This is a genomic window from Actinomadura sp. NTSP31 (genome assembly GCF_041951385.1).
In the GTDB taxonomy this organism is placed as follows: domain Bacteria; phylum Actinomycetota; class Actinomycetes; order Streptosporangiales; family Streptosporangiaceae; genus Spirillospora; species Spirillospora napierensis.
In genome coordinates, this window is record NZ_JBGNUT010000008.1 from 279461 (window position 1) to 325790 (window position 46330).

The 46330-nt window shown below is 71.7% G+C and carries 49 protein-coding genes, 1 tRNA gene and 1 riboswitch; of the genes, 35 read left to right on the plus strand and 15 right to left on the minus strand.

Annotated features, from left to right (window positions below; genetic code table 11):
* A partial coding sequence (locus tag ACA514_RS16650) for a tetratricopeptide repeat protein (RefSeq protein WP_375042031.1) occupies positions 1-287 on the plus strand: 287 nt, incomplete at its 5' end.
* A 179-nt stretch (positions 288-466) separates the two neighbouring features.
* Here ACA514_RS16650 and ACA514_RS16655 read toward each other — a convergent pair.
* Complete coding sequence (locus ACA514_RS16655; protein ID WP_375042032.1) at positions 467-1399, minus strand: AAA family ATPase; 933 nt, start codon at positions 1397-1399, stop codon at positions 467-469.
* A gap of 146 nt (positions 1400-1545) precedes the next feature.
* Between ACA514_RS16655 and ACA514_RS16660 the strand changes: the two genes are divergently transcribed.
* Complete coding sequence (locus ACA514_RS16660) at positions 1546-1785, plus strand: hypothetical protein (protein ID WP_375042033.1); 240 nt, start codon at positions 1546-1548, stop codon at positions 1783-1785.
* Positions 1786-2206: 421 nt separating this feature from the next.
* Positions 2207-2395, plus strand: coding sequence for a hypothetical protein (locus ACA514_RS16665; RefSeq protein ID WP_375042034.1), 189 nt, complete (start codon positions 2207-2209; stop codon positions 2393-2395).
* A gap of 63 nt (positions 2396-2458) precedes the next feature.
* Here the strand turns inward: ACA514_RS16665 and ACA514_RS16670 are convergent, their stop codons facing one another.
* From ACA514_RS16670 to ACA514_RS16680, 3 genes are all read right to left on the minus strand, one after another.
* Positions 2459-3049: a guanylate kinase gene (locus ACA514_RS16670; RefSeq protein WP_375042035.1), complete on the minus strand. Its 591-nt coding sequence runs from the start codon at positions 3047-3049 to the stop codon at positions 2459-2461.
* Positions 3046-4080 carry an AAA family ATPase gene (locus ACA514_RS16675; protein WP_375042036.1) on the minus strand — a complete coding sequence of 345 codons (1035 nt, stop codon included), beginning with the start codon at positions 4078-4080 and terminating at the stop codon, positions 3046-3048. The genes ACA514_RS16670 and ACA514_RS16675 overlap by 4 nt, the downstream gene beginning before the upstream one ends.
* Before the next feature lie 268 nt (positions 4081-4348).
* Positions 4349-4744, minus strand: coding sequence for a winged helix-turn-helix domain-containing protein (locus ACA514_RS16680; RefSeq protein ID WP_375042037.1), 396 nt, complete (start codon positions 4742-4744; stop codon positions 4349-4351).
* Positions 4745-4881: 137 nt separating this feature from the next.
* Here ACA514_RS16680 and ACA514_RS16685 point away from each other — a divergent pair, with 137 nt between their 5' ends.
* The 8 genes from ACA514_RS16685 (at position 4882) to ACA514_RS16720 (ending at position 11473) form a co-directional block, all read left to right on the plus strand.
* Positions 4882-5268 carry a hypothetical protein gene (locus tag ACA514_RS16685; RefSeq protein ID WP_375042038.1) on the plus strand — a complete coding sequence of 129 codons (387 nt, stop codon included), beginning with the start codon at positions 4882-4884 and terminating at the stop codon, positions 5266-5268.
* 14 nt (positions 5269-5282) lie between these two features.
* Positions 5283-6623: an FtsK/SpoIIIE domain-containing protein gene (locus ACA514_RS16690; protein WP_375042039.1), complete on the plus strand. Its 1341-nt coding sequence runs from the start codon at positions 5283-5285 to the stop codon at positions 6621-6623.
* A gap of 99 nt (positions 6624-6722) precedes the next feature.
* Positions 6723-7013 (plus strand): hypothetical protein, encoded by a 291-nt coding sequence (locus ACA514_RS16695; protein ID WP_375042040.1) that lies wholly within the window; start codon positions 6723-6725, stop codon positions 7011-7013.
* A gap of 20 nt (positions 7014-7033) precedes the next feature.
* Positions 7034-7849, plus strand: coding sequence for a DUF2637 domain-containing protein (locus ACA514_RS16700; RefSeq protein ID WP_375042041.1), 816 nt, complete (start codon positions 7034-7036; stop codon positions 7847-7849).
* A gap of 29 nt (positions 7850-7878) precedes the next feature.
* Positions 7879-8277, plus strand: coding sequence for a hypothetical protein (locus ACA514_RS16705; protein ID WP_375042042.1), 399 nt, complete (start codon positions 7879-7881; stop codon positions 8275-8277).
* A 429-nt stretch (positions 8278-8706) separates the two neighbouring features.
* Entirely contained in the window at positions 8707-10083 is a 1377-nt protein-coding gene (locus ACA514_RS16710) for a replication initiator (protein ID WP_375042088.1), read from the plus strand.
* Positions 10065-10244, plus strand: a complete 180-nt coding sequence (locus ACA514_RS16715) for a helix-turn-helix domain-containing protein (RefSeq protein WP_375042043.1) — start codon at positions 10065-10067, stop codon at positions 10242-10244. Before ACA514_RS16710 ends, ACA514_RS16715 begins: the two co-directional genes overlap by 19 nt.
* Positions 10244-11473 (plus strand): tyrosine-type recombinase/integrase, encoded by a 1230-nt coding sequence (locus ACA514_RS16720; RefSeq protein ID WP_375042044.1) that lies wholly within the window; start codon positions 10244-10246, stop codon positions 11471-11473. The genes ACA514_RS16715 and ACA514_RS16720 overlap by 1 nt, the downstream gene beginning before the upstream one ends.
* Positions 11474-11541: 68 nt before the next feature.
* Here the strand turns inward: ACA514_RS16720 and ACA514_RS16725 are convergent.
* Positions 11542-11614 (minus strand) — tRNA-Thr (locus tag ACA514_RS16725).
* 171 nt (positions 11615-11785) lie between these two features.
* Here ACA514_RS16725 and ACA514_RS16730 point away from each other — a divergent pair.
* The 3 genes from ACA514_RS16730 to ACA514_RS16740 all read left to right on the plus strand — a co-directional run bounded on the left by ACA514_RS16730 (position 11786) and on the right by ACA514_RS16740 (position 14574).
* Entirely contained in the window at positions 11786-12061 is a 276-nt protein-coding gene (locus ACA514_RS16730; protein WP_375042045.1) for a GlsB/YeaQ/YmgE family stress response membrane protein, read from the plus strand.
* A 155-nt stretch (positions 12062-12216) separates the two neighbouring features.
* Complete coding sequence (locus tag ACA514_RS16735; protein WP_375042046.1) at positions 12217-13530, plus strand: cytochrome P450; 1314 nt, start codon at positions 12217-12219, stop codon at positions 13528-13530.
* A 105-nt stretch (positions 13531-13635) separates the two neighbouring features.
* Positions 13636-14574, plus strand: coding sequence for an esterase/lipase family protein (locus ACA514_RS16740; protein ID WP_375042047.1), 939 nt, complete (start codon positions 13636-13638; stop codon positions 14572-14574).
* A 4-nt stretch (positions 14575-14578) separates the two neighbouring features.
* Here the strand turns inward: ACA514_RS16740 and ACA514_RS16745 are convergent, their stop codons facing one another.
* The 3 genes from ACA514_RS16745 to ACA514_RS16755 are packed head-to-tail and all read right to left on the minus strand — an operon-like array spanning position 14579 to position 16866.
* Positions 14579-15265, minus strand: a complete 687-nt coding sequence (locus tag ACA514_RS16745; protein ID WP_375042048.1) for a winged helix-turn-helix transcriptional regulator — start codon at positions 15263-15265, stop codon at positions 14579-14581.
* A 9-nt stretch (positions 15266-15274) separates the two neighbouring features.
* Positions 15275-15928, minus strand: coding sequence for an alpha/beta fold hydrolase (locus tag ACA514_RS16750; protein WP_375042049.1), 654 nt, complete (start codon positions 15926-15928; stop codon positions 15275-15277).
* Positions 15925-16866 (minus strand): LLM class flavin-dependent oxidoreductase, encoded by a 942-nt coding sequence (locus ACA514_RS16755; protein ID WP_375042050.1) that lies wholly within the window; start codon positions 16864-16866, stop codon positions 15925-15927. Before ACA514_RS16755 ends, ACA514_RS16750 begins: the two co-directional genes overlap by 4 nt.
* Positions 16867-16965: 99 nt before the next feature.
* Between ACA514_RS16755 and ACA514_RS16760 the strand changes: the two genes are divergently transcribed.
* The gene (locus tag ACA514_RS16760) at positions 16966-17394 is read left to right on the plus strand and encodes an organic hydroperoxide resistance protein (protein WP_375042051.1); all 429 of its coding nucleotides are present in this window, start codon (positions 16966-16968) and stop codon (positions 17392-17394) included.
* Here the strand turns inward: ACA514_RS16760 and ACA514_RS16765 are convergent.
* Positions 17375-17989, minus strand: coding sequence for a TetR/AcrR family transcriptional regulator (locus ACA514_RS16765; protein ID WP_375042052.1), 615 nt, complete (start codon positions 17987-17989; stop codon positions 17375-17377). The genes ACA514_RS16760 and ACA514_RS16765 overlap by 20 nt on opposite strands.
* A gap of 94 nt (positions 17990-18083) precedes the next feature.
* On the opposite strand from ACA514_RS16765, the gene ACA514_RS16770 reads away from it, so the two are divergent.
* The 5 genes from ACA514_RS16770 to ACA514_RS16790 all read left to right on the plus strand — a co-directional run bounded on the left by ACA514_RS16770 (position 18084) and on the right by ACA514_RS16790 (position 24710).
* Positions 18084-19514 carry an MDR family MFS transporter gene (locus ACA514_RS16770; RefSeq protein ID WP_375042053.1) on the plus strand — a complete coding sequence of 477 codons (1431 nt, stop codon included), beginning with the start codon at positions 18084-18086 and terminating at the stop codon, positions 19512-19514.
* A 101-nt stretch (positions 19515-19615) separates the two neighbouring features.
* Positions 19616-19999 (plus strand): DUF485 domain-containing protein, encoded by a 384-nt coding sequence (locus ACA514_RS16775; protein WP_375042054.1) that lies wholly within the window; start codon positions 19616-19618, stop codon positions 19997-19999.
* Positions 19999-21672: a cation acetate symporter gene (locus ACA514_RS16780; RefSeq protein WP_375042055.1), complete on the plus strand. Its 1674-nt coding sequence runs from the start codon at positions 19999-20001 to the stop codon at positions 21670-21672. Before ACA514_RS16775 ends, ACA514_RS16780 begins: the two co-directional genes overlap by 1 nt.
* 257 nt (positions 21673-21929) lie before the next feature.
* A complete protein-coding gene (locus tag ACA514_RS16785; RefSeq protein WP_375042056.1) occupies positions 21930-24266 on the plus strand; it encodes a S8 family serine peptidase in 2337 nt (778 codons plus the stop codon).
* Between the two features lie 147 nt (positions 24267-24413).
* Positions 24414-24710: a hypothetical protein gene (locus ACA514_RS16790; protein WP_375042057.1), complete on the plus strand. Its 297-nt coding sequence runs from the start codon at positions 24414-24416 to the stop codon at positions 24708-24710.
* A gap of 10 nt (positions 24711-24720) precedes the next feature.
* On the opposite strand, the gene ACA514_RS16795 is transcribed toward ACA514_RS16790, so the two are convergent.
* Positions 24721-25317, minus strand: coding sequence for a MarR family winged helix-turn-helix transcriptional regulator (locus ACA514_RS16795; protein ID WP_375042058.1), 597 nt, complete (start codon positions 25315-25317; stop codon positions 24721-24723).
* Positions 25318-25767: 450 nt separating this feature from the next.
* On the opposite strand from ACA514_RS16795, the gene ACA514_RS16800 reads away from it, so the two are divergent.
* The 3 genes from ACA514_RS16800 (at position 25768) to ACA514_RS16810 (ending at position 28601) form a co-directional block, all read left to right on the plus strand.
* Positions 25768-26118: a DUF3263 domain-containing protein gene (locus ACA514_RS16800; RefSeq protein WP_375042089.1), complete on the plus strand. Its 351-nt coding sequence runs from the start codon at positions 25768-25770 to the stop codon at positions 26116-26118.
* Positions 26119-26138: 20 nt separating this feature from the next.
* On the plus strand, positions 26139-26966 hold the full coding sequence (gene otsB / locus ACA514_RS16805; protein ID WP_375042059.1) for a trehalose-phosphatase: 828 nt from the start codon (positions 26139-26141) through the stop codon (positions 26964-26966).
* A gap of 894 nt (positions 26967-27860) precedes the next feature.
* Complete coding sequence (locus ACA514_RS16810; protein ID WP_375042060.1) at positions 27861-28601, plus strand: hypothetical protein; 741 nt, start codon at positions 27861-27863, stop codon at positions 28599-28601.
* 164 nt (positions 28602-28765) lie between these two features.
* Here the strand turns inward: ACA514_RS16810 and ACA514_RS16815 are convergent, their stop codons facing one another.
* Both ACA514_RS16815 and ACA514_RS16820 read right to left on the minus strand, forming a co-directional pair.
* Positions 28766-29377 carry a PadR family transcriptional regulator gene (locus tag ACA514_RS16815; RefSeq protein WP_375042061.1) on the minus strand — a complete coding sequence of 204 codons (612 nt, stop codon included), beginning with the start codon at positions 29375-29377 and terminating at the stop codon, positions 28766-28768.
* A 107-nt stretch (positions 29378-29484) separates the two neighbouring features.
* On the minus strand, positions 29485-30450 hold the full coding sequence (locus tag ACA514_RS16820) for an LLM class flavin-dependent oxidoreductase (RefSeq protein ID WP_375042062.1): 966 nt from the start codon (positions 30448-30450) through the stop codon (positions 29485-29487).
* A gap of 97 nt (positions 30451-30547) precedes the next feature.
* Between ACA514_RS16820 and ACA514_RS16825 the strand changes: the two genes are divergently transcribed.
* Entirely contained in the window at positions 30548-31321 is a 774-nt protein-coding gene (locus tag ACA514_RS16825; RefSeq protein ID WP_375042063.1) for a helix-turn-helix domain-containing protein, read from the plus strand.
* Between the two features lie 26 nt (positions 31322-31347).
* Here the strand turns inward: ACA514_RS16825 and ACA514_RS16830 are convergent, their stop codons facing one another.
* Entirely contained in the window at positions 31348-33447 is a 2100-nt protein-coding gene (locus tag ACA514_RS16830; RefSeq protein WP_375042064.1) for a serine/threonine-protein kinase, read from the minus strand.
* Between the two features lie 125 nt (positions 33448-33572).
* Between ACA514_RS16830 and ACA514_RS16835 the strand changes: the two genes are divergently transcribed.
* Complete coding sequence (locus ACA514_RS16835) at positions 33573-34124, plus strand: RNA polymerase sigma factor (RefSeq protein ID WP_375042065.1); 552 nt, start codon at positions 33573-33575, stop codon at positions 34122-34124.
* 123 nt (positions 34125-34247) lie between these two features.
* On the plus strand, positions 34248-35291 hold the full coding sequence (locus ACA514_RS16840) for a sulfotransferase (RefSeq protein ID WP_375042066.1): 1044 nt from the start codon (positions 34248-34250) through the stop codon (positions 35289-35291).
* A 47-nt stretch (positions 35292-35338) separates the two neighbouring features.
* On the opposite strand, the gene ACA514_RS16845 is transcribed toward ACA514_RS16840, so the two are convergent.
* Positions 35339-36772 carry a trehalose-6-phosphate synthase gene (locus ACA514_RS16845; RefSeq protein ID WP_375042067.1) on the minus strand — a complete coding sequence of 478 codons (1434 nt, stop codon included), beginning with the start codon at positions 36770-36772 and terminating at the stop codon, positions 35339-35341.
* A gap of 132 nt (positions 36773-36904) precedes the next feature.
* Between ACA514_RS16845 and ACA514_RS16850 the strand changes: the two genes are divergently transcribed.
* From ACA514_RS16850 to ACA514_RS16890, 9 genes are all read left to right on the plus strand, one after another.
* A complete protein-coding gene (locus ACA514_RS16850) occupies positions 36905-37864 on the plus strand; it encodes a cation diffusion facilitator family transporter (RefSeq protein WP_375042068.1) in 960 nt (319 codons plus the stop codon).
* Positions 37865-37975: 111 nt separating this feature from the next.
* A riboswitch (SAM riboswitch) is annotated at positions 37976-38117 on the plus strand.
* Positions 38118-38133: 16 nt separating this feature from the next.
* Positions 38134-39378: a threonine synthase gene (gene thrC / locus ACA514_RS16855; protein ID WP_375042069.1), complete on the plus strand. Its 1245-nt coding sequence runs from the start codon at positions 38134-38136 to the stop codon at positions 39376-39378.
* A 20-nt stretch (positions 39379-39398) separates the two neighbouring features.
* Positions 39399-39677: a MoaD/ThiS family protein gene (locus ACA514_RS16860; protein ID WP_375042070.1), complete on the plus strand. Its 279-nt coding sequence runs from the start codon at positions 39399-39401 to the stop codon at positions 39675-39677.
* Between the two features lie 176 nt (positions 39678-39853).
* Complete coding sequence (locus ACA514_RS16865) at positions 39854-40054, plus strand: cold-shock protein (protein WP_375042071.1); 201 nt, start codon at positions 39854-39856, stop codon at positions 40052-40054.
* Between the two features lie 86 nt (positions 40055-40140).
* Positions 40141-40686 carry a dihydrofolate reductase family protein gene (locus ACA514_RS16870; RefSeq protein WP_375042072.1) on the plus strand — a complete coding sequence of 182 codons (546 nt, stop codon included), beginning with the start codon at positions 40141-40143 and terminating at the stop codon, positions 40684-40686.
* Between the two features lie 196 nt (positions 40687-40882).
* On the plus strand, positions 40883-41272 hold the full coding sequence (locus tag ACA514_RS16875) for a DUF5958 family protein (RefSeq protein WP_375042073.1): 390 nt from the start codon (positions 40883-40885) through the stop codon (positions 41270-41272).
* A gap of 906 nt (positions 41273-42178) precedes the next feature.
* Entirely contained in the window at positions 42179-43810 is a 1632-nt protein-coding gene (gene groL, locus ACA514_RS16880) for a chaperonin GroEL (protein WP_344276098.1), read from the plus strand.
* 257 nt (positions 43811-44067) lie between these two features.
* Positions 44068-44679, plus strand: coding sequence for a dihydrofolate reductase family protein (locus ACA514_RS16885; RefSeq protein WP_375042074.1), 612 nt, complete (start codon positions 44068-44070; stop codon positions 44677-44679).
* Between the two features lie 271 nt (positions 44680-44950).
* On the plus strand, positions 44951-45541 hold the full coding sequence (locus ACA514_RS16890) for a phospholipid scramblase-related protein (RefSeq protein ID WP_375042075.1): 591 nt from the start codon (positions 44951-44953) through the stop codon (positions 45539-45541).
* A gap of 294 nt (positions 45542-45835) precedes the next feature.
* Here the strand turns inward: ACA514_RS16890 and ACA514_RS16895 are convergent.
* A partial coding sequence (locus tag ACA514_RS16895; protein WP_375042076.1) for a hypothetical protein occupies positions 45836-46330 on the minus strand: 495 nt, incomplete at its 5' end.

The window sequence follows — 46330 nt, forward strand, 5'->3', positions numbered from 1 at the left end:
GGCAGCTCGCTCAGAACAACCCCGAGCGCTACCTCCCCGACCTCGCCACCTCACTCACCAACCTCGGCGTCACGCTCTCGGAACTAGGTCGCCTAGACGAGGCCCTTCCCGTGACCGAGGAAGCTGTGCGTATCCGTCGGCAGCTCGCTCAGAACAACCCCGAGCGCTACCTCCCCGACCTCGCCACCTCACTCACCAACCTCGGCGTCACGCTCTCGGAACACGGTCGGGAGGAGGAAGCCCAACAAGCTTGGGAAGAGATACGACGCTTGGGTCCGTCGTCATGAAGTTTGCTAGCCGTGCGAGGGGTTAGTCCGTCAGTTCGTGGCCCGGGCGGCCGGGGCGGGTCGGCCCGGAGAGGCCGCATGCCCGGCCCGGATCGACCGGCGGCGGCCGCGGAGCGGGCGCCCTTGAAGACGTAGAGAAAGTTCTCATCGAGTACGGGTGAGGCCCTGCTGACCTGGGCTTATGGGATGAGTTTGGTGATGGTTCGGCGGGTTTGGTCGGCGAGGCTTACGGCGGCGCCTAGGCGGTTGTCGATGGTGAGGTGTGCGGCCTGGGGTGGGTCTTGGGTGTTGAGGCCGGCGGTGTACTCGTCCCAGTGGGCGAGTTTCCAGCCGTCGCGGGCGGCGTCGCGCAGCTCGATGTACTCGTGCATGGTGTCGACGTCGCTGTGCACCCAGATCGCGGTCACGTCGACGCCCTTGGCCTGGCATCGGTGGGTGAGGCGCGGCAGCCATGTCGGGTTGTTGAGTTCGTCGATGAACGGTGCCGCGAGGATGATCGACACTCCGCAGTCGATGTTGGCGTAGGCGGCGTTCATCATGCACCGGTACTCGTGCGGGCGGACCTCGGCGCGGTAGAGGTCGGTGTGGCGGTCGTGCGGGTCGCCGTTGAGCGAGATGAGCAGGCGCTCGGCCAGGCGGCGGGTGAGGGCGTCCTTGTCCAGGAAGGCCCAGCCGGACAGGTCGGACAGGAAGCGGGCGAACTCGGTCTTGCCGGATCCGGCGTAGCCGCCGACCAGGACGAGGGTGGGGTTGCCTCCGGCGTTTGCGACGGCTCGGCCGTGCCAGGCGTTCGCCAGACGGGTGGTGAGCGGGACGGTGTCGGGGAAGAACGGCGAGAGATCGAACGGCGCGCCGTCTGCGCCCGCGGTCCTGCCGCGGGTCTCGGCCGCCATGCGCTCCAGGACAGTCAGGGTGACGTTGTGGGCGCGCGCGAGGTGGGGCAACCAGTCGTCGGGGATGCGCTCGCCGCGCTCCCAGCGGGAGATCTCGTGTCGGGTGAGGGTGTCAGAGCCGATGAGAGCGCACAGCTCGGCCGCGAGTGCGCTTTGGCTTCTGCTGCCGCGTAGGCGCCTGAGGTAGGCGCCGAACTCTCGTCGCTTCTCGGTGGTCATGCCGTGGCCACCTCCCGTCATTGAGTGTGGCCCACACCTGGCCCCCTGTCAGGCTCCTTTGTCAATCGTGATGCGGCGGAAGGCTGGTGGTCATGTCGTTCGGGCCTGCTCGGCGGGCTCGCCGTTCGATCGCAAGGACACCCACGATGCAGACACGTGCGCCAAGGGAAGACGCGGTTCTCCGCCAGCTCCAGGAGGAGTTCACGGGGCATCGCATCTGGAGGTCTCGACGCTGGGACGGGCAGGCCGGCGACTGGGTCGCGACGTTGCTCGACCGGGCGGCGGGTGTCGACCCGACGGTGATCCGGTCGGACGCTGAGGCGTTGCGGGCGGCGCTCGTGGAGGAGCGCGAGCGCGCGGCCGGTACGGCCAAGAGGGCCTGGTGATGGCGTCCGCTCCCGTGCCATCACCGGACGGGGCCGCTGGTGAGTCAGGGGCGGCCCTGGGGGAGGTTGAGGCGGCGCGGTCGGTGCTTGTACCCCCGGATGCACTGGCCGCGTCGCCTCGGCCGTGGCGGGCTCGTCTGTACCTCGGGCGGCTGCGTCGTGCGCTGCGCCGGGACGGGTGGGCGGTTGAGCGCAGGTATGCGGAGTCGCCCGCGATGCTGCGGGTGCACTCGGCGGACGCGCCGTGTCTAGGGGACAGCATCACGGTCGTCCGCGGGGATGGCGGCTGGTGGTTCCGGTCGAGTACCGGTGACCTGCTCGCCCCCTGCTGTTGCGTCGACCTGGCCGCTTCGGCGGTGGTGGCCTCGCTGCTGCCGCCGTGGCTGGGCCTGGCGAAGCGGGTTCGGAGTCCAGGCGGCAAGTGATGGATGCCGGGGCGGCGCTGGTCGAGCTCGAAACGCGTTTCGGGGTGCCGTGCTGGTGGGGGACGTACACGTGGGCGTACTGGGCGATGGTGCCCGCGCGCGGGCGGTGGCGCCTGGTGGAGGCGCTGACGCTGCGAGAGCTGGCCGTGGCCATCCAAGCGTCGGACGGGTGGCCTTGGCCGTGAGGACGACCGCGCGGCAGGGTAGACGGCTGGGGTGTCGTCGGACGGCCCCTGCCGCGCGGTCCTCTACATGAGGTCGGCCGGGACGGTGATGGGCTCGCCGGGGCCGGCGGCTACGGCGGCGATGATGCGGCGGGCGGTGTCGGTCGCGTCGGTCTGGTCGGTATGGATGATCGCGTTGAAGACCGGCGTCTCGGCCGTGGCTCGGAGGTCGGCAAGGGTCTCGTCCCATGCTCGGAGGCGCTTGGGGGTGTCGCTGTCGCCTCGGTGCTCGGAGCGCTTGGCACAGACCTCGCGTGGCACCCAAAGCAGGACGGACGTCCAGGCGAGCGGGACGGCGGCGCGTAGGCGTTGCAGGTCGGCGACGTTGCCCATGTGGACCACTGGGACGCGGTCGGCGTCGACCAGGTCGGCGATGTCCTGGCGGTCGATGGCGTAGACGTTGCCGTAGCGGTGGGTCTCGACGACCAGGCGGCCCGAGCTGCGGAGCTTCTCTCGTTCCTCTTCTGAGACGAGTCGGTAGCCGGTGCTGCGGCCGCTACCAGTCTTGAGCTTTGGCAGTAGGGCGTACCGGTCGTCCAGGCGAGACAGTTCGGCCGTGGTGGTGTCCTTGCCGCTGGTCGGCGGGCCGTACAGGATCACGCCGGGGCTGGTCATGACAAGACCCTACGCAGGGCTTCGCGCGTCTGGTCCGCGATGCTGATCGCTGCGCCTAGGCGGTTGTCGACGGTGAGGTGAACGCCGGGCGGGCTGGTGTCGGTGTTGAGTCCGGCGGCGTACTCGTCCCAGTTCGCCAGCTTCCACGCGTCGCGCGGGGCGTCGCGGAACTCGATGTACTCGCGCATGGAGTCGACATCGCACCGGACCCAGATCACCGCGACGTCCACGCCCTTAGCCTTGCACCGGTTGGTGAGGCGCCCAAGCCATGCCTCGTCGTTGAGTTCGGAGATGAACGGGGCGGCGAGGATCGTGGATATGCCGCAATCGATGTTGTCGTTTGCGGTGTCCATGAGGCATTTGTATTCCAGGGGCCTGACTTCTTTAAGGTAGAGGTCGGTGTGGCGGTCGTGGGGGTCGCCGTCCATCGAGATCAGGAGTCGTTCGGTGAGGCGGCGGGTGATCGAGTCCTTGTCCAGGAATGCCCATCCGGACACGTCGCCGAGGAAGCGCGCGAATTCCGTCTTGCCCGACCCGGCGTAGCCTCCGACCAGGACGAGTGTGGTGGTGCCGATGCTGCCGCTCATGGCTCGGCCTCGCCAGGCGCTGACCACCCGGGCCTTGAGGGCGTCGCCGGCGGTGGGGTCCCGGTCCTGGGTCTGGTCGGAGACGCGGTCGAGCCCCTGTGTGATGGCGTTGGCGGCGTCCTCGGTGGCCGCGGGGCTGAGTGGGGCGGGGAGCGGGAGCGTCAGGTCTCCGGTCTCCTCGCCGGGGAGCGGAAGGCGAAAGCCAAGCTCGGGCTCGGTGGCCTCGTACATGAGGCAGTAGGCGCGGCGGTAGTGCGGCCCCGGGTACATGCTGCCGCTCTCGTGGCCCCATAGCGTCTGAAAGTTCGCCGCGACTCTGAGCCCGCCCCGCTCGGCCGCTACGCGCAACTTGTCCCCGGCGGCCTCAAGACTCAGGCCGTGGGTCTCTCGACGCTCCCGCAGTTTCGTGGGCTGCCAACCAGGACGCTGCTTGGTCGTGGTCATTCGTGGCCTTCCGTTTCGCCGCAGATGTCGGCACATATGCGCATGTCCCGAGCGTCTGCCATGGGGGTGTGAAAGCGGACGTATAAACGGACGTGAAAGAACCCGATGAGCGAATAGTGATGGGCTGGAAGCCTCCCCTGACACGAATATTGCTGTGTCGGATGAGAGTCGGATCACAGCAGGAGGCGATCGCCAGTGGCGGGCGGCGACGAGCAGGGGCGGATACCGCAAGAGCTGTTGGAGATGGTTCTTGCCGAGCTGGACGAGCTCATTTGCCGGGCTGACCAGCTCGCGGAGGCTCTGGGAAAACGGCCCGCTCGATCCGAGCGACCCGCTCTCCGAGATCGCGGATGGCGGTGAGGACCTCCGTGAGCTGCTTCGTCGTCACGTCGTCCTCGCCGGTCGCCGGCGCGGTCTGGACGGACGGCGGGGCGTCGGCCTGGTCGCGGACGAACACGCCCTTGCCCTGCTGGCCGATCACGGCCCCTTCGGTCCGCAACACGCTGATGGCGGCCTTCACGACCCCGGCGGACACGTCGTACTCCTCGCGGAGCCGGGCCGTCGACGGTAGGGCCTGCCCGGCGGCGAGTCGCCCGTCCCGGATCTGTTGCCGCAGGTCATCGGCTATCTGCAGGTACCCGGGCCGTCCGGTCCTCTCGACCACTCATCTGCCTTCCGTCGGGGGCTCCGACTCAAGTTCAGCACACCCGACCCGCCAAGAAAACCATGCCGTCCTTGACAGCTTGGACGACTAGGTCGACTATGTTGTCTAAGTGGTCTTCGGAACTCTGGAGGTTCCTCGTGCGCAACATCCCGGTGGATCTGTCGGCGCTGACGTTCGTGTGCGTGTCGGCGCCGCGTCCCAAGCTGGTGAATCAGGAGACGGGGGAGGTGAAGGTGGATCGGGACGGTAAGACGGTGTTCACGGTCGGGTTGTCGGCGGCTGATGCCATGGGGCGGGTCGAGTTGGTGAACGTGTCGGTTCCGGGCGATCAGGACGTGAGTATCGGTCAGATCGTGACGCCGGTGGGGCTGGTGGCGTTCCCGTGGGAGCAGGTCATCGGCGGTCAGAAGCGGTGGGGTGTGGCCTACCGGGCGTCGCGGATCGCGGTGGCCGGTCCGGTGGCGGTGCCGGACGCTCCTGCGCCCTCGTCCGCCTCGTCCGCTGCTGCGGCGGACGTGGCCTGAACGGCGGCCCGGTCATGACTGACTTCTACCTGGTGCTCGGGGTCCTGGCCGCTGCGGCGGCCGGGCTCTGGGCCTGGCGCCGGTGGCATCCGGTGTCGTTCTGGTACGGCGTCGGCTTCCCGGTCCGCGCGGTGCTGGTGTACCTGACGTGGCATCACGTCGCCTCGGGCTGCAAGCTGACCCGCAACCGGCGCCGGTTCCGGCTCACCCTCGACGCCGTCCCGGTCGTGGGGCCTGCGGCTCGCAACGCCGCGACGGTGGTCGAGCAGAAGCGGCGGGTGCGGCGGGTCGACGTCGAACGCGCCCCCCGCCTGGGCATCCTGCGTCCGACCCGGCTCGGCTGGCGTATGCGGCTCCGGCTGCACGACGGGCAGGTACCGGCGGACTACGAGAAGGCGGCCGAAGGCATCGCGCACGCCTGGCGCGTGCACTCGGTGCGAGTGGTCGACGTCCGGCCCGGCTACGTCACCCTGTGGGCCACCATGCGTGACCCGCTCACCGAAGTGACGCTGACGCCAGTGCCTGCGGAACTGCTCAAGGTGCGTCCCGGCAAGCTGGAGAACGGGGCCGACTGGGTGATGGACTTCCGCACCGTCCCGCACTGGCTCAACGCCGGGGCGACCCAGTCCGGCAAGTCCAACCTGGCCAACGCCATCATCCGTGACCTGGCCCCGCAACCGGTCGCGTTGGTGGGCTTCGACCTCAAGGGCGGGGTCGAGTTCACCCCGTACGCGCCGCGCCTGTCGGCGCTGGCCACCAACCGCAAAGAGTCCGTCGACCTGCTGTCCGATCTCGTCGGCGAGCTGGAGAACCGGATGGCGACGTGCCGTGCGCATGGTGCCCGCAACGTGTGGACGCTGCCGGAGGGGCTGCGGCCGGTGCCGGTGGTGGTCCTGGTGGATGAGGTCGCCGAGCTGTTCCTGATGGCCGACAAGTCCGAGAAGGAGGAGGTGTCGCGGACGGCTACCGCGCTGTTGCGGGTGGCGCAGCTCGGGCGGGCGTTCGCGGTCTACCTGATCGTGTGCGGTCAGCGCATCGGCTCTGACCTCGGCCCCGGCGTCACCGCGCTGCGCGCCCAGCTCTCCGGCCGGGTCTGCCACCGCGTCAACGACCCGGAAACGGCGAACATGACGCTCGGCGACCTGGACCCGGCCGCCCTGGACGCGGCCCGCGCCATCCCGGCTGAGACTCCGGGCGTGTGCGTGGTCGCCGGCCAGGACGGCGCCTGGCACCGTGCCCGCTCGGTCTACGTCCCCGAACACGCGGCCGAACAAGCCGCGCGTGAGTACGCGCACCTGACCCCGGACTGGACCGCCTTGGTCGGCTCCGTCCCGGTCATCCGCCCCGCCGCCTAACCGGCCCCGGCTTCCTCTCTTCCCTGTGGCTCGGCGTGAGCCCTGATCGCGCCACGTCCCTACCCGCCCATGCCCGAAACCGCCTCTGGAGGCTTCCCGATGACTGCTCGCATCCGCGTCCTTCGTCCCCGTCCTCGCGCCCGGTTCGCCGTCGTCTCGGCCCCGTCCTCCGGCTCGTCCTCGCCGTCCTCGGTGTCGTCCTGGGACGTGTGGCCGGTCGGCGTCGAGTGGGACGAGTTCCTGTCCCTGCACGTCGCCCGCTGCCAGCGCTGCGCCGACTCGTTCGCCTCGTCCCGCTCCGGGGAGGCCGACGCCTGGGCCGACACCCACCACTGCGACCCGGAAATGGCCGCGCTGCTTGCCCTGGTCGACATCCGGCGGGCGGCATGACCCGCCGCATCCTCGCTGCGGTGGCCGACTCGGCGCCGGTGGTGATCCTGGCAGGGATCGCGGCGGCGGGGTCGTTCACCCATATCCGCGACACCGCCACCGACCACGGTCAGCGCGGGTGGATGGCCTGGGCCATCGCGGTGTGCATCGATCTGACCTGCGTCATGGCGGCGGGGGAGCGACAGCGCGACAAGCGCACCGGGCGGGACACGGGGCGGCTGTCGTGGCCGACGCTGGTCCTGGTCGGCGGCATCCTGCTGTCGCTCGCCGCGAACCTGGCGCAGGCGGACCGGTCGGTGTGGGGCTGGATCACCGCCGGCACCCCCGCCCTGGCCTTCCTCGTCGCCGTCTCCATGCTGGAGCGCCGCAAGACCGTCCCGGCCCCGGCGAACGAACAAGCTCCGGCGGCGGCCCCCGTCCCCGTTTCGTCCGTCCCGTCCCCGGACACGTCCGCCGTCCCGTCCTCGGCCCCGTCGCCGTCCTCGCCATGGGTGGTGTGGGAGGACGACCGTCCTCAGACCATCGACACCGTCCCGGCCGCCCGGCCCGTCCAGGGCGCCCGAACCGGCGGGGCCGACGTCGACCAGGACGAGCAGGACGGGCAAACCGCAATCCCCGTCCCGGTCCCCGTCGCCGACGAATCCGCGGCGCCCGAATCCGAATCCGCTCCGGCGGCTCCGCTGGTCGATTTCGCGCGCCGTGTCGCCTCCGAGCACCGAGACCGGCACGGCAAGCCGATCACCCGTGACGAGCTGCGCGCCCGGCTCGGGGTGTCCAACCAGCTCGCGTCCGACCTGCTCCGCCAGATCCGCACCGAACCCGCACCCGTCGCCTGACCGCCTGACTCGCCTGGAGGCATCGCACCATGACCGCGCACTCGATCCCGATCCCCGCCGTTCCCGGCGACCTGTTCGCCCGCCACCAGGCCATCACCGGCCTGCGCGCTCTAGCCGACTTCCTGGAAGCCAACCCGGCCGTCCCGGTCCCCGAATACGGCGAGACCTTCGACGTCTTCCCCCGCCCCTGCCACGACACCTGCTCGGCCGCCCTCGTCGACGACGTCGCCGCACTCCTGGGCGTCGAGCCCGACGACGACCGGCCGCTCGGCGGGCACTACACCGCCTCCCGCTCCTTCGGCCGCATCACCTACCGCATCGTCCACGTCCCCGACCGCAACCGCCGCCAGCACGAAGCACACATGACCTACCGCGACAACATCCGCCTCGACCAGGACGACCAGGGCGACGCCGGGCGGGTGGCCTGATGCGCGCCGTGCGCGGCTGGGCCGTCTGGGGCTGGGCCTGCGCCACCTGCGGCGGCGGTGGGATCGCCTCCGACGGGTCGACCTGCCCCGACTGCGACGGCCACGGCCACACGCTCTGAGGGGGATGCCTCGATGTTTCTGCGCCGGTGCGGCTTCGTCGCCTTCTGGCTCGTGCTGGGCCTGTTCGTCCTCAACCACCCCGAGAACGCCGCGCACGCCGTCGGGCCATCTTCGGCGGCCTGGCGCTGCTGGCCGACGCGCTGTCGCGGTTCGTGACCGCGTTCTGAGCCGCCCCCGGCGCGGCCCACAAGCCGCCAAGCAAGAGCGCCGCGCCGGGGGCTCGTCTCCACCAGCCACCTGAACGGATAGGGAGACCCGTCCATCGTGCCGCATGCTGCACCACACGTTTCCGAGATCGCCGCGCGCGACATGGCCGAACGGTTCAACCGGCCCGACTTCCGCGCTTGGGCGCGCCGCGCCCACACCACTGGAGGATGCGCCCAACCGATCCACCTGCGCGGCGGCGTCGACCACATCGACCCCATGACCGGCGCCGTGCTGCATCGCTACTCGACCGCTCGCGAGCCGGGCGGGGTGCTGCGGGTGGCGTGCAAGACCCGGCGCGCCTCGCGGTGCCCGGCCTGCGCCGAGACCTACCGCGCCGACACCTACCAACTCGTCCGCGCGGGCCTGGTCGGCGGCAAAGGCGTCCCGGACACGGTCACACGGCATCCGGCGGCGTTCGTCACGCTCACCGCGCCCTCGTTCGGGCCGGTGCACTCCCGCCGCACCGGGGCCGGCGGCGCGGTCGTGTCCTGCCACCCCCGCCGCAACGGCGGCACCTGCCCACACGGGCGGCCCGTCTCTTGCACCGTCCGCCACTCGAAGGAAGACCCTCGCCTCGGGCAACCGATCTGCCCGGACTGCTTCGACTACTCCGGCGCCGTGCTGTGGAACGCCCACGCTCCGGAGTTGTGGCGGCGATTCACCTTGGCCTTCCGGCGGTACGTCGCGCGGTCGGCGGGTCTGCTCGTCCGCGAGTTGCGCGAGGTGCTCACCGTCTCCTTCGCCAAGGTCGCCGAGTATCAGCGGCGCGGCCTGGTCCACTTTCACGCCGTCATCCGCCTCGACGGACCCTGCGGCCCCGACGCACCCCCGCCCGCCTGGGCAACGCATGAGCTTCTCAAGGCGGCCGTCGACCACGCGGCCGGGGCCGTGAGCGTGTCGACTCCGGCGGCGGGCGACGTCCCGGCCATGACGCATGCGTGGGGCTCTCAGGTCGACGTGCGGCCGATCACGACTACCGGGGAGCTGACCGACAACGCGGTGGCGGGCTACATCGCCAAGTACGCCACTAAAGCCGCCGAATGCGTCGGCACCCTCGACCGCCGGATCAGGGCAACCGATGACCTGGCCGACCTGCCCGTGACCGCGCACGCCCGGCGACTCATCGCCGAATGCCTCCGCTTGAGTGCCCTCGACGAATACGCCGGGCTGCGGCTGGCCGAGTGGGCTCACATGCTCGGCTTCCGCGGCCACTTCTCCACCAAATCCCGCCGCTACTCGACCACCCTCGGCGCGCTCCGCCAAGCCCGTATCAACCACAACCAGCGCGAACACGCCCACGAGATCACCACCGGACGCCTGCCCTTTGACGACGACCAGGTCCTCGTCGTCGCGCACTGGCGCTACCTCGGGCAAGGCATGACGCCCGGCGAAGCACTCCTCACCGCCGCACTCACCGGCAAGCCGCTGGCGACCCTCACCACCGACGAACGGAGTCCCGCATGCCCAAGCTCCTGCTGACCGTCCCTGAGGCAGCCCGAGCACTCTCCATCTCGCGCAGCAAGCTCTACGAACTCCTCGCCTCCGGCGCCATCCGTTCCGTCCGCATCGACGGATCGCGCCGCATCCCCCTTGACGCCCTCAACGCCTACATCAAAACCCTCATGGGAGAGGCAGCCTGATGACCAAGACCGCCCTGGCCAACCCGGAAGAGCCACGCAAGCCCGGCAAGAGCACGCCCAAGCTCCGCGACGGGATCATGAAGCGCGGCAAGACCTGGTACTACGTCATCCGCGTCACCGACCCGGAAACCGGCATCTCCAAACCGAAGTGGGTCGGAGGGTTCCCGACCGACGACGCTGCGAAGGAGGCTCGCGACGAGGCACGGGTGAAGGCGCGGCGCGGTGAGTACATCGACCGCAACGCCGTGACCGTGGGGGAGTACCTGGACGAGTGGCTTGACGCTCACGCCGTCGAGGTCAAGCCCAAGACCCTCGCCAACTACCGCTACCTCGTCGACCAGCACGTCAAGCCGAACATCGGCGGCCTGCGCCTCCAAGCCGTCCGGCCCGGCCAGATCTCCAAGCTCTACCGCGACCTCGTCACCACCGGGGGCAAGCACGGCAAGGGCCTCTCGCCTCGGACGGTCGCACACGTGCACTCGGTGCTTCGGAAGGCGTTCAACGATGCCGTCCGGGTTGATGAGCTGATCGCGTCCAACCCCGCGGAGCGGGCGAAGCGGCCTCGGCTCCATCGCAACGAGCCGGGGAAGGTCTGGACGCCCGTGCAGCTCCGGGCCTTCCTCACCACTGCTGAGGGGCATCGGCTGTCGGCGTTCTTCCGCCTGGCCGCGTACACCGGGGCTCGTCGCGGTGAGCTGCTTAACCTGCGGTGGCCAGACGTCGACCTGGAGGGCGCTTCCGTCCACATCCGGGGCTCGGTCGGGTTCGTCGCCGGCGAGCGCATCGAAGGAACGACCAAGAGCGGACGGTCCCGCGTCGTGAGCATCGACCCCGGCACGGTCGACGTCCTCAAGGCTCACCGCAAGCGCCAGCTCGCCGACAAGCTCAAGGCGGGGGAGTCCTGGAAGGGCGTGGAGGATGGACACGTATTCGCGACGGGATGGGGCGAGCCAATCCATCCGGACACGGTCTCGTCCCTTATGGCGACGCTGATCAAAGAGCACAACGGAACGGACGGCGTCGAGCCTCTCCCGCACGCCCGGCTTCACGACCTTCGCCACGTCCACGCGACGACGCTGCTCCTGGCGGGCGTCCCCGTCCACGTCGTGGCCGCCCGGCTCGGGCACGCTGACCCGGCCATCACGCTGCGGGTCTACGCCCACGTGGTCAACGAGCAGCTCGCCGAAGCAGCGACGATCTTCGCGGACCGGATCGACGGTGCGGCGTAGGCCCTGCTGTTAGCAAACCCGTTAGCAAGAAGCCCCCTTCCATGATCGGAAGGGGGCTTTGAGCTGGGAGCCGGCGAGGGGACTTGAACCCCTAACCTTCTGTTTACAAGACAGATGCTCTGCCAATTGAGCTACGCCGGCGGGCTCGTCCCGCATCGTAGTCGACCGCGTGGGGGGTTCGCGCGGGGGTTTCGGCGCGGCGTGCGGCGCCTGCTGGGGCGGGGTGCGCGCGGGTGAGCAGGTGTTGCGCGGCTCGGGGTGATTTGCGGTGGGGAGTGGGCACACCGGGTGCAGCACTCTGAAGGAGGGCACGTGAACATCACCGGGATCATCACCGCGATCGTCATCGGGGCGATCATCGGGGCGCTGGGGCGGCTGCTGCTGCCGGGACGGCAGCCGATCGGCATCCTGCTGACCGTGCTGATCGGGATCGTGGCGGCGATCGTGGGGACCGCGATCGCGCAGAAGGCCGGGGTCGCCACGACGTCGGGGATCGACTGGATCGAGCTGGTGTTCCAGGTCGGGCTGGCCGTGGTCGGGGTGGCGGCCGTCGCGGCGTGGCGGCGGAACCGGGGCCATACCAGATGAGTTAGCCGAAGCACTCGTCGGGCGGCCCCTGCTTGGGCGGGGGCCGTCCGGACTCTCGTGGACGAGCCCGGTGGGACTGGCTTTGTGGCTCTGGCGCTCTTGTACGCCGTTGGTCGCTGCGGTGGGCTGGGGTGTGGGAGGCGATGATGGGGACGGTGGCCGGGCCTTCGGGGGCGGAGGCGGTGCGGTGGTGGATGCGGATGATGCGCGATCCGATGGACGCCTACGGCGGCCTGTTCCGCCGGTACGGCGACGCGGTGCGGCTGCCGCGTGACCGGAGGCGGGCGCTGTACCTGTTGTCGCGGCCGGAGCACGCCGAGCATGTCCTGGTCGCGAAGCAGGACAACTACGTCAAGGCGTTCACGTATCGGCCGCTGCGGGTGTTTCTCGGTGACGGGCTGCTGACCAGCGAGGGTGAGACGTGGCGGCGGCACCGGCGGCTTGTGCAGCCGGCCTTCGCGCAGCGGCACGTGACCGCGTTCGCGCCCGGGGTGGCCGGGGTCGCGGCGCGGGGCATCGGGCGGTGGCCGGACGGCGTGATGCTGGATGCCGCCGCGCACATGCGCCGGATCACGTTGGACGTCGTCGGGCGCGTGCTGTTCGGCAGCGAGCTCGCCGGGGAGTCCGACGCCACCGGCCGGGCGCTGGCGAATCTGCAGCGCAGCGCCGTGATCGGCATCGGTGCGACGTCTCTGGGGGACGCGGGAATGCGCCGGGTGTTCCGTCTGGTGCCGGGGGCGCAGCGGGCGGGTGCGCAGCTCGACGGAATGGTGCGGCGGGTGATCGATGAGCGCCGCGAGGCGGGCCCCGGCGAGGAGCCGGACCTGCTGGACCTGCTGATGCGCGACGTTGAGGCGCCGCTGTCGGACGCGGAGTTGCGCGACGAGGTGCTGACGCTGCTGCTGGCCGGGCACGAGACGACCGCCGCCGCGCTGACCTGGACGTTGATCCTGCTGTCGCGCTATCCGGCGGCGCGCGACCGGCTGGAGGCGGAGGTCGACGGGGTCCTCGGCGACGGCCTGCCGGACGCGAAGGAGCTGGACCGCCTGCCGTGGACGCGGGCCGTCCTGTCGGAGTCGATGCGGCTCTACCCGCCCGCGTGGACGATCGAGCGGGACGCGGTCGCCGACGACGACGTCGCGGGGGCGGAGGTGTCGGCGGGCTCGACCGTCGCGATCTCGCCCTATCTGCTGCATCGCAATCCGGATCTGTGGCCCGATCCGGAGGGGTTCCGGCCCGAGCGGTTCCTCGGTGAGCAGGACCGTCCCCGCCACGCCTACCTGCCGTTCGGCGGCGGGCGGCGCATCTGTGTCGGGGCGGGTTTCGCGATGATGGAGGCGGTGCTGGTGCTCGCGCTGATCGCCAGGGAGGTCCGTCTGGATCTCGCGCCGGGCGTCGCCGTCCCGTCGCGGGCGGAGGTGACGCTGCGGCCGGCGCGGCCCGTCCCGATGCGCGTGTCGCGGCGCTAACTGGACGGCTAATCGAAAAGGGGTCTTGGCAAAAGGGTCGGGCGGCCCTACATTCCGGGAGCGGCGGTAAGCGGGCGCTTGCCGCGTCCACCCCGGGAGGCTCCTGTGAAGAGGTACACCCGCGCGCTGCGCGGCCTGGCCGCGGCGGCGCTCGCGTCCCTGCTCGGCACCGCGGCGGTCGCGGCGCCCGCGCAGGCGGCCGAGAAGTACCCGCCCGGCGACGTCGGGACGTCGCTGGCGAACTTCTTCAACAGCCCGGACGCGGTCGCCGGCGCCAACGACTGGAACTGCAAGCCGAGCCCCGAGCACCCGACGCCGGTCGTGCTCGTCCATGCCACGTTCGTGAACCTCGGCACGAACTGGAGCGTGCTGTCGCCGATGCTGGCGAACGAGGGCTACTGCGTCTTCGGCTTCAACTACGGCATGACGCAGCTGTCGTTCGACCGGATCGGCGGGCTCGGCGACATCGCGGAATCCGCGAAGACGCTGGACACGTTCGTCGACAAGGTCCTCGCCGCGACCGGCGCGAAGCAGGTCGACCTGGTCGGGCACTCGCAGGGCGGGATGATGCCGAACTACTACATCAAACGGCTCGGCGGCGCCCCCAAGGTCCGCACGTTCGTCGCGCTGGCGCCCAGCAACCACGGCACGACCATCCTCGGCATCGTCGACCTGGGCAAGACGCTGAACCTGCTCGGCTTCGCCAACCAGGTTCTGACCGAGGCGGGCGCGCCCGGGCTCGTCCAGCAGGAGGCCGGGTCGGACTTCCAGAACGCGCTGTTCGGCGACGGCGACACCGTTCCCGGGCCGCGTTACGTCGTGATCGAGACCAAGAACGACATCGTCGTCACCCCGTACACGAACGCGTGGCTGAAGGGGGACGGCGTCACCAACGTCCTCGTCCAGGACCAGTGCCCGGACGACTATGTCGGCCATGTCGGGATGTTCAACGACAGTCCGGTCATGCAGGACGTCCTTAACCAGCTCGGTGCGAACGCCCCCGGGTTCAAGCCGACGTGCACCGGCTACGGCCTGCCCATGTGACCGCTCAGCCGGAAGCCTGTTCCACCTTCCGGGTCTTCGGCACTGGGAGGCGGAACAGGCCGCGGAACGCGCGGACGGCTTCGGCGTCGCCCGACAGCGAGGCGCTCCCGTCCTCGATCGCCGTGCCCAGCGACGACCGGCCCGACGCCATCGCGATCAGCACGTCCTCGCTCATCGCGATGGACGCGTCGGGCCGCTGCGCCGGGCCGTGGACCATCCGGACCTCGCCGTCGTCGACGAGCGCGTGGAACACCTCGTCCCCGACGCGGAACTCGTAGACCAGATGCAGGCCGGCCGAAGCGTCCGGGACGAAGCAGGCCTCCATGCCGAGCACCGCCCATCCGGGATGGAACGTCTCGCCCTCGCGCGGTTCGCCGAGCGCCCACGTCATGCCCCAGCGCGCCAGCGCCAGCACCGCCGGGCCCAGCTCCTCGCCCGCCTCGGTGAGCGCGTACGCGGCGGCGCGGGCGGGCGGCGGCAGCGTGACCTTGTGCGCGAGCCCCTCGCGTTCGAGGTGCTTCAGCCGCGCCGCGAGCAGCCCGGTGCCGAGGCCGCGCAGGCTCGCCTGGAGGTCGCCGAACCGTTTCGGCCCGGTCAGCAACTCGCGGATCAGCAGCAGCGTCCAGCGCTCGCCGATGATGTCGAGGGTCCGCGCCGTCGCGCAGTACTGGTTGTAGGTCCGCTGCTCCACCGCATCACTCTAAGCGCCCGCCGCCAGGATCAGCCCTGCCAGGACGTCCGGGTGGGTGAGCATGACGTCGTGCGGGCCGTCGATCGGGACCGTCCGGTATCCGATGGCCTTGCCGCACTGCTCGAACGGGACGGTCTGCGGCCGGCAGAAGATCGCCGTGCCGGGGATGCGGTCGACGGCGCCGGTGAGCCGGGTCGGCTCGCTGAACGTGCGGGCCGGCTGCGGGCGCATGCGGTCGGACAGCCAGGCCGCGTCGTCCGGGTCGTCGATGCCGACGGCGGCGGGCGGGGGGACGGCGATCCGCCCGTCCGACGTGCGGTCTTGCAGCGCCTGGACGAACGGGCCGGGCGCCAGGTCGTACAGGCTCGTCCCGTCGGGCCCGGCCCAGCCGTCCACGAGGACGATACGGCGCACGCGTTCGGGCCTCTGATCGGCGGCCTCCCGGACGACCAGCCCCGCATAGCTGTGCCCGACGAGCACGACGTCGTCATCGACACCGTCCAGCGCCGCGACGACCTCGCCGGCGTGGTCATGGAGCCCGACGTCTCCCTCCCCGAGCGCGGGGGCCAGCGTGCGGGCACCGGCATCGTGCAGCAGCGGGATCACCCGGTCCCAGGACCAGGGGCCGTGCCAGGCGCCGGCGACGAGGACGAACGTGGTCATGAGGAAGCCTCCATGCGGACGAGGGGACGGACGCGACCGGCGAACTCTTCGAGGGCGGTTTCGTAGTCGTCGGTCGCGAAACGGACCACGATGTGGCGGGCGCCCGCCTCGACGTACCGGTTGAGCCAGGCGGCGGCGTCCTCCGGCGTGCCGGCGAACATCGCCTGGATCGAGGAAATGAACTCCAGCGGTGCGTTGTAGTAGCGCTCGATGCTCTTCCGGAGCCGCTCCCGCGCGCGCTCTGGGTCGTCGTCCAGGCAGAACGTCGCGTACAGGGCGGGAGTGACCGAGCGCTGCGCCGCGTGCTGAATCGTGTCCGCCTCCTGCGCGTAGGTGCCGTGGTCGGGCGGATAGGGCAGCCAGCCGTCCGCGATGCGGGCGACACGGCGCAGCGCGGGCCCGCCGCCGGCGAGCCAGATCGGCGGGCCGCCGGGCCGGGCTGGCGGCGGCGCGATGCTGACGTCCTCGAACGCGAAGTGCTCGCCCTTGAACGAGGCGGCCTCCCCGGACCAGAGCAGCCGCATCGCCTCGATCGACTCCTCCAGCCGGCGGCCCCTGGTCGCGAAGTCGACGCCGAGCGCCGCGAACTGCGCCCTGGTCGCGTCGGTCGGGAAGCCCGCGCCCATGCCGGCGATCACCCGTCCGCCGCTGAGCCGGTCGAGGGTGCCGAGCTGGTGCGCGAGCAGGATCGGGTGCCGCAGCGCGGGCAGCAGCACCGCCGTGCCGAGCGCCACCCGTTCCGTGGCCTGCGCCACGGCCGCGAGGACGAGCAGCGGGTCCGCCCGCTGCCGGGTGATGGGGCTGTCGCCCGCCCAGACCGAGTCGTAGCCGAGCGTTTCGGCGATTCGCGCCTGTTCGACGAGCCGGTGCGGCGCGTGCTCGCCCGTGACGGTCTGGTCGCGCGTCGGCAGCAGGTAGCCGAACCGTGTCTCCGCCATGAGTCACCTCCGTGGTCGTTCCGGAGTGATCCTAGACATTGACTTCCTGTTTTTGAAGTCTAAGATTCAATTTCAAGAAGTCCATCGAAGGGAGCACGGATGACAGCGCCGCTCTACACGGCGGAGGCGCGGGTGACCGGCGGCAGGAACGGGCACGGCCGCACGTCCGACGGCCGCCTCGACCTCACCCTGCGGATGCCCAAGGAGATGGGCGGCGACGGCGAGGGCGTCAACCCCGAGCAGCTCTTCGCCCTCGGCTACGCCTCCTGCTTCGGCTCCACGCTCGGCGTGCTCGGGCAGCGCAAGGGCCTCGCGGCGGACGACGCCGTGATCGACGCGAAGGCGATGCTCATCCCGTCCGGAGGCGGCGCCTTCAAGCTGGGCGTCGAACTCGCCGTCGAACTGCCCTCGCTCACCGGCCCCCAGGCGGCCGACCTGGTCCGCGCGGCGCACCGGTCGTGCCCGTACTCGAGCGCGACCCGCGGCAACATCGACGTCGCGATCACCGTCAACGGGACGCCCCTGTAGCCGCCGCCCGTTCCTCCCGCCGGTCCCGGCCCCGCGCCCGGACCAGCGGGAGGAACATCTCGTCCACGATCTCCACCAGCACCCCGTCGGGCACCGGACGGTCGGTGAGGAGCATCTCGTGCCGGACGAGGTCGGCCGGCATCCTGGCGATCCGCGGCGTCACCGCGTCCATCGAGACCTCGCCCCGCCCGGCGGCGCGGCGCAGGATGACCGCCATCGCGTCCGGGATCACCTCGAACGTCTCGGGGCCCAGTTGGTGGGCCTCCGCCATCAGGCCGTGGACCAGGTCCGAGCCGAACTCCTGGAAGCGCCGCGCCATGTACCGCAGGACGGCCAGGACGTCGTCGCGCAGGTTCCCCGTGTCCGGCACGTCGTCGGCGAGCGAGGCGTACCGGTGCCGCATCGCGGCCAGCGCGAGGTCGGCCCGGTTCTGCCAGCGCCGGTAGATCACCTGCTTGCCGGTCCGCGCGCGCGCCGCGACGTTCTCGATGGTCAGCCCCGCGTAGCCGGACGCGTCGAGCTCGTCCCAGACCGCGTCCAGGATCGCCGCCTCCAGTGCGGGCCCGCGCCGCCGCGCCTTCGCCTCCCCGGTCACGGGTCCTCCTCACATAAGAGACCTTGCGTCTCTTGTTCGGGCCAGCCTACACTCCCGGTCGTTAGAGACGGTCCGTCTCTTAAGGGAGGCCAGCATGACCACCGGCACCCGCGCCGCCGCGCCCGGAAGGCTCGACCCCGCCCTGCTCAAGCTCGCCGGGATCCTCGTCGCCGGGGCCATCGCCCCGCTGCTCGACAGCACGATCGTCAACGTCGCGATCGCCCGGCTCGGCCACGACCTGCACGCCCCCGTGGCCACGATCCAGTGGGTGATCACCGCCTACCTGCTCGCCCTCGGCATGGCGATCCCGCTGACCGGCTGGGCCGAGGGCCGGTTCGGCGCCCGCCGGATGTGGCTGTCCTCCCTCGGCCTGTTCCTGCTCGGCTCGGTCCTGTGCGGGCTCGCCTGGAACGTGGCCTCGCTGATCGCCTTCCGCGTCCTGCAGGGCGCCGGCGGCGGACTGATGATGCCGGTCATGCAGACCCTGCTGATGCGCGCGGCCGGAGGCCGGCAGATCGGCCGGCTGATGGCCGCGATCAGCATGCCCGCGCTGGTCGGGCCGATCCTCGGCCCCGTCGTCGGCGGCCTCATCGCGGGCAACGCCGGCTGGCGGTGGATCTTCTACGTCAACGTGCCGCTGTGCCTCGCCGCCCTGGCCCTCGCCTGGCGCGGCCTGCCCGACACCCCGCCGCGCGGCGGCGCCGGGCCCGACATCACCGGCATGGTGCTCCTGTCGCCCGCGCTCGCCGCGTTCATCTACGGGCTCTCGCAGGTGAAAGGCGGATTCGGGCGCCCCTGGGTGCTCGTCCCCCTCGCCACCGGGACCCTGCTGCTCGCCGCGTTCACCGTCCACGCGCTGCGCACGCCGGCCGAACCCGCCATCGACCTGCGCCTGTTCCGCAAGCGCGCGTTCGCCGCGTCGGCGGCCCTGCTGTTCCTGTCGGGGCTGTCCCTGTTCGGCGCGATGCTGCTGCTCCCGCTCTACTACCAGCAGGTCCGCGGCCACGGCGTGGTCGAGGCCGGTCTCCTGCTCGCGCCGCAGGGCCTCGGGAGCCTGCTCGTCCGCACCCGCCTCGGCGCCCTCACCGACCGGCTCGGCCCCCGCCCGGTCGTGCTGGCCTGCCTCGTCCTGACCGTCCTCGGCACCCTTCCCTTCGCCGGGGCGGGGCCGGACGCCGGCGAATGGCTCCTCGGGGCGTCGCTGGTCGTCCGCGGGGCCGGGCTCGGAGGCGTCACCCTCGCCGTCATGACCGCCGCCTACCAGGGGCTCGGCCCGGCCGAGATCCCGCACGCCAGCAGCGCCACCCGGATCATCGTGCAGATCGGCGGCTCCTTCGGCGCCGCCGTCCTCGCCGTCGTCCTCCAACGCCAACTGGCCGGCGGAGCCGCCCCGTCCACCGCGTACGCGCACACCTTCTGGTGGTCCCTGGCCTTCACCGCCCTCGCCGTCGCCCCGGCCCTGGCGCTGGCCGGACCGGGCCATGCGGCGCGTTCACCAGCGGGTTCTTCGCGCCGAGGGGAGTGAGATTCATGTTTCTGTCCAAGTCGGCACTGTGGTGCGTGAATCTTTGATCTCATAGAGCAGCGAAATCAGCACATAGAGTCACGTCGGGTCTAGGGGGGACTATGGTCGGGGACTCGAAGGTGTCGCGGGACGGGGCGGGCCGGCGCGGGCGGGCCGATCGTCCCGGGCGTTATGCGCCGCTCGCGCGGGACGCGCGGTTCATGCGGCTCAGGAGGAGGTTCCTGCGGGCGGCCGCGGGGATCACGGTCGTGTTCTTCGGGTGGTACGCGGTGTACGTCGCGCTGTCGGCGTTCGCGCGGGGGTTCATGGCGCGGCAGGTCGCCGGACCCGTCAACGTGGCGCTGCTGCTCGGGCTGCTGCAGTTCGCGTCGACGTTCCTGCTGGCCTGGGGGTACGTGGCGTACGCGCGGCGGCGGCTGGACCCGCTGGCGGCGGAGCTCCGGGCGCGGCGCCCGCCGTCCTACGGCAACGGGGCGGCGCGGTGATGCCGGCGCTGGACGGGCGGGCGCTGACGTGCACGCTGTTCGTGGTGTTCGTGCTGATCACGCTCGGCATCACGGTGTGGGCGCGGGCCAACACGAGCGGCGCCGACGACTTCTACGCGGGCGGACGGACGTTCAACGGCGCCCAGAACGGGATCGCGCTGGCCGGCGACTACATGTCGGCGGCGTCGTTCCTCGGCATCGCCGGGCTCATCGCGCTGTCCGGATATGACGGGTTCCTGTACTCGATCGGCTTCCTGGTGGCGTGGCTGCTGACGCTGCTGCTGGTCGAGCTGATGCGCAACGCCGGGCGGTTCACGATGGCGGACGTGCTGGCGCACCGCGTGCGGAGGCAGGCGCCGGTGCGCCGCGCGGCGGTCGTGTCGACCGTGACGGTGTCGGTGTTCTACCTGCTCGCGCAGATGGTCGGGGCGGGCGCGCTGGTGTCGCTGCTGCTCGGCATCCACCGCGGGCGGGAGTTCCTCGGCATGTCCGCCGGGACGGCGCGGACCGCCACGATCGTCGCGGTCGGCGCGCTGATGATCTGCTACGTGATGTTCGGCGGGATGAAGGCGACCACCTGGGTGCAGATCATCAAGGCGGTGCTGCTGACGGCCGGGGCGCTGGTGCTGACCGTGCTGGTGCTCGCCCGGTTCGGCTTCGACTTCGGGTCGATGCTCGGGTCCGCCGCCGACGCCAGCGGCAAGGGCGAGGCGTTCCTGCGGCCCGGCCTGCGGTACGGCGCGGACGTGCCCGGCGACGCGTTCCAGACGATCGTCAACAAGCTCGACTTCATCAGCCTCGCGGTCGCGCTGCTGCTCGGCACGGCGGGCCTGCCGCACATCGTCGCGCGGTTCTTCGCGGTGCCGGACGCGCGGGCCGCGCGGACGTCGGTGTCGTGGGCGATCGGTCTCGTCGGCGTGTTCTACCTGATGACGCTGGCGCTCGGGTTCGGGGCGGCGGCGCTGGTCGGGCGGAAGGCGATCGTCGAGCAGGACCCGTCCGGCAACACCGCCGCGCCGCAGCTCGCGCAGGCGCTCGGCCGGCACCTCGGCGGGCAGGTCGGCGGCGACATCCTGTTGGCGTTCATCGGCGCGGTGGCGTTCGCGACGATCCTCGCCGTGGTGTCGGGGCTGGTGCTGGCGTCGTCGACGTCGCTGGGGCACGACTACTTCGGCCAGGTGCTGATGTTCGGGCGGCCGCGCGAGTCGCAGGAGGTGGCGGTGGCGCGGTTCGCCGCGTTCCTCGTGGGCTCGCTGGCCATCGTGCTGGCGGTCGTGGCGCGGAACCTGAACGTGGCGTTCCTGGTGGCGCTGGCGTTCGCGATCGCGGCGGCGGCGAACCTCCCGGCGATCGTGCTGACGCTGTTCTGGCGGCGGTTCAACTCGGCGGGCGTCGTCGCCGGCATCTACGGCGGCGTGATCAGCTCGCTGGTGCTGGTGTTCTTCTCGCCGGTCGTGTCGGGAAAGGTCGACCCGGTGACGGGGCAGAACCTGGCGCTCTTCCCGAAGGGCGTCGACTTCCACCTGTTCCCGCTGGAGAACCCGGGCATCGTGTCGATTCCGATCGGCTTCGCGTGCGCCGTCGCCGGGACGTTCCTCGGCCGCGAGAAGGCCGACCGGGCGCTGTACGACGACCTGTCGGTGCGGGCCCTGACGGGTGCCGGCTCCCACTGAGGCGAGCGCGGGCCGGCGCGGCGGCGGTTCCGGCGCGGCGGCCCGCGACGCGATCGCGCGGTCGGGTTACCATCGGTCGCGGACCTTGGTTACCGGCTGGTAAGGGACGGCTGACTCCGGGTGCGCGGACGACCCGATCCGCGCTGTCCCGGACCGTCCCCGAATGTGCCGAGTGCCCGGGCGTCCGATCGATCGCGTGGCAGAATGTCAGACCGCGCCGTGGACCACGGCGGGCGGCCGGGAGGAGGTGCGGCGGCGTGTCCCATGCCGGTCGGCGCCGTGCCCCGCGCGCACGCCCGGCGGCGCGGGCGGGTGCCCGGACGACCGCGGTCCTCGCCGTCCTCACCCTGGCCGCCGCGGTGGCGGTGCCCGCGTCCCTGGGGCACGACGAGGCCGATCCGGCCGCGCGCTCCGTCCGCGGCGCGGCGGCGGGCGCGGCGCTGCGGACCGCGACCGACCAGATCCGCGCCCGCGAATGGCACCTGACCGCGCTGCGCGCCCAGAAGGCCTGGCGCTACTCCAAGGGCGCCGACGTGACGATCGCCGTCCTCGACACCGGCGTCGACAAGGGCCACCCCGACCTCACCGGGCGGGTCGACACCGGGCCCGACCTGACCGGCGGCGCGCGCAGTCCCGGCGGCCGCTACTGGGGCCTGCACGGGACGTCCATGGCCAGCATCATCGCCGGCCACGGCCACGGGCCCGGCCTCGCCCAGGGCATGCTCGGGGTCGCGCCGCAGAGCCGGATCCTGTCCGTCCGGGTGACGCTGGAGAACAACGACCCGCTGCGCAAGGCCGGCGCCCAGGCCACCACCGGCGCCCGCGACGCCGTCGCCCTCGGCATCCGGTACGCGGTCGACCACGGCGCCGGGATCATCAACATGTCCCTCGGCGGCGGGCGGCAGTCCTACAACGGCAACCCCGCCCAGGAGAGCGCGATCAAGTACGCGCTGAGCAAGGGCGTCGTGCTGATCGCCTCGGCGGGCAACGACGGCTCCGGCGCAGACCGCAAGAACTTCCCCGCCGCCTACCCGGGCGTGATCGCGGTCGGCGCGCTGGACCGCAAGCTCCGCCTGTGGAAGGACAGCAACCGCAACTCGCACGCCGCCGTGTGCGCGCCCGGCGTCGACGTCGTGAGCGCCGACGCCAGCAACGGCTACGTCGTCGGGACGGGCACCAGCGCGTCGTCGGCGATGGTCGCCGGCGTCGCCGCGCTGATCCGCTCCCGCTACCCCAAGCTCAGCCCCGAGGAGGTCCGGCAGGCGCTGATCAAGGGGTCGCCGGCCCGCCGCGGCCACCCGACCGGCTCGCCGAACTGCGCCGGGACGGTCGACGCCGTCCGCGCCCTCGTCGCCGCGAACACGCTCAACAAGACCTCGCGGGGGCCGGTCGAGCCGGCGCCCGCAGCGTCCGCCACGCCGGCGCCCGCCGCCGACTCCCCGGCCGAGGACTCCGGCGTCCTGGTGCCGCTGGTGCTCGGCGGCGGCGGTGTGCTGGTGATCGTCGGGCTGGTGCTGGGCTGGCGGCAGCGGCGCCGCCCGGGCGACGAACCCGACGACGTGCTCCCGTTCGATGACGACGGGCTCCCCGACGACGACCCGACGCCCGGCTACCGGCTGCCCGGCGCGCCGTCCGAACCCGCCTCCATGGCGCCGCCCGGCGCGGTGCCCGGCGGGGCGCCGCCGATCCCGCCGGTCAACACGGCCCCGTTCCAGAGCTCGCACCCCTATGGCGGCCCCGGCCTGCCGCCTCCCGGCGCCTACCCGGACGCCCCGGCGTCGCCGCTTGGCCCGCCGGCTGGCCCGCCGTCCGCTCCGCCGCCCATGCACGGCCGGCCGCCCGTACCGGAACCGGTCGCCGAGGCGGAACCGTACGTGCCGGAGCACGCGCTCCCACCGGACCAGTGGGACGAGACGCCCTGGGAGACCGGCCCGCCGCACGACGGCACCCCGCCCGGACCGCCGAGCCGGCCCCCCGTCATGGCGAGCGAGCTGCGGCCGTTCGTGCCGGGCGAGTTCCCGGTCGGGGACTTCCCCGTCGGCGGGCCGAACGGCGCGCTCCCCGGCCCGGTGGAGGGCTTCTCCCCGAACGGGAGGCACCTGCGCGAGGACCGTCCGGCCAACGGCCACGACCACGGCAACGGCCGCCATCCCGCGAACGGACGCAACGGCCACAACGGCCATGACCCGCGCAACGGCCACGACTTCGGCAGCGAGGACCTGGGCGGCGGGCTCAACGGCTCGGCTCCGGGGGGCGCGGGCCCGGCGCCCGCCGACGACGTCCCGGCCCTCGACGACGAGGACTGGGAGAGGTTCCGGCGCAGCGCCCTGGAAGGATCCGGGCTGCCCGAGGCCGAGTTCCCCACCGCGCCGCAGGACCCGCCGGGAGCCGGGCCGCTGCCGCCCACCGCGCCGCCGCCCGCCGTACTGCCGCCGGACGACGCCTCCGCCGGCGGCTTCCCCGCGCCGCCGCCCGTCCCCCCGGTGCCGCCCGCCCCGCCCGCCGACCCCGGGGACGACGACCCGCGCGGCCGCCGGACCCACCGCCCGTACTCCTCCAACGAGGACGACGACTACCGTCCGCCCTGGTGGTGAGCACAGTGGTGGGCACCGCGGTGGGGGACTCCGACGGCGGCGCCGTACTCCGGCGGGCGTAGCGCGGGAGTCTCCCGCTGTCCGATTCGCACCCCCGGACCCGTCGCGCAGCATCGAACCATCCGCTCACAGGAAGGTCGATGAACGATGGTGACGACACTCGCGACGCATCCGGGCCCGTGGCACGACGGCGGCGCCCCCGGCTACTGGCCCATCTTCCCGATCATGTTCGGGCTGTTCTGGCTGGCCGTCCTCGGCACCGGGTTCTACCTGATCCGGAGCAGGACGGCGACGGCCGCCGCGTCCGCCGCCTCCGCGTCCGCGTCCGCCGCGCCCGACCCGCTGGCGAAGGCGCAGGCGCTCCTCGCCGAGCGGTTCGCGCGCGGGGAGATCGACGAGGACGAGTACCTCATGCGGCAGTCGACGCTGCGCAACGGCGGCTGACCGGCCGCGGTCAGTCCAGCCCGGCCTCTTCGAAGATCTTGTCGATGCCGTCCGGGTCCATCGGGTCCCGGGCGGCGGCGTCGGCGAACCGGGTGAGCAGCCGGGCGAACTCGGCGCGCTCGGTGTCGGTCCAGTCGTTCATCAGCCCGTGGTAGTAGGCGCGGCGGTACCGGTCGGCGACCTGCTTGACCCGGCGCCCGGCGTCGGTCAGCCCGAGGTTGGCGCGGCGCGCGTCGACGGGGGAGGGGCGCCGGGACACCAGCCCGGCGTCGATGGCGTGCCCGACCAGGCGGCTGGCGGTGGACGGGTCGATCTCCAGCCGGTCCGCGACGGCGCCGACGGTGATCTCGCAGGACGCCTCGCCGACGGCTTCGTCGGCGGTGTCGAGGGACGGTTCGCCGGACGGTTCGGGGGGCGGGTCGTCGGTGAGCGCGGCGACGGCGTTCACCACCATCAGGTTGGAGATCTGCAGGGGCCGCCCGCCGGGGCCGCCGGCGGTGCGCGCACGGATCCGCTTCATCATGTCGGGCTTGATCCAGACCCGGCGCAGGTGGAACAGGGCGGCCCCGATCGCGGCGAGGACGGGGTCCGGCCGGTCGCCGCTCACCGGGCGCCTCGGACCGTCGTCCAGCCTGCGGTCTCGTGGCGGGGCGTGTCCGTCGCCATGCAAGGGTCTCCCGTTCGGTTCCTGCCACCGCGGACAGCGGACGGTGCGCGCCCTCAACTCTAACGGCTGTACGGTGCATATGTTCTTTATGCACCCTTTATCTCGCCCGTCAGGGCCGAATCCGGGACTGCGGTGACCGGCGTGCCCGCGGTGCGGCCTGGGACACGGGACAATGGAGAGCCGCAGGTGAAGCGGGATGTGGTGCACTGAACGACCGGCCCGCGTTCCCCCGGAACCGCCGGACGATGTCGGCCCGGACGCGTAGCATGGCACCCGGCCGAACCCGGACGACCCGGGATCAGTGACCACAGAGGGGACCTGATGCGAGCGGCGAACGCCCCCGGCGACGTCCCCGGCGACGTCCCTCCCCAGGACGGCGGCGACGGCGGCATGGACGACGACTCATCCCTGAAACGCGTGACCGACCAAGCGACCGACCCATCCGCGACCGGTGAGGACGGCCTCGACGAGGACGCCGTCTTCCCGGCCGACCTGCTCTCCGAGCGCGACCGCCGGATCCTCTCCTTCGAGCGGAAGTGGTGGAAGTACGCCGGAGCCAAGGAACAGGCCATCCGCGAGACCTTCGACATGTCGGCGACGCGGTACTACCAGCTCCTGAACATCCTGATCGACCGGCCCGAGGCGCTCGAGTGCGACCCGATGCTGGTCAAGCGGCTGCGCCGGATGCGGTCGCAGCGGCAGCGGCAGCGCGCCGCGCGGCGGCTCGGCATCCGGCCGTAAGTCGACCACCATAGGTCGGCGTGAACTCTCCCCGCTCTGTGACGGCCGTCGGCGCCGACGGCCTGGACGCGATCCGCACCGATCCCTCCCGGGCCGTGCTCGGGTTCGACTTCGACGGCACCCTCGCGCCGATCGTGGACGATCCCGCCGCGGCCCGGGCCCATCCCGGGGCCGCGCCGGCGCTGGCCCGGCTGGCCCCGCGGGTGGGCGCGCTGGCGATCATCACCGGCCGGCCCGCCGCCGTGGCCGTCGAGTACGGCGGCTTCGAGGGCGTCAACGGGCTCGTCGTGCTCGGCCAGTACGGGCTCGAACGCTGGGAGTCCGGCGTGCTCACCGAGCCCGACCCGCCGCCCGGGATCGCCGAGGCGCGCGCGAAGCTGCCCGGCGTGCTGGAGGCGGCGGGCGCCCCGCCCGGGACGTTCGTCGAGGACAAGACGCACGCGCTCGTCGTGCACACCCGGCGCTGCGCCGAGCCGCAGGTCGCGCTGGACCGGCTGCGCAGCATCATCGCGGCGCTCGCCGAGCGCACCGGGCTCGCCGTCGAGCCCGGCCGGTACGTGCTGGAGCTCCGCCCACCGGGTGTGGACAAGGGGCGGGCGCTGCGCTCGCTCGCCGACGCGTTCGCGGCCGGGCGCGGCACGTCCCCGTCCGCCGTGCTGTTCGCCGGCGACGACCTCGGCGACCTGGCGGCGTTCGACGCGGTGGACGCGCTGCGCGCCGAGGGTGTGCCGGGCGTCACGGTGTGCAGCGGCTCGAACGAGGTCACCGAGCTCGCCGAGCGCGCCGACGTGGTCGTGGACGGCCCGGCGGGGGTCGTCGAGCTGCTCGGGACGCTGCTCGACGGCTGATTCCACGCCGGAGTGACAAGTGCCGTAACCAGATTTGTCGCATCTCGCGTGACTCTTGTGGCAGGTGTGGACGCAACGTCTAATTGCGCCAAAATAAGGTGGATTGCGGTATGTGTGGTTCATCGGGGGGCCACGCGAGCGACCACGGGAGGTTGGACGGTGGACACGGATCCGGGAATCCCGCGCCGTCCGGGCGACATTCGGGACACGCCGCCGCGCGGCTTCGCCGCCCCGGCGGCGGATCCCGCACCGGGCGCGCCGGCCGGGCCCGGCGCGCCCATCCCACCCGGCGCTCCGGCACGCCCGATCGTCCACGCGCCCTCGACCGGCGGGCCGTACGCCGGCGGGCCGCCCGGCGCGGGGACACCGCCCCAAGCCTGGGGACCAGTACCCGCGCCCCAGCCCACCGGCCCGACGCAACCGCCCGGCCCCGCGCAACCGGGGGTGGTCGCGCAACCGCCCGGGCTCGCGCAACAGTCGGGGCCTGTGCGACCGCCCGGGCTTGTGCAACCGTCCGGGCCCGTGCCGGCGCCGGGGCCGGTCCATACGACGGGACCCATGCAATCGTCGGGACCCATGCAGCAGTCAGGGCTCGCGCAACCTTCCGGACCTGTGTCAGCGCCAGGGCCCGTCCACACGACGGGGCCGGTCCGCACGACGGGGCCGGTCCGTTCCACTGGGCCCATTCGTTCGACGGGACCCATGCAGGCCGCAGATGGCGTGGGTTCGACGGGGCCCGTGCAGGGCGGCGTGTCCCGGGGCGACATGGCCTGGTCCGATGTACCCGCCGCGCAAGATGACTTCGCGGCGCGCGACGTCCCGCGGCGCGGGGAGGCGGCTGATGAAGGGCCCGGCCCCGGTCCGATGGGTGCGCGAGAGACCAGTGGCGTTCAGGTGCGGCTCGGGTCACGGGCCCGCGCCCGGCAGGAGCGGTCCCGCGGGCGCGGTGGCCGCGGTGGCCGCCGCGGCGGTCTGATCGCGGGCGGAGTGCTCGCGCTCGCCGCCCTGGTCACGACGGGGCTCTTGCTGGCGCCGGGGTCCGGCGGCGGCAAGGACGACGACGGCGGGCTGGCGCCGACCACGGCGGAGCAGCGGCCGGCCGGCGGGTCGGCGCGGCTGCCGCGCACCGGCACGCCCGTCGAGGTGGGCACGGCGGACGGGTCCAAGTACCGGCTCGCGGCGGTCGGCGGCGGCGTCAGCGACGACGGCGTGGTGACCACGTTCCAGTCGTCGCCGCCGTCCGGGACGTCGTTCGCCTACATCGAGTACGTGCTGACGAACCCGACCGGCCAGAAGGTCCTGCTGGACTACCCCGGCGACATCTTCGTCAAGCGCGACCTCGTCACGAAGACGGCGCGCGGACGGTGCATGCCGCAGGCCGGCGTGCCGGAGGACATGTGCACGCCGCCGACGCAGAGCCGGGTCGTGCGGAAGCTCGCCGGCGGCGACCTCATCGCGGGGGACGGCGGCGACAAGTACCTGTCACCGGGCGCGTCGTACCTGGTCCGCGCGACGGTGGACGTGCCGGTCGCGCGCCGGCTGACCCGTTCGGACATGGGCCTGTACGTCTGGAAGCAGCTGTACATGGCCGACCAGCTCGCCAAGCAGGTGCCGTTCCCCAGCGGCGGCAAGTAAGCGGGGATGCCAATCCAGCCCCCGAATGGCAAGGGGGGCCGGACGTGCGGACGCCGTGACCGTCCGGGTGATCCGGACGGCCACGGCGTCGTCGGCCGATGGCCTGCCTGGGGGCGCGCGGCCGCAGGGTCAAAGGACCTACGGGCGCGGACCCGCGAGGGCGGCTACTCGGCCTCGGGGTCATCGGCGAGGATCCCGTAGAGGCGGCGCCGGGCGTCGTTGATGACGTCCAGAGCGCGCGCCTTCTGGGCGTCGCTGCCGACGGCCATGACCTGCTTCATGGCGCCGAAGAGCTGGCCAAGCGCCTCGCGTTCGCGCAGCGCGTTCGCGCCCGCGGCCTCGGTGACCTCGTCCCAGGGGGCGGTGGTCTGCGCCGCGGCCAGCTCGCGGCCGGTGTCGGTGAGGGAGAACAGCCGCTTGCCGCCCTCCTCCTGGCTGGTGACCAGGCCCTCGTCCTCCAGCATCTGCAGGGTGGGGTAGACCGAGCCGGGGCTCGGCCGCCAGACGCCGCCGGTGCGCTCGTCCAGTTCCTGGATCATCTCGTAGCCGTGCATCGCCCGCTCGTTGAGCAGGGCGAGCAGTGCCGCGCGGACGTTTCCGCGCCGGGTTCGCCGGCCGCGCCCGCGTCCGTGGTGGCCGGGGCCGAAGCCGGGACCGCCGGGACCGCCGGGACCGAATCCCGGGCCGCCGGGGCCCCACGGGCCGAACGGATCTCCGCGGCGCGCGCGTCCTTCGGGTCCGCCGGGGCCGCGCCTTCTCATGGTGTGCTCACGCATCGCTGTCTCCTTCGTTAGGTCCGATCGCGCCAGTCGTGATCGGTTGCGATGCATTAACGATATATCGGAACTGCTCGCGATGCAACTCCCGGGTCGCGGGGCGGCCCTCAGCGCAGCCGGGGAAGGAGATCGGCGACCCGGTCGAGCTGCTCGCCGATCTCGCCGAGGCCGGTCGCGCCGAGCCGCAGGACGAGATGCCGGGCGCCCGCGGCCGTGTACTCCGACAGCCGCGCCGCGACCTCGTCCGCGCCTCCGCTGACCACGGCCTGGATCTGCCGCACCTGGTCCAGCGGCAGCCCGTAGTTGGCGAGGGCGAACCGCTCCAGGGTCCGGTTCCCCTTGACCGGGTCGTCCTCGACCAGGACGGACGCGAAGAGGGCCGGGGTCACGGCGTCCTGAGCGCGCCCATGCTCCTCCGTAGCGCGGTGAACGCCGGCCAAGGCCGCCTTGTAGTCGGCGGGGTCGGGAGGGTAGGGGAGCCATCCGTCGTACATGCGTCCTGTGCGGGACAGCGCGGTGGGCGTGATGCCGGCCAGCCAGATCGGCGGCCCGTCCGTACGGAACGGCGCCGTCATGGCGGGCAGATCGTCGAAGTGCAGCAACCGGCCGTGGAACGACTTGTTCTCCGGCTCGTGCCACAGCTGCCGCCAGAGCGACACCGTCTCGTCCAGCCGGGTGAACCGCCTCTCCCACGGAACCTCAGACGCCGCGTACATCGGCTTGCCGAAGCGGCCCGGGAAGCCCGCCCCTACCGTGACGGTAAGGCGGCCTTGCGAGAGCAGGTCGAGCGACGCGAGTGTCTGCGCGGCCTGCACCGGACGGCGAAGAACCGCCATGAGCGCGGCCGTTCCCAGCGTGACGCGCTCGGTCACCGATGCGGCGGCGGCCAGCATCGACAGTGCTTCGATACGCGACTCGGTGATGCCGTCGTTCACCCACAGCGAGTCGAAGCCGAGCCGCTCGGCGCGTGCGGCGAAGGCGATGAGCTCGCGTGGATCCGACCCGTCCCACTGGGCCTTTCCTATGGGGATGAGGACGCCGATGCGGATGTCGTCGTTGTTCACAGGGTTCATGCGGTCCATGGGCAGCCATCCTGCGAAGCCCTCGGTGCACCGGCAATTCCCTGCGGGGAATGGCAGAGATGCTGGTCCTGCGGCTAGAACTGCTGCTGTGAGCTTCCCTCAGGCGCTACGCGAGCGCCGCCGCCATCGCCGCCTCAGCCAGCTCGAACTCGCCTTGCGCGCCGGCACGACGCAGCGGCACGTCAGCTTCCTGGAGAGCGGCCGCTCCGAGCCGGGGCGGGCGATGGTCGTCCGGCTGGCGGAATCGCTCGAACTGCCGCTGCGGGAACGCAACGAGCTGCTCACCGTCGCCGGCTACGCGCCCGTCTACCCGCGGACGCCCCTGGACGACCCCGCGCTCGCCCCCGTCCGCACGGCGATCGAGCATGTCCTGGCCGCGCACATGCCGTACCCGGCGATCGTCGTCGACCGGTACGGCGACGTGGTCACCGCGAACGCCGCGTTCGGCGTCCTCACCGAGGGCATGGCACCGGAACTGCTCCGGCCGCCCGTCAACGCGTACCGGATCGCCCTGCATCCGGACGGGCTCGCGCCGCGCGTCGCCAACTTCGCGGACTGGGCGCGGCACGTCCTGGACGCCCTGCGCGACACCGTCCAGCGCGACCCCGACGACCGGCTCGCCGCCCTCCACGCGGAGCTCACCGGGTACGTCGGCCCGCGGACGGAGCCGGCCGGCGCGCTCGGCTTCGCCGTCCCGCTGCACCTGCGCTCACCGGACGGCGACCTGCGGCTCATGACGACCATCACCACGTTCGCCACGGCCACCGACGTCACCATCGCCGAGCTGAAGCTGGAGGCGTTCCTCCCGGTGGACGAGGCGACCGCCGCCATCCTCGCCAAGCGGGCCGCCGGCCGGACGTGAGGGCCCGGCGGCGGCCCGGACGCCGCTCAGGGGCCGGTGACCTTCAGGTTGTCGAGGATGTCCTTGGTCGCGTTCCGGTTGTCGGTCTCCTTCACCCGGATCCACACCCCGAACTTGCCCGACTTGTCCTTGAGGCCGACCTCGGTCACCGTCGGCGTCCCGCTCTTGCAGGCGGTGAACCGCATGATCGTCCCGGTCAGCGCCCCGTCCGGCGTGGTGTAGTTCTGCGGCGGGCTCTTGGTGCACTGCGCGTGCACGGCCGCGGTCGGCGGCGGCAGGTGCCCCTGCTGGGCATCGGTGGTCACGCCGATGAACACGCCCGGCCCCGCACCGTTCCCGAGGAACTGCAGCTTGTTCGGCGTCGCGCGCAGCACCGGGCGCGGGCCCGCGTCGGTCAGGTGCACGGTCGTCGGCACCCAGGTCTGCTCCTGCTGCTTCGGCCACGCCTTCGGCACCGCGGTCTTGATCTTGCCGGACGCGTCCGCGACCGCCACGAAGTCCTTCGGGACCTTCGGCGCCTTGCCGGCCTTGTCCTTGCCGTCGCCGCCGCCCGAGAGCATGCCGAGGGCGAGCCCGACGACCAGCGCCAGCACGAGGACCACCGCGGTGATGATCAGCGGCGTGACGAACTTGCGCGACGAGCCGCCGCCGCCCTGTCCGCCCGGACCTCCCGGACCGGGCGGCCCGCCCGGACGGGACGCGCCTCCGCCGCCGGAGCCCTTGAGCTTGCCGAGCAGACCGCCGCCCTTGCCCTTGCCCTGGCTCTGGCCGGGGCCGGGGGGCGGCTGGAAGCCGGTGGGCGGCGGGCCGAACTGCCCGCCCGGCCCCGGCCCCATCGGAGCCCCCTGAGGGCCGCCCTGCTGCGGCGGCGGTGGCTGCGTCGGGAACACGGCCGTCTTGTTGTCGCCGCCCGTCTGCGGGTTCGGCGGGACGGGCGGAGGCGGCTGCGCGGACGGGTACGAGGCGGGACCGAACCCCCGCGTCCGGTCGTCGTCGGGGGAGGTCGGCGGCTCCTGGCGTCCGCGCGGGTCGCTGCGCCCGGCCGGGTCGTCCACGAGCGTCCGCTCGCCGCCGCCCGGCGCCGGCCCGCCCGGCCCCGGCGGGAATTGCAGCTCCGAGGTGCGGTCGTCGTCGGCTTCCTGCGTCTGGTCGAGCCGGGTCCGCAGCTCCGGCGGGACGCCCGCCTGCGCGGGCGGTCCCTGCACCGGCTGGCCCCCCGCGGCCATGGTCTGCCCGGGCCCGGGCGCCTGGGCGGGAGCGGGCGGCCGGTCCTGGCGTGATCCGCCGTGGTAGTAGTCCTGGAGGGTTTCGTCGGGCTCGATCCGCGGCGCCGCCGGCGCGTACCCGGCCGGCGGCGCGTCCGAAGGCGCCGGTGCGCTCGGCGCGGCCGGGCCCCCGGCGGACGTCGGCCGCAGCGTCGACAGCGCCTCGGCGAACGCCTCGGCGGTCGGCCACCGCTTCTCCCGCTCCGTCTCCAGCGCCCGCAGCACGACCTGGTCGAACGCCGGCGACAGCCCCTCGCGCAGCTCGCTCGGCGGCGACTTCACCGGCGCCGGGCCCGGGGCCCGCCCGGTGAGCATGTGGTAGGTCAGCGCGCCCAGCCCGTACACGTCGGCCCGCACGTCCAGCCCGCCGCCGAACCGCGCCTGCTCGGGCGACATGTACCCGGGGGTGCCGACCGGCAGCGTGAACGCCCCCGACGCGTGCGCCAGCGCCTTGGCCAGCCCGAGGTCGGCGATCAGCAGCTTCTCGCCGCCGTCCGGCGTCGACTGGAAGAGCACGTTCGACGGCTTGAGGTCGCGGTGGATCACGCCCAGCGTGTTGATCACCTCGACGCCGTAGGCGATCTCCTCCGCCATCGCGACGGCCTCGCTGACCGGAAGTGGCCGTTCGCGCATCCGGTCCGCGAGCGTTCCGCGGTCGGCGTAGGACATCACGAAGTAGGGTCGTCCGTCGGGGAGCTCGCCGATGTCGTGCACCCGCACGAGCCGCTCGGAGTCGGCGCGGCGCAGGATCCGCGCCTCCTCCAGGAAGCGGTTGCGCACGTCGAGGTCGTCGAGGAGGCTTCCGGACAGCACTTTTATCGCGACCTGTGAGGCCAGCGCGTCGTCGTGCCCCAGCCACACGGAGGCGAACGCCCCGGAACCCAGGACGCGATCGATTCGGTAACGGCCGACAGTAGGTGGGAAGGACACTCCCGTATCATGCCCAACAAACGGGGTGAGTGTGCGAACGAGCATTGAGGCGCGGCATGGCATTCGATGAGCGGACCGAAGAGCTGGCGGTCAAGGCCGCCCAGGGCGATCAGGCCGCCCTCAACGATCTGCTGCGCAAGATCGAACCGGACGTGCTGCGGCACACCGCCCGGTTCCTGCCCTGCCGGCAGGACGCCGAGGAGGCGTGCCAGGACGCGTTGCTGCAGGTCGCGCGGAACATCCACCGGTTCGAGGGCCGGTCGCGGTTCAGCACGTGGCTGCACGTCGTGGTGGCGAACTCCGCCCGCTCCACCTACCGGTCGCTGAAGCGCCGGTCGGTCGAGCAGGCCGGCGAGCTGCCGCAGCAGCGCCCCGACCCGCACCGGACCAGCGTCATCGCCGGTTCCCGCGTCGACATCCTGGACGCCATGGAGGACCTGGAGGCCCGCAAGCCGGACCTCATCCAGGCGCTCGTGCTCCGGGACGTCTCGCAGCTGGAGTACGCGGAGATCGCCGAGCAGCTGAAGCTCCCGCTCGGCACGGTGAAGTCGCGCATCCACGAGGCCCGCAAGCAGTTCCGCGAGACGCTCGGAGAGTCCTACACCTGACCCTCCCGCCGCCCCGCCGCCGGAACCCGCGCAGGCCGGCGCCCGTCAAGCATCGGTAATCGCGCGGCAACCGTGCGTTCAGTCGCCGGATCCGGCGGCGGCGCCTCCGCCAGCATGCGGTGCATGTCATCCGGCCTCGACACCCCGTCCGAACGACCGATCTTCGTCTTCGGCTGCCCGCGCTCAGGGACGACGCTGCTGCGGCTCATGCTGCACGCGCATCCCCGCATCGCGATCCCCACCGAGACGCGGTTCGTGCTGCCCGCCTATACGGCGCGGGCACAGTTCGGTGACCTCGCGGACAGCGAGAACAGGCGCGCGCTCGCCGACTGGCTGACCGCACGGCCGGCCACCCGGTTCCGCGACCTCGGCCTGGACGCCCGCGAGATCACCGAGGAGATCGTCGCGGGGCCGCCCACCCTCGGCTCCGCCCTCGGCGCCGTCTTCCGCGCCTACGCCCGGCTGCACGGCAAGGCGCGCTGGGGCGACAAGCGGCCGAGCTACATCCGCTACGCCGGCGCGCTGCTGCGGATGTTCCCGGACGCCCAGTTCGTCCACCTCGTCCGCGACGGCCGGGACTGCGTCGCCTCCCTCAAGGAGATGCCCTGGTACGACCAGGACGTCAACCACGCCATCTCCGTGTGGCGCGAGGCGATCGACACCGGCCGGCGGCTCGCCGCGCGCCTCGGCCCCGACTCCTTCTACGAACTGCAGTACGAGCGGCTCGTCGCCGACCCCGCCGACGAGCTGCCCCGGCTCTGCGAGTTCCTCGGCGAGGACTACCACCCGGCCATGGCGGCCCCGCAGGCCCTCGCGCAGCAGACCGTCCCGCCGCAGAAGCGGTGGCACGGCCTCACCTGCGACGCCGTCACCGCCACCCGCGTCGGAGCCTGGGCGCAGCGGCTGGCCGCCTGGGAGATCAGCCTCGCCGAGGCCGCGTTCGGCGACCGGCTCGCCGAGTACGGCTACGAGCCCAGCGGGCTGCCCAAGCCGACCACCGCCCGGCTCGCCCGCTTCGCCCGGACCGCCGCGCACCGCCGCATGGCGCACCGCAAGGCCGACCTGCGCGAGCGCTGGCAGCGCCGGCACGAGCCGAACCCCGTCGACTGCCGCCTCGCCCCGGCCGCCGCCGTTCCGGCCGCGTCCCGGCAGGGGCGGCCGGACTAGCCGGGCGGCCCGGACGCACCCGAGTAGCGGGTCAGTCGAGCGGCGGGTCAGTCGAGCGCGGCGAGCTGGTCGGCGAACCAGCGCCCGGGCGGGAGGGCGGTCGCGGCGGAGGCGAGCCGGGCGCAGCGCTCGGCCCGCTCGTCGCGCGGCATCAGCAGCGCCTGGTGCAGCGTCTCCGCGGTCTGGGACACGTCGAACGGGTTCACCATAAGAGCGTCCTCCGACAGTTCCGCCGCCGCGCCCGCCTCGCGGGACAGCACCAGCGCGCAGCCCCGCTCCGACAGGACGGGCCCCTCCTTCGCGACGAGGTTCATCCCGTCGCGGATCGGGTTCACCAGCAGCACGTCCGCCAGCCCATAGGCGGCGAGCGACCGCGGATAGTCGTCGTTCACCTGGAGGATGAGCGGCTCCCACGTCGCGGTGCCGAACTCCTCGGTGATCTGCTTGGCCATCCGTTGCACGGCCGCCGTGTACTCGCGGTACTCGGGCAGGTCGTAGCGCGACGGATAGGCGAACGCGAGGTGCACCACCCGTCCGCGCCACTCCGGATGGTTGACGAGCATCTCCCGGTAGGCGGCCAGCCCGCGCACGATGTTCTTGGACAATTCGGTCCGGTCGATGCGGACGATGAGCTGCCGGTCGCCGACCTGCTCGCGCAGCGCCCGCGCTCGCTCCGCCACGTCCCGCTGGGCGGCCCGCTGACGCAGCTCCGTCCCGTCCACACCGAGGCCGTGCACGCCCACGCGCGTCGTATGGCCCCCACATGTGACGGTACGGGCGGCGCGGTCGACGCGTGCGCCGAGCACCGCCTCGCAGCAGTCGAGGAAGGCCGAAGCCCACCGCTCGGTGAGGAACCCCGCGTGGTCCGCGCCGAGGATGCCTTGCAGTATCTGCGCGCCGATGTCGTCCGGCAGGAGACGGAAGTACTCCGGCGGCGCCCACGGCGTGTGCGAGAAATGCACGATCTTCAGGTCGGGACGCCGTTCGCGGAGCATCCGCGGTGCCAGCGACAGGTGGTAGTCCTGGATCGCCGCCTTCGCGCCCTGTGCCGCGTCTCGCGCAAGGGCGTCGGCGAACGCCGCGTTGTACGCCTCGTAGGACTGCCAGTCCCGCCGCGCGCGCGCGTCGAAATGCGGGCTGCGCGGGGTGTCGTACAGCAAGTGGTGGACGAACCACAGCGTCGAGTTGGCGACCGCGTTGTACGCCCGGTGAAAGGTGGCCGCGGGGATGTCGAGCATCCGGACGGCCGCGCCGCCGGTGTCGTGCCCCGCGAGGTCGATCCGCCCGTCCGGTGCGCGCCGCGCCGCCGTCCGGTCGGCCTCGCCGAGGCTCGCGCACACCCACAGCACGTCCTGCCCGGACGCCACGCCGGCGAGGCCCGACACGAGGCCGCCGCCGCCGCGCCGCATCGTCAGCGCGCCGTCGTCGGACAGCGAGAACGACACCGGGCCGCGGTTGGACGCCACCACCACTTGGCTCATACCGGCAGGGTCTCAGTTGTGACGGGGGTGCTTCAAAGTGGCCGGGGGGATGAGTTCGGCGACGCGTGAAAGGCAGGCATCTGTACCGATCCCGCCGTGATTACGGTGATCTGCACCGGGTACCCGGGCGGAATGAGCCGGTCCGAGACGACCAAGACCGTCCTCGTCGCCGGGGCGGCGAACCTGATCCTCGCCATCGCCAAACTGATCGCCGGAGCGCTGGCCGGATCCAGCGCGATGCTCGCCGAGGGCGCGCACTCCGTCGCCGACACCCTCAACCAGGGCTTCCTGCTGACCTCGCTGCGCCGCAGCGCCCGCCCGCCCGACCGCAGCCACCCGTTCGGCTACGGCAACGAGCGCTACTTCTGGTCGCTGCTCGCCGCGTTCGGCATCTTCGTCGCCGGCGGCGGCTTCTCCATCTTCGAGGGCGTCCTCGCCATGACCGGGCACGGCGGCTCCGAGGGCGACGTCTGGATCGCCTACGGCGTCCTCGGCCTCGGCGCGCTGCTGGAGGGGACGTCCTGGGTCCGCGCGTTCACGCAGGCGCGCCGCGAGACCCGCGACAACGGCCGCGACATCGTCGACCACGTCCGCCGGTCACCCGACGTCACCTTCAAGGCCGCCCTGTTCGAGGACACCGCCGCCATGATCGGCCTCGCGTTCGCCGCCGCCGGGCTCGTCCTTCGGCAGCTCACCGGGTCGCAGTTCTGGGACGGCCTCGCCTCCGTCCTGATCGGCCTGCTCCTCGTCGTCGTCGCGTTCGTGCTCGGCCGCGACAGCATGGGCCTCATCATCGGCCGCGCCGCCGACCCCGCCGCGCAGCGCGAGATCCGCGCCGAGATCGCCGCCGCGCCCGGCGTGACCGGCGTCGACGAGCTGCTCACCATGCACTTCGGCCCGGACGAGCTGCTCGTCGCCGCCCGGGTCAACTTCTCCGACGACATCAGCGCCGACCAGGCCGAGGACGTCGCCGGCGAGATCGACCGGCGGCTCAAGGAGCGCGTCCCGATCGTCCGGCACGTCTTCCTCGACCCCACCCAGCGCAGGCCCGGAGGCGCCCCCGCCGCGGACGCCGCGGGCGAGCCGGCGTGATCAAGACCACCTCCGGGTAACGTCTCACTGGCCGGACCCGCCTGTCTGCCATCCGGTCACGTCATGTAAAGTTCGCATACGAGTTCAAACGGCTCGACCACAACTGAATACCGCTCATCCAGAGGGGTGGAGGGACCGGCCCTGCGAAGCCCCGGCAACCACCCGGCTGACGCGCGCTCGCGATCCTGCGAGGCCGGCCGGGAGATGGTGCCAACTCCGGCCTGCGACCAAGGTGGCGCAGGAAAGATGGGGAGAAAGGCCTCGCCCTCATGGCACTCACGTCTGCCACAGACCTCGGACCCGCTACCGCCCTCGTCTGCCGCGAATGCGGCTCCCAGCGCGATCTCGGCCCGTTCTACGCGTGCGAAGAATGTTTCGGCCCGCTGGAGATCGCCTACGACTTCGGCGGGATCACCCGGGCCGGCATCGAGTCCGGCCCCCGCAACATCTGGCGCTACCGCGGGCTGCTGCCCGTGCCGTCGACCGTCGCCGACACCCCCAACACCGAGCCCGGCCTGACCCGGCTCGTCCGCGCCGACAACCTCGCCGAGAGCCTCGGCCTGCAGCGCCTGTGGGTGAAGGACGACAGCGGCAACCCGACCCACTCGTTCAAGGACCGCGTCGTCGCGGTCGCGCTCGCCGCCGCCCGCGAACTCGGCTTCAAGGTGCTGGCCTGCCCGTCCACCGGCAACCTCGCCAACGCGGTCGCCGCCGCCGCGGCCCGCGCCGGGATCCGCAGCGCGGTGTTCGTGCCGTCGAACCTCGAGTCGCAGAAGATCATCACGACGGCCGTGTACGGCGGGACGTTCGTCACCGTGGACGGCAACTACGACGACGTGAACCGGCTCGCGTCCGAGATCGCGGGCGAGCAGGAGGACTGGGCGTTCGTCAACGTCAACGTCCGCCCGTACTACGCCGAGGGCTCCAAGACGCTCGGCTACGAGATCGCCGAGCAGCTCGGCTGGCGGCTGCCCGACCAGATCGTGGTCCCGGTCGCGTCCGGCTCCCAGCTCACCAAGATCGACAAGGCGTTCCAGGAGCTGATCAAGCTCGGCCTGGTCGAGGACAAGCCGTACCGCGTGTTCGGCGCGCAGGCCGCCGGCTGCGACCCCGTCTCCGCCGCGTTCAAGGCGGGCCACGACGTCGTCCGGCCGGTCAAGCCCGACACCATCGCCAAGTCCCTGGCGATCGGCAACCCCGCCGACGGCCCCTACGTGCTCGACGTGACGCGCCGCACCGGCGGCGCCGTCGAGGACGTCACCGACGCCGAGGTCGTCGAGGGCATCCGCCTCCTCGCCCGCACCGAGGGCATCTTCGGCGAGACCGCTGGCGGCGTCACCGTCGGCTGCCTGCGCAAGCTCGTCGACTCCGGCGCGCTCGACCCGTCCGCCGAGACCGTGATCATCAACTCCGGTGACGGCCTGAAGACGCTGGACGCCGTCGCCCCCGTCGCCAAGCCGAGCGCGAACATCGCCCCGACGCTGGAGGCGTTCCGCGCCGCCGGCCTCGCCTGAGAACGAGAAGGAGCCAGCACATGAGCAGCGTGTCCGTCCGCATCCCGACGATCCTGCGGACCTACACCGGCGGCGAGGCGGAAGTGAAGGCCGAGGGCGACACCCTGCGCGCCGTGGTCGCCGACCTGGAGGCCAGCTACACCGGCATCTCGGCCCGCATCCTCGACGACGCCGGCAAGATCCGCCGGTTCGTCAACGTCTACGTGGGCGACGAGGACGTCCGGTTCGCCGACGGCCTGGACACCGCGACGCCCGCGGGCGCCCAGATCTCGATCATCCCCGCCGTCGCCGGCGGCTGACCGCCACCGGCGAACCGCCCTTCGCCTCCGGGCACCGTCGCGGCCGCCGGGTAGGGTCGACTCCGATCACGCCGAGTCGACCCCGCCCGCGGCGCAGCGCCGCGGAGACGCGGATGATCCGCGGTCCCGCGATGGCAGGGGCGGGGCCGGGGAACGGTCGAGCGGCGGGCTGGCGAATGGCGCAGGGCACGGTCAAGTGGTTCAACGCCGACAAGGGCTACGGCTTCATCGCGGTCGACGGAGGCCGTGACGTCTTCGTCCACCACTCGGCGATCCAGATGGACGGTTACCGCGTCCTCGAACAGGGCGGGCGCGTCGAGTTCGAGATCACCCAGGGCGACCGCGGCCCCCAGGCCGACGCCGTCCGCCCCCTCTGACACCACCCGCGGATCACCGATGAGTTCGCCCGGTCCCGCCGGTCTCAACACGGGACGGCACGGACGGCGACCCTGAGGGAGGTCCTGTGGGCAAGGTGATCGTTTCCACCCAGATGACGGTCGATGGCGTGATCGACCGGATCGACGAGTGGTTCACGCCGGCGGGCGAGCACGAGGATTCCGGCAGCTTCGACCAGCTCTTCGCCGCGGACGCACTCCTCCTCGGCCGCAAGACGTACGAGGGCCTGGCGAGCGTCTGGCCGACCATCACGGACACCCGCGGCTTCGCGGACCGGGTCAACGGCATGCCGAAGTTCGTCATCTCCCGCACTCTGCGGGGACCGCTGGAATGGAACGCCAGCCTCGTCGAAGGCACCCCCGCCGAGGCCATCTCCGAGCTGAAGCAGCGCTATACGGGGAACCTCGTGTCCTACGGCTGCGGCGAACTGGCGCATCACCTGGCCACCCAGGGCCTCGTGGACGAGATCCGGTTCTGGGTCCACCCCGTCGTCCTCGGCCACGGCACGCGTCCGTTCCACTCCCTCGAACCGCCGGTGCACATGACCCTGACGGGCAGCACGACGTACCGTTCGGGAGTCACACTCCTGAGCTACCGCCCGAAGCCCGAATGACAGCCACAAGATCGACGGCACCGCTCGACGACTAGGGCGACGCAGCTCAAAGCCTGTTCAGCAGTAACCCCCACCCGACCAGCGAACGAACGGCCCACCACGCACGAACGGGCCGTCCGTTCCGCGATGGTTCCGCGCTTCGCGATCTGGTTCGATGACCGTGCGAGATCGGGTGCGTGTGGTGAGGTGGGTAGGGATGAACGAGCGTGCGGTCATCCTGAACGAGTTGGCGCAAGGGATATCTCCGATTGCTCAGGGCGTCGAGTGGTTCGACGGTCTGAACGACACTGAGCAGTTCGACGCCTTGCGCGCCCTCGCGGCCTTCTGCCTTCAGGCGCGCGCCACCGTCGACGACGGGCCGGAGAGCATCCGCAGGGCCGGAATCCGCCCCACCTACACTCCAGCGGTGCTGATCACGCGCGGGCGTGTCGGGGAGCAACTAGCAAAGATCATCAACTTGCGGCAGGACGAGCGGGTTAAGGCATTCCGCCTGCTGGTCGCCCTCTTTGCCGTTGCTGATGAACGACGGCGTGAGCGGTGTTGCGCCGATGGGTGCGGCCATGCTTGGCACCACCTCCAGACCTGATCCCGCAAGTGCCTTGGCCAGCGGCGTAGCCGCTGTTCTCCCCCGCCTTCCTCCCCCCGGCCCCGACGAGACCTGCCCGGTGCCGGTCGTCGCTTCTCGGGTGGGTCGGCACCTCTGTACTTCGCGGGGCTGCGGCCGCGTCCCGTTCCGGCCAGTCCTGAACTGGTCGCCATCCTGCGGGCGCACATCGAGCAGTTCGGGACGGCTGAGGACGGTCGGCTGTTCCGCAGCGAGCGCGGGAACCGACTGGCGCCCGTCGGTTACGAAACGGTGTGGCGGCGGGCTCATGAACATGTCCTCACACCTGCCCAGCTCGCTATACCGCTGGCGGAACGGCCGTACGACCTGCGGCACGCGTGCCTGTCGCTGTGGCTGAGCGGTGGGGTTCCGGCGGCGAACGTCGCTGCTCGTGTTGGGCGCTCCATCGCCATGTTGCAGAGCACGTATGCTCACTGCATCGACGGCGATGAGGACATCATGAACCGGCGCATTGATGCAGCGCTGGGGGCTCCTCCTACTCCGGCCGCGGAACGCGCGGAACGGATCGCCACCCCTACCTCCCACGCTCGGGCACGTGTTCCGCGAATACCGGCGCACGAGCGCGCACACCGGATCACATCGGCACATGTCCGGCGGCGAGCCGCGGCCCTCCGACGCAGGTCAGAGCGAGTCCGGGCAGGTCGATGAAGATGACTGCGGCGTGGATGTACGGCGCTTGCACTCGGCAGGGTAGAGTGCTAAAAAACGGTTGGCACTCTGCTGTGGAGAGTGACAGCTTCACAGTCTGGGTCGGGGCGATGAGGCCCCAGTCCGGTGGCGGAATGGCAGCCGCCGGAGCGGGGGCCGTCCGTCGCGGGCGTCGGCTCGATCCTTAAAGCCACCTTGTTCCGGGAGGACTAGGAGCCTATGGCTGCAAAGATGATCGCGTTCGACGAGGAGGCCCGTCGCGGCCTCGAGCGCGGCATGAACCAGCTCGCCGACGCCGTGAAGGTGACCCTTGGTCCCAAGGGCCGCAACGTCGTGCTGGAGAAGAAGTGGGGCGCCCCCACGATCACCAACGACGGCGTATCGATCGCCAAGGAGATCGAGCTCGAGGACGCCTGGGAGAAGATCGGCGCCGAGCTCGTCAAGGAAGTGGCGAAGAAGACCGACGACGTCGCCGGTGACGGCACGACGACGGCGACCGTGCTGGCCCAGGCGCTGGTGCGCGAGGGCCTGCGCAACGTCGCGGCCGGCGCGAACCCGATGTCGCTGAAGCGCGGCATCGAGGCCGCGGTCGAGCGGGTGAGCGAGGAGCTGTCCAAGCTCGCCAAGGACGTGGAGACCAAGGAGCAGATCGCCTCCACGGCGTCCATCTCCGCGGGCGACCCGCAGATCGGCGAGATGATCGCCGAGGCGATGGACAAGGTCGGCAAGGAAGGCGTCATCACGGTCGAGGAGAGCCAGACCTTCGGTCTGGAGCTCGAGCTGACCGAGGGCATGCGCTTCGACAAGGGCTACATCTCGCACTACTTCGTGACCGACCCCGAGCGGATGGAGGCGACCCTCGAGGACCCGTACATCCTGATCGTTCAGGGCAAGGCGTCGGCCAACAAGGACCTGCTCCCCGTCCTCGAGGGCGTCATGCAGTCCGGCAAGCCGCTGCTGATCATCGCGGAGGACGTCGAGGGCGAGGCCCTGGCGACCCTGGTGGTCAACAAGATCCGCGGGATCTTCAAGTCCGTGGCCGTGAAGGCCCCGGGCTTCGGCGACCGCCGCAAGGCCATGCTCGGCGACATCGCCACGCTGACCGGCGGCCAGGTCATCAGCGAGGACGTGGGTCTCAAGCTGGAGAACACCACGACCGACATGCTGGGCCGCGCCCGCAAGGTCGTCATCACCAAGGACGAGACCACCATCGTGGACGGCGCCGGTGACGCCAACGAGATCGCGGGCCGGGTCAACCAGATCCGCACCGAGATCGACAACACCGACTCCGACTACGACCGCGAGAAGCTCCAGGAGCGCCTGGCCAAGCTCGCGGGCGGTGTGGCGGTCATCAAGGCCGGCGCCGCGACGGAGGTCGAGCTCAAGGAGCGCAAGCACCGCATCGAGGACGCCGTCCGCAACGCCAAGGCCGCGGTCGAGGAGGGCATCGTCCCCGGTGGTGGCGTCGCGCTGCTGCAGGCCGGCACCAAGGCGTTCGACAAGCTGGAGCTCGCGGGCGACGAGGCCACCGGTGCCAACATCGTCAAGCGCGCTCTGGAGGAGCCGCTGAAGCAGATCGCCGTGAACGCCGGCCTCGAGGGCGGCGTCGTGGTGGAGAAGGTCCGCAACCTGACCCCGGGTGAGGGCCTGAACGCCGCGACCGGCGAGTACGTCAACATGTTCGACTCCGGGATCCTCGACCCGGCCAAGGTGACCCGGTCCGCGCTGCAGAACGCCTCGTCGATCGCCGCGCTGTTCCTGACCACCGAGGCCGTCATCGCCGAGAAGCCCGAGAAGAACCCGGCCCCGGCGGGCGACCCGTCCGGCGGCATGGGCGGCATGGACTTCTGATCAGGTCCTGAGCCGTACGGTCGTTCCCGGCCGGCCGCGCGTCCTCGCGCGGGCGGCCCGGCGACCCGGTGACGAAAGGGGCGGTTCCCTCGCGGAACCGCCCCTTTTCGTACGCCCAGGGACCGGCGGCCGGTCCCGGTAGGCGCCGCGGGCGGCGGGGACGTCTCCGTGCACTGGAGACGAAATAATGGGTCGAAACCGCTCCAAGAGGAGCGAATCGGAACCCATGGCCGGTCGGCCGGAGAAGGTAGGTCCCTTTGCGCAAGCTCGTCTACTTCGTCGCGAGCACCCTCGACGGCTTCGTCGCCGGCCCCGACGGCGCCGACCCCACCGGACCGGACGGCTTCTGGCCCATCCCGCAGGACTACATCGAGTACCTCGCCGCCGAATACCCCGAGACCCTGCCGGGCCCCGCGAGGCAGGCACTCGGCATCACCGCCGAAGGCGACCGCTTCGACACCGTCGTAGAGGGCCGGCTGTCCTACGAGATCGGGCTGAAGGCGGGCCTCGCCGACGCGTTTCCGCACCTGCGCCACCTGGTGTTCTCGCGAACGCTGCGGCAGAGCCCGGACCCGGCCGTCCAGGTCGTGCAGGACGACCCCGTCGCGGTGGTGCGGGAGCTGAAGCGAGAGGACGGCAAGGACATCTGGATCGTCGGCGGCGGTTCCCTGGCCGGTGCCCTGTATCCCGAGATCGACCGCCTCATCGTCAAGATGGCACCGCTCACCATCGGGACCGGAATCCCGCTCTTCGGTCGCGGAGCCGCCTTCGGCGCGCGCACCTGGCGCCTCACCGACCACGTCGTGATGGGAAGCGGCGCGATGTTCCTGACCTACGACCGCGCCTCCGCCGAGGGCGAACCCGCCTGACCGGCGCGTCCGGCGCAACCCCCTGTGCCCGCCTGCGGCGTCACCGGCGGGTACAGGAGCATCGCCTCGGCGCTACATCGTTCAATGGCCGTCCAGGTTAGACGGCTACCGGTTCCGGCCCCGCGGACTCGCGTGCCGAAGCGGGACGGCGAAAGACCTTCCGCTGCGGGGCCGGGCTTGGAAGGATCGCCGGTTGGACGGCGTGTCAGCCGCGCTGTGCGACGGACGTGGAGGGCGGCCCGCGTGAGCGGCCGATGAGGCAGGAGAACGCGTGAGCGAAGTGTTCAGCTCCCCGGTGCTCAGGGTGGAACAGCCCCGCAGGGGCCCGTTCGCCAAGTCGCGATACCGGGTCCTCGACGGCGAGGGCACCGTCCTGGCCGTCGCGGGGGAGACCGGGGAGAAGGGTCGCGCGGAGACGCTGCGGACGCTCTTCCCGGGCAAGTCGGACCTCGACGCCCACGTCGTGCTGCTGACCACGCCCGGCGGCGCCCCGCTGTTCGTGGTCGACAAGCGGCGGGGACGGGAGCTGACAGAGGTCTCCGACTCCGAAGGCGCCCTCGTCGGCTCGTTCGTCACCGAGCGCGTCGGCCGCCGCTACGTCCTCAGGGACGCCGGTGGCGGCCGGCTCGGCACGGTCGCGGTGGACCTGCCGCGCAACAACTTCGAGGTGACGGACGCCGACGGCGGCAAGGTGGCGCACGTGCGCAAGAAGTGGGCCGGGCTCGCCACCCACCTGCTGACCACGGCGGACAAGTACTCCGTCGAGATCTTCGATCCCGTCCGCGAGCCGCTGCGCACCATGGCGGTGATGACGGCCATCGTGATGGACCTGAGCCTGCACGAGTCGAAGGACATCACCTGACGAGTCCCCGACCCCGTCCGGCCGCGGTGGGCGCTCTCCTTCCTGCGCGCCACCGCAAGGAAATCTTTTTCGACCGGACAGAACGCGTGAAATGCCCCTTTCGGGCGGGGCGTTCCAGGACAAACACCAAGGTCACAGCGGCCTGATGGGGTAGCCCGGTGCCGGAGACGTCCGAACCGTCCCACCCGATCGTCGCGAGCCGGTTTGACGTCGGCGGTCGGTGGGCATACTGTTCACTTCGCCCCACGGGGAGCGGGACGCCGAAAGGCGGCCGGCCCGGAGGGGAACCACCACTCAGCAGCCGACGCGGCTTCGCCGTGTCAGCCGTGCCGTGGTGGCGTCGGAGAAGGCCCGATTTTGCAAAACGAGCCGGATCTGATGAAATGGCGACACCGCCCGGAAGGGACGCGCAAGCGGACCGGAAAGGCAATCGGAAAAGCCCGGAAATTGACACTCCGAGCGGATCTGATAAAGTAAGAGCAGTCGCCCCGGGGCGGGAAACGCGAAAGCGGGACCAGCACGGTGGGTGTCCGTTTCTTGAGAACTCAACAGCGTGTTAAAAGCCAGTGCCTTTATCGGTCCGGCCGGTTGGCCGGATCGCCCCGTGCCATCTCTTCGGAGATGGTGGGGATTTCTTTGAGGCAAAGCGATCTTTGGATCGCGTTTGCTGGGATTGTTTCCTGAGGTTTGGCTGCTTGGAGGGTTCGCCCCTTCTGGGTGGTCGTTTGGACCTTGATGGAGAGTTTGATCCTGGCTCAGGACGAACGCTGGCGGCGTGCTTAACACATG

Bases quoted from the DNA above. Each gene is read 5' to 3' on its own strand.
- ACA514_RS16775 (WP_375042054.1), top strand. From the start codon at position 19,616: ATGGTCGGGGACTCGAAGGTGTCGCGGGACGGGGCGGGCCGGCGCGGG.
- ACA514_RS16755 (WP_375042050.1), bottom strand. From the start codon at position 16,866: ATGGCGGAGACACGGTTCGGCTACCTGCTGCCGACGCGCGACCAGACC.
- ACA514_RS16750 (WP_375042049.1), bottom strand. From the start codon at position 15,928: ATGACCACGTTCGTCCTCGTCGCCGGCGCCTGGCACGGCCCCTGGTCC.
- ACA514_RS16840 (WP_375042066.1), top strand. From the start codon at position 34,248: ATGTCATCCGGCCTCGACACCCCGTCCGAACGACCGATCTTCGTCTTC.
- ACA514_RS16720 (WP_375042044.1), top strand. From the start codon at position 10,244: ATGACCAAGACCGCCCTGGCCAACCCGGAAGAGCCACGCAAGCCCGGC.
- ACA514_RS16790 (WP_375042057.1), top strand. From the start codon at position 24,414: ATGGTGACGACACTCGCGACGCATCCGGGCCCGTGGCACGACGGCGGC.
- ACA514_RS16670 (WP_375042035.1), bottom strand. From the start codon at position 3,049: ATGACCAGCCCCGGCGTGATCCTGTACGGCCCGCCGACCAGCGGCAAG.
- ACA514_RS16690 (WP_375042039.1), top strand. From the start codon at position 5,283: ATGACTGACTTCTACCTGGTGCTCGGGGTCCTGGCCGCTGCGGCGGCC.
- ACA514_RS16835 (WP_375042065.1), top strand. From the start codon at position 33,573: ATGGCATTCGATGAGCGGACCGAAGAGCTGGCGGTCAAGGCCGCCCAG.
- groL (WP_344276098.1), top strand. From the start codon at position 42,179: ATGGCTGCAAAGATGATCGCGTTCGACGAGGAGGCCCGTCGCGGCCTC.
- ACA514_RS16655 (WP_375042032.1), bottom strand. From the start codon at position 1,399: ATGACCACCGAGAAGCGACGAGAGTTCGGCGCCTACCTCAGGCGCCTA.
- ACA514_RS16850 (WP_375042068.1), top strand. From the start codon at position 36,905: ATGAGCCGGTCCGAGACGACCAAGACCGTCCTCGTCGCCGGGGCGGCG.
- ACA514_RS16705 (WP_375042042.1), top strand. From the start codon at position 7,879: ATGACCGCGCACTCGATCCCGATCCCCGCCGTTCCCGGCGACCTGTTC.
- ACA514_RS16760 (WP_375042051.1), top strand. From the start codon at position 16,966: ATGACAGCGCCGCTCTACACGGCGGAGGCGCGGGTGACCGGCGGCAGG.
- ACA514_RS16875 (WP_375042073.1), top strand. From the start codon at position 40,883: ATGAACGAGCGTGCGGTCATCCTGAACGAGTTGGCGCAAGGGATATCT.
- ACA514_RS16845 (WP_375042067.1), bottom strand. From the start codon at position 36,772: ATGAGCCAAGTGGTGGTGGCGTCCAACCGCGGCCCGGTGTCGTTCTCG.
- ACA514_RS16800 (WP_375042089.1), top strand. From the start codon at position 25,768: ATGGACGACGACTCATCCCTGAAACGCGTGACCGACCAAGCGACCGAC.
- ACA514_RS16660 (WP_375042033.1), top strand. From the start codon at position 1,546: ATGCAGACACGTGCGCCAAGGGAAGACGCGGTTCTCCGCCAGCTCCAG.
- thrC (WP_375042069.1), top strand. From the start codon at position 38,134: ATGGCACTCACGTCTGCCACAGACCTCGGACCCGCTACCGCCCTCGTC.
- ACA514_RS16815 (WP_375042061.1), bottom strand. From the start codon at position 29,377: ATGCGTGAGCACACCATGAGAAGGCGCGGCCCCGGCGGACCCGAAGGA.
- ACA514_RS16715 (WP_375042043.1), top strand. From the start codon at position 10,065: ATGCCCAAGCTCCTGCTGACCGTCCCTGAGGCAGCCCGAGCACTCTCC.
- ACA514_RS16820 (WP_375042062.1), bottom strand. From the start codon at position 30,450: ATGAACCCTGTGAACAACGACGACATCCGCATCGGCGTCCTCATCCCC.
- ACA514_RS16860 (WP_375042070.1), top strand. From the start codon at position 39,399: ATGAGCAGCGTGTCCGTCCGCATCCCGACGATCCTGCGGACCTACACC.
- ACA514_RS16675 (WP_375042036.1), bottom strand. From the start codon at position 4,080: ATGACCACGACCAAGCAGCGTCCTGGTTGGCAGCCCACGAAACTGCGG.
- ACA514_RS16780 (WP_375042055.1), top strand. From the start codon at position 19,999: ATGCCGGCGCTGGACGGGCGGGCGCTGACGTGCACGCTGTTCGTGGTG.
- ACA514_RS16695 (WP_375042040.1), top strand. From the start codon at position 6,723: ATGACTGCTCGCATCCGCGTCCTTCGTCCCCGTCCTCGCGCCCGGTTC.
- ACA514_RS16865 (WP_375042071.1), top strand. From the start codon at position 39,854: ATGGCGCAGGGCACGGTCAAGTGGTTCAACGCCGACAAGGGCTACGGC.
- ACA514_RS16770 (WP_375042053.1), top strand. From the start codon at position 18,084: ATGACCACCGGCACCCGCGCCGCCGCGCCCGGAAGGCTCGACCCCGCC.
- ACA514_RS16710 (WP_375042088.1), top strand. From the start codon at position 8,707: ATGGCCGAACGGTTCAACCGGCCCGACTTCCGCGCTTGGGCGCGCCGC.